Annotated in this window: 37 protein-coding genes and 1 pseudogene; 32 read left to right on the top strand and 6 right to left on the bottom strand. The window is 43.9% G+C overall.

The window, feature by feature from the left end; all coding sequences use genetic code 11:
* Positions 1 to 278: 278 nt before the first annotated feature.
* Both AC1DOV_RS19985 and AC1DOV_RS19980 read right to left on the bottom strand, forming a co-directional pair.
* Complete coding sequence (locus tag AC1DOV_RS19985) at positions 279 to 1,175, bottom strand: AraC family transcriptional regulator (RefSeq protein WP_477550850.1); 897 nt, start codon at positions 1,173 to 1,175, stop codon at positions 279 to 281.
* Between the two features lie 65 nt (positions 1,176 to 1,240).
* Positions 1,241 to 2,101 (bottom strand): helix-turn-helix domain-containing protein, encoded by an 861-nt coding sequence (locus tag AC1DOV_RS19980; protein WP_477550849.1) that lies wholly within the window; start codon positions 2,099 to 2,101, stop codon positions 1,241 to 1,243.
* 144 nt (positions 2,102 to 2,245) lie between these two features.
* Here AC1DOV_RS19980 and AC1DOV_RS19975 point away from each other — a divergent pair, with 144 nt between their 5' ends.
* From AC1DOV_RS19975 to AC1DOV_RS19940, 8 genes are all read left to right on the top strand, one after another.
* Positions 2,246 to 4,000: a DUF4091 domain-containing protein gene (locus AC1DOV_RS19975; protein WP_477550848.1), complete on the top strand. Its 1,755-nt coding sequence runs from the start codon at positions 2,246 to 2,248 to the stop codon at positions 3,998 to 4,000.
* 165 nt (positions 4,001 to 4,165) lie between these two features.
* Entirely contained in the window at positions 4,166 to 5,011 is an 846-nt protein-coding gene (locus AC1DOV_RS19970) for a sugar phosphate isomerase/epimerase family protein (RefSeq protein ID WP_477550847.1), read from the top strand.
* Positions 5,012 to 5,021: 10 nt separating this feature from the next.
* The gene (locus AC1DOV_RS19965; RefSeq protein ID WP_477550846.1) at positions 5,022 to 6,023 is read left to right on the top strand and encodes a hydroxyacid dehydrogenase; all 1,002 of its coding nucleotides are present in this window, start codon (positions 5,022 to 5,024) and stop codon (positions 6,021 to 6,023) included.
* Between the two features lie 416 nt (positions 6,024 to 6,439).
* On the top strand, positions 6,440 to 7,411 hold the full coding sequence (locus tag AC1DOV_RS19960; RefSeq protein WP_441879696.1) for an ABC transporter permease: 972 nt from the start codon (positions 6,440 to 6,442) through the stop codon (positions 7,409 to 7,411).
* Positions 7,412 to 7,457: 46 nt separating this feature from the next.
* Positions 7,458 to 8,345, top strand: coding sequence for a carbohydrate ABC transporter permease (locus AC1DOV_RS19955; RefSeq protein ID WP_441879694.1), 888 nt, complete (start codon positions 7,458 to 7,460; stop codon positions 8,343 to 8,345).
* 75 nt (positions 8,346 to 8,420) lie between these two features.
* The gene (locus tag AC1DOV_RS19950; protein WP_477550845.1) at positions 8,421 to 9,998 is read left to right on the top strand and encodes an extracellular solute-binding protein; all 1,578 of its coding nucleotides are present in this window, start codon (positions 8,421 to 8,423) and stop codon (positions 9,996 to 9,998) included.
* A gap of 258 nt (positions 9,999 to 10,256) precedes the next feature.
* Complete coding sequence (hepB, locus tag AC1DOV_RS19945) at positions 10,257 to 14,960, top strand: heparin/heparin-sulfate lyase HepB (RefSeq protein ID WP_477550844.1); 4,704 nt, start codon at positions 10,257 to 10,259, stop codon at positions 14,958 to 14,960.
* 102 nt (positions 14,961 to 15,062) lie between these two features.
* Entirely contained in the window at positions 15,063 to 16,373 is a 1,311-nt protein-coding gene (locus tag AC1DOV_RS19940; protein ID WP_477550843.1) for a carbon-nitrogen hydrolase family protein, read from the top strand.
* 109 nt (positions 16,374 to 16,482) lie between these two features.
* On the opposite strand, the gene AC1DOV_RS19935 is transcribed toward AC1DOV_RS19940, so the two are convergent.
* Positions 16,483 to 18,486 (bottom strand): AraC family transcriptional regulator, encoded by a 2,004-nt coding sequence (locus AC1DOV_RS19935; protein ID WP_477550842.1) that lies wholly within the window; start codon positions 18,484 to 18,486, stop codon positions 16,483 to 16,485.
* A gap of 1,134 nt (positions 18,487 to 19,620) precedes the next feature.
* On the opposite strand from AC1DOV_RS19935, the pseudogene AC1DOV_RS19930 reads away from it, so the two are divergent.
* Positions 19,621 to 19,770 (top strand): annotated as a pseudogene (locus tag AC1DOV_RS19930) (CPCC family cysteine-rich protein); the annotation flags it as partial.
* Between the two features lie 208 nt (positions 19,771 to 19,978).
* Here the strand turns inward: AC1DOV_RS19930 and AC1DOV_RS19925 are convergent.
* Complete coding sequence (locus AC1DOV_RS19925) at positions 19,979 to 21,463, bottom strand: FGGY-family carbohydrate kinase (RefSeq protein ID WP_477550931.1); 1,485 nt, start codon at positions 21,461 to 21,463, stop codon at positions 19,979 to 19,981.
* Positions 21,464 to 21,743: 280 nt separating this feature from the next.
* Between AC1DOV_RS19925 and AC1DOV_RS19920 the strand changes: the two genes are divergently transcribed.
* The 20 genes from AC1DOV_RS19920 (at position 21,744) to AC1DOV_RS19825 (ending at position 53,917) form a co-directional block, all read left to right on the top strand.
* On the top strand, positions 21,744 to 22,619 hold the full coding sequence (locus AC1DOV_RS19920) for a class II fructose-bisphosphate aldolase (RefSeq protein ID WP_477550841.1): 876 nt from the start codon (positions 21,744 to 21,746) through the stop codon (positions 22,617 to 22,619).
* Positions 22,620 to 22,654: 35 nt separating this feature from the next.
* Positions 22,655 to 23,491 carry a class I fructose-bisphosphate aldolase gene (locus AC1DOV_RS19915; protein ID WP_339208100.1) on the top strand — a complete coding sequence of 279 codons (837 nt, stop codon included), beginning with the start codon at positions 22,655 to 22,657 and terminating at the stop codon, positions 23,489 to 23,491.
* 5 nt (positions 23,492 to 23,496) lie between these two features.
* Entirely contained in the window at positions 23,497 to 24,651 is a 1,155-nt protein-coding gene (locus AC1DOV_RS19910; RefSeq protein ID WP_477509234.1) for a Gfo/Idh/MocA family protein, read from the top strand.
* Positions 24,652 to 24,674: 23 nt separating this feature from the next.
* A complete protein-coding gene (locus AC1DOV_RS19905; protein ID WP_477550840.1) occupies positions 24,675 to 25,715 on the top strand; it encodes an aldose 1-epimerase family protein in 1,041 nt (346 codons plus the stop codon).
* A gap of 24 nt (positions 25,716 to 25,739) precedes the next feature.
* Complete coding sequence (araA, locus tag AC1DOV_RS19900; protein WP_477509232.1) at positions 25,740 to 27,239, top strand: L-arabinose isomerase; 1,500 nt, start codon at positions 25,740 to 25,742, stop codon at positions 27,237 to 27,239.
* A 95-nt stretch (positions 27,240 to 27,334) separates the two neighbouring features.
* Positions 27,335 to 28,750, top strand: a complete 1,416-nt coding sequence (glcD, locus tag AC1DOV_RS19895; protein WP_477550839.1) for a glycolate oxidase subunit GlcD — start codon at positions 27,335 to 27,337, stop codon at positions 28,748 to 28,750.
* Complete coding sequence (locus tag AC1DOV_RS19890) at positions 28,743 to 30,095, top strand: (Fe-S)-binding protein (protein WP_477550838.1); 1,353 nt, start codon at positions 28,743 to 28,745, stop codon at positions 30,093 to 30,095. Before glcD ends, AC1DOV_RS19890 begins: the two co-directional genes overlap by 8 nt.
* 176 nt (positions 30,096 to 30,271) lie before the next feature.
* Positions 30,272 to 31,027, top strand: coding sequence for a DeoR/GlpR family DNA-binding transcription regulator (locus AC1DOV_RS19885; RefSeq protein ID WP_339208108.1), 756 nt, complete (start codon positions 30,272 to 30,274; stop codon positions 31,025 to 31,027).
* A gap of 325 nt (positions 31,028 to 31,352) precedes the next feature.
* Entirely contained in the window at positions 31,353 to 36,512 is a 5,160-nt protein-coding gene (locus AC1DOV_RS19880) for an S-layer homology domain-containing protein (protein WP_477550930.1), read from the top strand.
* 15 nt (positions 36,513 to 36,527) lie between these two features.
* Positions 36,528 to 37,133 carry an SGNH/GDSL hydrolase family protein gene (locus AC1DOV_RS19875; protein ID WP_441879671.1) on the top strand — a complete coding sequence of 202 codons (606 nt, stop codon included), beginning with the start codon at positions 36,528 to 36,530 and terminating at the stop codon, positions 37,131 to 37,133.
* Between the two features lie 136 nt (positions 37,134 to 37,269).
* Positions 37,270 to 39,051, top strand: coding sequence for a sensor histidine kinase (locus tag AC1DOV_RS19870; protein ID WP_477550837.1), 1,782 nt, complete (start codon positions 37,270 to 37,272; stop codon positions 39,049 to 39,051).
* Between the two features lie 7 nt (positions 39,052 to 39,058).
* Entirely contained in the window at positions 39,059 to 40,585 is a 1,527-nt protein-coding gene (locus tag AC1DOV_RS19865; RefSeq protein ID WP_477550836.1) for a response regulator transcription factor, read from the top strand.
* A gap of 69 nt (positions 40,586 to 40,654) precedes the next feature.
* Positions 40,655 to 42,796: a glycoside hydrolase family 36 protein gene (locus AC1DOV_RS19860; protein WP_477550835.1), complete on the top strand. Its 2,142-nt coding sequence runs from the start codon at positions 40,655 to 40,657 to the stop codon at positions 42,794 to 42,796.
* A gap of 3 nt (positions 42,797 to 42,799) precedes the next feature.
* On the top strand, positions 42,800 to 45,589 hold the full coding sequence (locus tag AC1DOV_RS19855) for a hypothetical protein (RefSeq protein WP_477550834.1): 2,790 nt from the start codon (positions 42,800 to 42,802) through the stop codon (positions 45,587 to 45,589).
* 177 nt (positions 45,590 to 45,766) lie between these two features.
* The gene (locus tag AC1DOV_RS19850; RefSeq protein ID WP_477550833.1) at positions 45,767 to 47,611 is read left to right on the top strand and encodes a right-handed parallel beta-helix repeat-containing protein; all 1,845 of its coding nucleotides are present in this window, start codon (positions 45,767 to 45,769) and stop codon (positions 47,609 to 47,611) included.
* Between the two features lies 1 nt (position 47,612).
* Entirely contained in the window at positions 47,613 to 48,545 is a 933-nt protein-coding gene (locus AC1DOV_RS19845; protein ID WP_339208115.1) for an ABC transporter permease, read from the top strand.
* A 12-nt stretch (positions 48,546 to 48,557) separates the two neighbouring features.
* Complete coding sequence (locus tag AC1DOV_RS19840) at positions 48,558 to 49,436, top strand: carbohydrate ABC transporter permease (protein ID WP_430062424.1); 879 nt, start codon at positions 48,558 to 48,560, stop codon at positions 49,434 to 49,436.
* 54 nt (positions 49,437 to 49,490) lie between these two features.
* Entirely contained in the window at positions 49,491 to 51,086 is a 1,596-nt protein-coding gene (locus AC1DOV_RS19835; protein ID WP_477550832.1) for an extracellular solute-binding protein, read from the top strand.
* Between the two features lie 120 nt (positions 51,087 to 51,206).
* Positions 51,207 to 52,160: a glycoside hydrolase family 43 protein gene (locus AC1DOV_RS19830; RefSeq protein WP_477550831.1), complete on the top strand. Its 954-nt coding sequence runs from the start codon at positions 51,207 to 51,209 to the stop codon at positions 52,158 to 52,160.
* 269 nt (positions 52,161 to 52,429) lie between these two features.
* Positions 52,430 to 53,917 carry a glycoside hydrolase family 2 protein gene (locus AC1DOV_RS19825; RefSeq protein WP_477550830.1) on the top strand — a complete coding sequence of 496 codons (1,488 nt, stop codon included), beginning with the start codon at positions 52,430 to 52,432 and terminating at the stop codon, positions 53,915 to 53,917.
* 190 nt (positions 53,918 to 54,107) lie between these two features.
* Here AC1DOV_RS19825 and AC1DOV_RS19820 read toward each other — a convergent pair whose 3' ends face one another.
* Complete coding sequence (locus AC1DOV_RS19820) at positions 54,108 to 54,245, bottom strand: hypothetical protein (RefSeq protein ID WP_441879651.1); 138 nt, start codon at positions 54,243 to 54,245, stop codon at positions 54,108 to 54,110.
* A 942-nt stretch (positions 54,246 to 55,187) separates the two neighbouring features.
* Here AC1DOV_RS19820 and AC1DOV_RS19815 point away from each other — a divergent pair.
* Positions 55,188 to 56,099 (top strand): PIN domain-containing protein, encoded by a 912-nt coding sequence (locus AC1DOV_RS19815; RefSeq protein WP_477550829.1) that lies wholly within the window; start codon positions 55,188 to 55,190, stop codon positions 56,097 to 56,099.
* A 193-nt stretch (positions 56,100 to 56,292) separates the two neighbouring features.
* Here AC1DOV_RS19815 and AC1DOV_RS19810 read toward each other — a convergent pair whose 3' ends face one another.
* Positions 56,293 to 56,634 (bottom strand): hypothetical protein, encoded by a 342-nt coding sequence (locus tag AC1DOV_RS19810; protein WP_477550828.1) that lies wholly within the window; start codon positions 56,632 to 56,634, stop codon positions 56,293 to 56,295.
* Between the two features lie 5 nt (positions 56,635 to 56,639).
* Between AC1DOV_RS19810 and AC1DOV_RS19805 the strand changes: the two genes are divergently transcribed.
* Positions 56,640 to 56,795: a hypothetical protein gene (locus AC1DOV_RS19805; protein ID WP_477550827.1), complete on the top strand. Its 156-nt coding sequence runs from the start codon at positions 56,640 to 56,642 to the stop codon at positions 56,793 to 56,795.
* 116 nt (positions 56,796 to 56,911) lie between these two features.
* Complete coding sequence (locus AC1DOV_RS19800) at positions 56,912 to 57,496, top strand: hypothetical protein (RefSeq protein WP_477550826.1); 585 nt, start codon at positions 56,912 to 56,914, stop codon at positions 57,494 to 57,496.
* The last annotated feature ends 175 nt before the right edge of the window (positions 57,497 to 57,671 follow it).

Genomic DNA, 57,671 nt, shown 5'->3' with positions numbered 1-57,671 from the left:
TTCTCAAAATAATAAAGCGATCTCCCTAATCATGGGGGATCGCTTATTTTTGAATGTAAGGAGTATTAACTTTTTTTAAAAAGTGAGTGTTCCTCTTTGGAGCTCGCTTCACGGAACGATTCTCCTCTTTGTAAGTGATAACAGAATTGATCAATGAGCAGGTTGACCTCTCCATCTAAAAACAAATAAATCTCGTAATTGTCATGAATATGAAAGTCTTTAGTAGGCGCTATGCTGGATGTTCCATGGCTGGCTAACTGACGGAAGCGAGCACTCAGCTAGAAATGATGCTTTCGAAAATCCCCCGGAGTAATTCCGGTTTGCTTTTTAAAGGTTCGATTGAAATGACTAATGTGATTATAACCGACTCGGTCAGCGATCTGGGTTACATTGAGGTCCGTCCCTCTGAGCAGCTCCATAGAGGCTTGAATCCGGATGGTCGACAGGAGCTCAATGTAGGATTTGCCTTTCACCAGCTTGAGCATATAGCTGAAATAAGATGGGGCCATCAAAGCCTTGGCGGCCAGCTCCTCCAAATGAAGATCCTCATTATAATGAGTCTCCATATAAGTGATGGCTTTATAGAAGGCTTCGCGATAAAGCGCCAGCTTTTGCGTTTCGTGCTGGCTCTGCGTTTGGGAATAACGTTTGTATTGTCTCCCGATTATTACGAGAAGCTTTAGCAATTCAGCCTTGATTGCCAGCTGATAGCCCTCCTCTTGTTCCTTCCACTCAGTGAGTATATCATTTAGCAAGCTTTCGACCACAGACTGCATGTGTGGAGGAAGTGCCAGCTTAGGCATAAGGTCGTTCTCGGATATAAGTGGTCTTATATAGGCGAAGTCTACAAAAGTTTGCATTTGCGCCAGATCACGAAAGCTCTCATTAATCGCATGGGGCATAAAATCAACCTGAATCATAATGAAATCGATCGCTTCACGGGTGCTAAGGCGATGCTCTTGAAAAGGGGGAATGGAGAAAAGATCTCCCTTTGTTAAGATATATTGCTGACCTGCAGCCCAATGAAGACAGCTGCCGGACAGTATATAGCAGAGCTGCAGGTGCTCATGGGCATGTAAGACTTGATTCATATTGGTTGGAGTCCTAATCTCGATCTTGAAAGGGAAATGATCATCGAGCAACTCTTTATAGAGATAGATTGGATAATCCGACATAATGACCTCCGTTGTTTTGTAAGTCTTTATATGGATCCGCTTTTCTAACTGGTGAGGCGACGAGATTAGTCCTCATGATTAAACCTCGCTAAATATTCTGTAGGTGTTTGATGATAATATTTTTTGAACATCCGACTGAAATAAAGCTGGTCTTGAAATCCCACTAGGCTTGAAATTTGCTGAATGTTTAAGCTGGTTTGCCGCATAAGATCGCAAGCCTTCTGTAATCTGAATTTAAGGATGTATTGCAGTGGAGTTGCTGCTGTAATGGTCTTGAATAGAGTTGTATAGCGATCGCTACTGAGGTGGGACATTTCGGCAAGATTCTTCACATAAATCTCTTCCGCATAGTGATTATGGATATATTTTATTGATTGATAGATCTCATCCCTGATCCTGGTAGATTTGATGGTATCTCCACAGTTAAGATGTCGTGAAATGATTGAAAACAAGTAGGAAAGCTTCGAAGAGGAAGCAAGCTCATAGCCCGCTTTTTTATCACGCAATTCGTCCATCATATCTCCGAACAGAGCGGCAATCTTGTCATCTTGCCCTATAAAACCACTGTTTTGTTCAGAAAGGCCTGCTTGATCAAGCAGTTCCTCAACCCCATAGCCAGTGAAATGCACCCAATAAGCTAAAAACTCTTTTTCAATACTATGACCGTAGTGCTGCTCTTCAAAAGGACGATACAAGAAAAAGCTCCCTGGCTGCAGGGTCACCTCTTGTCCTTTTATATATATTTTCATTGGACCTACAAGATTATAAGACAGGTAAAAGTCCTTGCGACCTGCCTTTCTGTGGGTCATGCGAGTAAACGATTCAAATGAATAATAACCCACTGAATTTATTATCAAATGATGGCTTAAATCGCTACAGCCTTGATCATCATCATCCGGCACTCTATATAAATTTGTAAACCTCATTCCCGCACCACTTTCATATTTGCTTGGTCATATCTTAACACAAATACGTGAAAAATCCATATTATCACGGAAAATATGTATACGGTTCCAGCCCCGTTCAAGGGTACACTTGACTGGTAAGAATAACGGAGAGGGGACATTGAAATGAATATTTTTTTGGGCTTAGAGTATGAGAGCTATAAATATGTGTTTGGGATCTTGAACAATTTCACATTGCCTTTTGACGAGAATAAAACAATTTCTCTGACGTGTGGCAGGAATGATCGGGCAGCTGTACAGCTCCTTGTTTATTCAGAGCAGGAAATGCTGGTTAGTATAAATGAGGAGGCTTGCTTCTATGAGCGGGGGCCAATTGAGATTGCACGAGTGAGTGTTGAGGTGCCGGGTTTAGAGCGGGGGCGAGTCAAAGCCAATCTTATTGGGCTTGTAGAGGATGACGATCGGCAATTGAAAGCAGATATGATTATGCAGCAATCCTCTATCTATGTCGAGAAAAGAAGAGTGCAGCCGGTATGGGTTGAGGTAGTGTTCGATCAGGATGTCGAGCCTGGTGTTTATACCCCGCAAATAAGTGTATATCAGCATAGCATGTTCGAGGATGAGAGGCTGATACGCACATTAACATTCGAGGTAAAGGTGATGGATGTCGAGCTGCGCAAGCCAGCAGACTATGAGTTTTATCTGGATTTGTGGCAGCATAATTCCAATATCGCTCGAAAATACGATGTGGAGCTTTGGAGTGATTCGCATTTTGCTATTATGGAAAGCTATATTTCCTCCTTAGCTGATCTTGGGCAAAAGGCCATTACCGTCATTGTCTCCGAAATCCCTTGGTCTGGACAGTCCTCCTGCTACGATCGGATTGATCCTGCGAATATGTTTGAATACAATATTGTAAAAGTGACCCAGTTAAAGAATCAAGAGTGGATATTCGATTTCAGTGCATTAAACAGATATGTTGAGTTGTGCATGAAATATGGAATTAAGCAAGAAATTGAAATATTCGGCTTACTGAATATTTGGGTGCTTGAGGATGCAGGTTATGGTGGCGTTATCAAAGACCATGGAGATGCCGTTCGAATCCGATATTACGAAGAGAGCAGTCATACTTATAAATATATGAAGGAGAAGCGGCAGTTTGAGCTTTACGTTGTTGCGTTGGAGAAAAACTTTATTGAAAAAGGCTGGATAAATATTGTAAGAGTCCTCGCAGATGAACCGGCGGATATCGCCGTTTTCACTCAGCGGCTAAATGGACTTAAAGCTATGGCACCTTCCTTCCAATATAAGGCAGCTGTTGGCCATGCTGATTTTATCGAGCAGGGCATAGAAGGAATGGTGGATTATGTACCTGTGATTGATTGTATGGCTCATGACTATGAGCAAATTATGAAGCTAAAGCAAGGAATAAAAGGTAAAATGCTTTACTATGTCGCCTGTATGCCACAATATCCCAATACGTTCATAACCTCTCATTTACTAGAGAGTAGACTCATTCCTTGGCTCGCTTGGTATTGGAATGTGGATGGCTTCTTACGCTGGAATTATACGGTATGGCCTAATGATCCCTTAAATCGAATCACCTATCATGGTCCGTTTTTTCCTGCTGGGGATACGAATTTTGTTTACCCAGGCCGCGATGGTAAGCCGATGCTAACGCTCCGTTATAAGCTGCTGCAAAAGGGAATTCGCGATTTTGAAATTATTAAAGTTTATATCGATCAAGGAGGGGATAGAGAAAAGCTGATGCAAAAAATGCAGAAGCTATTCTTATGGAGTGATATTAAGGAAGTACATCCGAATGCAAGGAAGAAAAGAGAAGAGCTATTCTCATTAGAAAATCATGAGTATGATCATATTATTGGAGAAATTCTCGAAGAAATGGCTGGCGGGCAATAGTTGATCAAATAGAAGAGGGTGTCTTAAAAGTCATTTATGATGATTTTTGGGACACCCTCTTCGCGGATTTGTGCAAAAGAAACGTGGAAAAGGGAAAGCATTAGCTAAAGAGCCATGCCACAATAAAGAGTAGCAAGCGATTTAACAAATAAGGAGGTAAGCAGTATGGAGCGTTTGGCATTCAGCACACTGCCTTGCGAGGGCTGGTCTATGGACGAAATGATTGCCTTGGCGCATACATGTGGCTTTAGCGGGATCGAACTCAGAGAAGGCGCGATGTGGGGAATTTCTACCGAGATGACTGCAAATGAGCGGACTGCGACGCTGCAGAAATTTGAGCAGGCTGACATCAGTATAACCAATATCGGCTCGGGTGTCTGTTTTACAGGCAATGCCGGGGATACGGAGCAATTCAATAGTTTTGTAAAGATCATTCAGCTTGCTAATGATTTGAAGGCTGGTGGAGTACGAATATTTCTTGGTTATTTCAATAACCGCAGAGACAGTTCGGTTCCAGCTATTCCATACCCTGAGCTTGTTGCTCAGATCAAGATGGCATGCGACTACGCAGCTGATTATGGTGTCCAGGTCTGGATTGAAACACATAATGAATTTGCAACTGGACGTTTGCTGCGCAAGCTGCTAGATGATGTGGATAGGCCGAATTGTGCGGTTATTTATGATATTATCCATCCGTTAGAGGAAGCTGAGCTGCCTTCAGACACAATTGCTTTACTCGGATCGCAGTGTGTTCACGTACACATAAAGGATGGCATTCCGTTTGATGATCCAATGGAGCTTAGCTGGAAATATACAAAAGTTGCTGAAGGGGAGGTGCCGATTGCTTCAATAATAGATCAGCTTGAGCAAGCAGGCTACAACGGCTATTACTCGCTGGAATGGGAAAGCACATGGCGGACGGAGCTGCAGGTTGCTGGTATGGAGCCTACAGTCATTTTTCCTGCCTATGTTGAATTTATGCGTGAGATTTTCCATACTCGAATGAAATGAGGAATGCTTCGTGAAAACATTAATTGCGATTGCTGATGCTGAGTTGCGTGAATTATTTTGGCAGGAGGCCACTATAAATAAGCTTTCCAGCTTTTCCGAGGTTGATTTTATTACAATGGGTGAGAAATTCACGAGTGATGACTTGGCTGAACGAATCGGTGATTACGATGCTTGTATTACAACATGGGGTTCACCGCTCTTTACCCCAGAGGTGCTTAAGCAAGCTGAGAAGCTGAAGTTTATCGGCCATGGAGCAGGCAGTGTTGCATCAATCGTCAATGAAGATGTGTTTAATACTTCGATTGCCGTGACATCGGCCAATACCGTGCTTGGGCTTTCGACTGCGGAGTGTGCAGTCTCGCTTATATTAGCTGGAGCGTGGAATCATATGGGGTTCAGCGCTATGCTCAAGCAGGGGCAGTGGAGCAACAACAGCCGTGATACAACGCTTGGTGTAACACGAAGAGTCATCGGTTTGATAGGCTACGGCGAAATTTCCAAACATGTGATTCGGATGCTGAAGCCCTTTCATGCAACAATCCTCCTAAACTCCAGCTACTGTTCACCAGAGGAAGCGGCCGCTCAAGGCGTCGAGCTTTGCGAGCTCAACGAGCTGTTCGAGCGAAGTGACATCGTTTCGATGCATAATACGTGGACACCTCGCACGCAAGGGATGATCGGCGCGGAGCAGCTGAAGAAGCTGCGCGACGGAGCACACTTCGTCAATACGGCACGTGGTCCTATCGTCAAGGAGCAGGCACTGGTGGAAGAACTCCGTACGGGACGTATTTATGCTGCCCTTGATGTTTACGATCATGAGCCGCTGGCTGCGAATCATGAGCTGCTGTCGATGCCGAATGTCCTCTGTTTACCGCACATTGGCGGATTCCACGGACTACTGAAGCGCGAGCTTTGCGATTTCATTGTCGATGAGCTGCACCGTTTTGTGCACGGGGAAACCTTAATCGGTAAAGTCACGCTTAGTCAATACCGCAGGCTGACTCCTTGGTGAGGTGATCTGGTGAATGACGAGGTTTAATATAAGAATAGAAGTAAGAAGCAAAAAACAGCCGATGATAAAAAATCGTCTGTTTTTTGTTGCTATAGCCTAGATTTCTTAACAGATTTTCCAGTGGCAGTCTGTATTCTGATTCATCAAATTTATCAAACTTTCATTAATTTTATGGTTTTCATACAAATGATGAAGGACTAAGAATAACAGCGATATTCATGTTCTAATCAATCAGATATTGTGAGGGAAAGGAGTGAGATTTCACATATGAACACAGTCAAACAGCCTTTGCATCGGTTAAATCAGAGATTGGTTGATGACATTGAACAGGCTGCATCATCGGGAAAAATGATCTATCATCAACCGGCTTACATGAAAGTTCAACTCAGGCTGGAGAATAGGAGCATAGTGCCAATATGAAACAATCCAATGGATCACCTTTACTAGCCGTTGCAGTTCCTAAGCATCCAGTGCCTCTCAGAGCAAAGAAGCTGAAGGACAGACTGTGGAGAGAACGTTATTTATTTCTATTACTAATGCCGGGTCTGCTTTATTTTATCGTATACCGATACATCCCGATGCTTGGCAATATCATTGCCTTTCAGGACTTTAGCCCGTTTCGCGGTTTTCTGAACAGTGAGTGGGTAGGGTTTCAGCATTTCAAGACGATATTCAGTGATCAGGAAGTTATACGAGTATTATGGAATACGCTTTTGTTATCCTTCTTACAAATTGGTTTTGCTTTTCCCGTTCCTATCATTCTGGCGATTATGCTAAATGAGATCAAAAATGAGCGGTATAAGCGTATCATACAGTCCATTGTGTATTTACCGCATTTCTTATCCTGGGTTGTCGTAATCGGAATTGTGACCATATTCCTCAAGAATGAGGGCATCGTTAACCGCATCCTTCACCCTCTGCTTGGCATAGAACCGATCTCATTCCTCCAACAACCTGGATGGTTCATGCCCTTGGTTATATTAGAAGTCATCTGGAAAGAGGCTGGTTGGGGAACGATTATATTCCTAGCCGCCCTGTCTGGTATTAATCCGAGCTTATATGAAGCAGCGGTTGTGGATGGAGCGAACAGATGGCGGCAGATCTGGCATATTACGTTGCCTGCATTACGCAGCACAATCGTCATTTTGTTTATCCTTCGTCTAGGCACTGTGCTCGATTCAGGCTTTGAACAGATCTTCCTGATGCTAAATCCTTTTACCATGGATGTTGGGAATGTGCTCGATACGTATGTATATTTCAAAGGTATTCAAAATGCGGACTTTAGCTTCGGAACGGCAGTTGGTTTATTTAAGAGTCTAATTGGATTAATTCTAATCCTTGTTGCGAACCGGTTAGCTAAGAAGTACGGAGAAGAAGGCGTGTTCTAATCGATTTTAATGTATTTACCGAAGATCAAAAGGTAGGTGTCGATCTATGATTAATCAGAAATCTATGTCAGGGCGATTGGTAGACATTATAAATATCATTTTGCTGGGCTTATTAGCATTAATAATGCTCTTCCCATTTTACTACATCTTTACTATCTCTTTCACTTCCTACGAGGAGTATAAGCTGAGCGAACTAATTCTATGGCCGGAAAAATGGGTTACCGATGCGTACACCTACATTCTGAATTCCAAAGAGTTTATTCATTCAATTGGTGTAACCATTTATGTGACTGCAGTTGGAAGCTTTGCCAATATCATTTTGACTGCAACGATGGCCTATGCTATAACTCGTAACATATGGGGACAGAAGGTATTTTTGTTTCTGGTACTCTTTACTTTTATATTCAATGCAGGAATGATTCCAACCTATTTGATCGTCAAAGCTACAGGTCTAATTAATAGCTATTGGGCCTTAATTATTCCTGGTGCCATTAATTCATTTAACCTGATTGTCATTCGCCAGTTCATACTGAGCATTCCGGGCGAATTAAACGAGGCTGCCTTAATTGACGGTGCGAATGACCTGCAGATTTTCACAAGAATCGTATTGCCATTATCCAAGCCAGCGCTTGCTGCTTTCGGATTGTTCTATGCAGTAGGACATTGGAACACCTATTTTAATGCGATCCTGTATTTGAATGAGCCTTCCAAATGGACTGTACAGGTTATATTGAGGCAAATTGTAATACTTAACGATACGACGAATTCTCTTGCTTCAGCTGCTCGAGATGCAGCGAGATCGGGCCACCTGCCACCTGGGGAAACGATTGGAATGGCGGCTATTTTATTAGCCACTCTGCCTATCTTAGTAGTATATCCCTTTCTGCAAAAGCATTTTGCGAAAGGGGTGATGCTCGGTTCCGTTAAAGGCTGATCGTTTCTAGATGGACAGAACCTGTAGGGCGTCGAAGGGAATAGGTAACAAATATACTAGGAGGGTTAATACAAAATGAAAAAGACACTCAAAATGGGGCTTGTTGTATGTTTGGCTGCAAGCTTGGCCGCATGTTCAACGGGTAATAAAAAGCCAGAATCTAGCACAACAACGACTGATTCACCCGCACCAAGCAGCGAAGCACCAAAGACGATCACCATTTCTTCTATAGAAGGGACATGGCAGATTCCATTGAGTGCTACAGGTGAAGGTCTGAAGAAGCTCAACGAGAAATTCAATGTGGAATACAAGCCGCAGTTTGTCCCCTATGATGAATATGGAACCAAATTGCCGGTTGTTATGGCTGCCGGAGATTTGACGGATATTATCGGAATGGAAAGTGCGGATGCCAACTTTTTTAAATGGGTGAAGCAAGGCGCTTTTCTTCCGCTGAATGACTATATTGACAAGTATCCGTCGCTAAAACTTGTACCGAAAAATGTATGGGATGCTGTTACCGTTGATGGCAAAATTTATGCGATTCCGCAATACTTCCCTGCGAAATATAGCAAGAAACCTGTGATTCGCCAAGACTGGCTGGATAATCTCAATCTTAAGATGCCGACAACCTATGATGAGTTGAAGGCAGTGGCGATTGCATTCACGAAGAATGACCCCGACAAGAATGGAAAAAACGATACTTACGGAATCGCATTATCCAAGCAAATCGTATATGGCGCTCAAATGGGTGCTAAGTGGGATACAGGATGGTATAACAAGAACGAGCAAGGGCAATTAATTCCAGGTATCATTTCTGAAGGGTTCAAGGAGCAGACTCAATTGCTCGCGGATTTGTATAAAGAAGGAGCGATTCACAAGGATTGGGCTGTCTCTAAAAATACGGATATCCGTGCAGACTTCTATGCTGGGAAATATGGGATATGGTATGAACAGCCTATGGGAGTTGACCAAGTTTTGTTCGAGAGTATGAAGGAACAGATGCCTTCGGCTGAGATTACCGTTATTCCGGCTTTTAAACAAGCGGATGGCGAGCAGGGGTTCACATCGCTTCCCGGTTATTATACGCTGACGATGTTGAATGCTAAGATTCAAAGCGATCCGGATAAAATTGATCGGATTTTGCAAATGCAAGATTACTTCCGCACATTCATACCTGTTGACAATCGTAACCCGCAAAATCCTGACTTCGACTGGTCAAACGGCGGCGAAGGCGTGGGTTATCAGATGGTGGATGGCGTTATGGCTTATGACGCAGCGTTATATGATAAACGGCCTAGCAGTTATTTTAGTGGTGTAGCAGGCTGGGCACCAAACGATGAAGCAAACGAGCCTGGGAAACAAGTGACCGATCCATTTATCCAGAGGTTCGTAAATTCAACTGTAGAATTGTTAAAGAATACTAAATTCTATATCAATCCTGTAGACCGCATTCATTCCGAAGTTCTCACGGCAAAAGAATCGGAGTTGAACCTGATTGCTCAGGAATGGCAAACGAAGATGATCGTGGGTCAGGAGCCTATTACTAACTGGAGCAAAATGGTCGACGAATATATGAAAAAGGGCGGTAAAGAAATGATTGACGATGTAAATAAAGTGTTAGATTCATCAGGTATTAAGGGAGAATGGAAATAAGCATTTAATGTGAAGAGAAAGGCCCGTACACGTTAAGATAGATCGTATGGGCCTTTGTAATAGCAACGTACATGCTTACTTAATAAACTGATAGCCTCTATCAACGAAGCACGTATTCATGATTAAATGTATACGCTTACAATAATATGTGATTACCTATTATCAATCGTTTTTTATTCAAGCCGAATCTAGCCATATATGGTATGCGAGGAGTAATGTCTAACAGCTTTTATTATTTTTTGAAAAGGGGTTAGTTAAATGTTCAAACTTAGGTGGCGGTCAAGCTTACAGCTTTTCTTGTCCTTTCTCATGGTTTTTTCCATTTCCAACGCTTTATTAAGCAATCAGGAGGTTCAAGCGGTTGCGGATTCATTAGCAATCGAAGCGGTAAACTTAGTGGCAAATCCAGGCTTTGAATCCGGAGATACGGGCTGGGATTTTTGGGATGCTGCCTCCTCCGTTGTTAGTAACAATTCCCACAGTGGTACGAACAGTGTAAGGGTAAATGCCGGAGATACAGGTTTTGCTCAGATGATTACCACGGGTGTTGAAGAGAATGAAACCTACTATTTTGAAGTCTATGGAAAGGTTGAAGGCGGACAAGAAGGTCTCATTTTTGTTACTTGCCGTGATATAAATAATCAGGAACTCCAGACAACTTCCATACCAAAATTCACAACTGCATCGACAGACTATAAGCTGCGATCTAAAACATTCACTGCTCCGCTGGGTACAGAGAAGATTGTCATCTGGACATGGACAAATAATACAACTGGTAATTATTACTTAGATGATTTTGTGCTAAGAAAACATAGCGGTACAATACCAATTGATAATCCATACCCGGCTCCTCCTGTGCTGCCGCCAGCCGAACATCCGCGCCTGTTCGTTAGGGCAAGTGATCTAGATGAAATTCGCAGTCACCTAGCGCAATCTGAAGTCAAGGATGCTTGGGAAAGGATGCTGGATGCTGCAAGGCAAAGCTATACCGGAATACTTTCAGCTCCAATTTCAGGAAAGAATAATATGAACGATGCCATTATGAAGACGATCCAAGCGAAGGCCCTGTTATATTTACTGCAAGCAGACGAAACAAACGGCCAGCAAGCCGTCAGCATGATGAGCAATTATTTGGACACAGTCGCCTTCCACCGTGACGATTATCGTCCAATGGGTGAAGTTATTACTTTGGGTTCCATTGTCTATGACTGGTGTTACCCGCTGATGAGCCCGGAACAGCGATCGCATTTCATTCAGCGCTTTGTGTCTATCGCCGAAGGCATGGAGATTGGCTTTCCTCCGATTGAACAAGGAGCTGTAGTCGGACATGGCAGCGAAGCGCAGCTGATGCGTGATCAGTTAAGTGTTGGTATTGCGGTTTATGACGAGAATCCAGCTATATATAACATAGTAGCTGGACGGTTCTTCGCTGAGTATGTGAAGCCGCGTAATTATGTATACGCTTCTAATGCTCAGCATCAGGGTGATTCCTATGGACCTTATCGCTATCAATGGGATGTGTTTGCCTCATGGATATTCAAGCGGATGGGTGCTGGCAATGTATTTAATTCCGATCAACAGATGACCCCCTATGAATGGATTTATGCACGTCGTCCCGATGGGCAGCTCATGCGTAACGGTGACACCTTTCAATCGCAACGGCCACTTGGAGAATATTGGTCCGAGCCAATGCCTAATATGCTGCCTGCCAGCTACTATAATGATCCTTATTTGAAGCATGAATTTCTTAGGCAAGATAGCTACAACAAATCATCCAAGGATGATCTTTGGCTTATATTATTTGATGACCCTCAGCTAGCGACAATGAATGAACAAACGTTTCCGCTCACCAAATATTTTCCCGAACCTTCTGGTCAGATGACTGCTCGTACGAGCTGGACAGGCGGCATACAGTCTTCTACCGTCGTTGCGACGATGAAGGTTGGCACCACCTTATTCACGAACCACCAGCATATGGATGCTGGACAATTCCAGCTGTATTACAAAGGCGGTTTGGCCATTGATTCGGGTATTTATGAAGGTGTGAATGGGGGATACTTTGAACCCCACGATCTTAATTACAATAAACGTACGATTGCCCATAATACGATGTTAGTCTATGACCCTGACGAAACGTTCCCGGCAGGTTCGAATGATGGCGGTCAGCGCTTTCTATATGAAGAACCTGCTACGATGACAGATTTGCTTAATCCCTCGAATAATTATGAAGTTGCTGACGTCGTCAAACATCAGTTTGGTCCGGATGCAATTACACCGGATTACAGCTACATCAAGGGAGATCTGACTAAGGCTTATACGTCCAAAATGGAGGATTTTAAACGTTCTTTTGTGTTTCTTAACTTGAAGAATGATGAACATCCCGCTGCATTGATTGTATTCGATAAGGTAACTTCTGCGGATGCTAGCTTCAAGAAAACTTGGTTGCTGCATAGCGAGAACGAACCTGATATATCCGGCGATACAGTCACCCTTGAACGAACAGAGAATGGCTATAATGGCAAATTGGTCAATCGCACTTTACTGCCGGCTAGCAATAATGCTGAAATCACCAAGATTGGTGGACCAGGCAAAGAATTTATTGTCGATGGCGTCAATTATCCGCAAGAATCCTGGTCCGAGGATAGCACAGAAGCGGGTTCCTGGCGCGTGGAAGTTTCTCCGAAGGATAACGCCGAGACAGATGTCTTCTTAAATGTTATGCAAGTGATGGATGCTGTTAACGGACCTCAGCCGCTCGCTACGGAATCGATCGTTTCGAATGAGATGGTTGGTGTAAAGATTGAAGATCGGGCTGTGCTTTTTTCTAAAACGGGTGTTGATATAACGAACACAGCGAGCTTCGAACTGCCAGTATCGAACAAAGATGTCCGTGTATTGATAACTGATCTAAGCACTGGCTATTGGACGGTAACTAAAGCTGGGGAAACATCTTCAGTCGAATATGAAGTAACGCCTGATGAGGGTACGTTATATTTTGCAGCTGATACCGGAGGTACGTATACCTTACACCATTCTCCTACAAGAACTTTATCCGTACCAGTAGCGCTTGCAACATTACCGGTACAAGAGGAGAAGGATGCCGTCGTTATGCAAGTTAATGGTGTTGACTTCGCTTTTAATTCAGAGCTGGGCTTAAGTGACGGTCAGGTAATCATTCCTTATGAACGGCTGGCTGCAGAGCTTGGTCTGACAACCAATCTGCAAGGATCGACTTTGACAATGAGTCGCCAAGGAACAACGGTAGTGATGACCATTACTAGCAACGCGATCACCATTAATGGTCAACCCGCAACCCTGCAAACACCGGTAACCCTAAGAAATGGAGTCATTTATATTCCTCTTGATGTCGCCTCTATAGCCAAATGGGCGATGGTCAAGTGGGATGAATTTTCCCGAAAAGCGAAAGTGTCATCGATTCAACCGCTGACCGAATATAAAGTAGTCGAAATTGATTCCAGTACGACTGCAGCGGTTGCCATACAAGCAGCTGATGGAGATCTGAATACCGTATGGACAGAAAGTGTACCGGGCGCCTACTTGGTCTATGATCTTGGGGAAACTCGAAAGTTCAATCAAATTGATCTCGCTTGGCTCAATGGGCAGGATCGTTACTATCAATATCAGCTGTTGACATCACCAGATGGCAGCGATTGGACATCCATATACACTGGCGAGAGTTTTGGAAGCGATGATACCTATGAATCGACGTATTTTGCACCTGTATCTGCCAGATTCGTTAAACTAATTGGGAACGGATATCGCTCAGATCTGGGAGGCAGCAGCGAAGTATCGCTCAAAGAGATGCGCATTGCTACGCCATATTATAAGGTTGAAGCTGTAAGGTCCTCTAGAGGCAAGGGAGAAGAGGTTATTGACGGCAATTTGGGAACGATGTGGACGGGCGAAGACAAGGGGGCATGGATCGAATTTGATCTGGGCGCATCCTACATGGTGGCAGGACTAGGTAGTTCCTGGTACGAAGGAGAAAAGCATTATTTCGATGTGTTGGTCTCAGATGATCAAAAGCAATGGACGACTGTGTTCCAAGGCTATAACAGCGGAACCACGAGAGGCTTGGAGGATATCTTCTTTACACCGATCGGAGCAAGGTATGTTCGGGTAGTTGGGATAGGTAATTGGAATTCAATATGGGAAGCAGTCTTGCACAAACCGACAGCAACACCAACACCAACAGCAACACCGACAGCAACACCGACGGCAACGCCCACAGCAACGCCGACAGCAACGCCGATAGCGATACCAACTTCTACGCCAACACCAACGGCAACGCCGACAGCAACATCGGCGCCAACGCCAACGGGTTTGCCGTTCTACAACGAAAAGGTAAGTCTAGAAGTGGTTAAGGCGTTAGCGGAAAAGGCGAATTCTGTACAGTCCGTTACATTCAAGGATGTACCTAAGGGTGCTTCATTTGGAAAAGCAGTCGAGCTTGCAACTAAGCTTGGAATCGTAAAGGGGGATGCAGACGGTTTGTTCCGTGCTAACGCATCTGTAACTAGGGCAGAATTTGCTGCTATGTTAGTAAGGGCACTTGGTTTAGAAGGCACAGGCAGCTCAAACTATAAAGATGCCCAGGGGCATTGGGCAGAAAACGAAATCATGACACTAAAATCAAGCGGTATTATTAACGGTTATGTGGACGGTACATTTAAGCCGAATCAAAGCATCACTAGAGCAGAAATGGTTTCCATGCTTTCCAAAGTATTAAATACGACCTCAATTCCAAAGCCATCTAAGTTCAATGATGTTTCTGGCAGCTGGGCGGAGAATGCAATTGATGCATTATTCGAAAGGGGTATCGTGATGGGTAATGCTGACGGGTCATTCAAGCCTCAAGCTAATGCTACCCGACTAGAGTCCCTGCTAATGATCATGCGTATGCTTAATATTAGTCTTGGTTTATCGCTTGATATAGAATAGTAATTTCTTAATTATGCTACAGATGCGGTAGGTACTGATAAAACAGTGGCTACCGCATCGTCCCACAAGAATCTGTCCTACTTCATTTAGAGGGAGCTGCAAATGAAAACAAGTAAGCAAGATAACAACCTAATGCCTCCATTTTCTTCTGAAAAATGGAAGTCGTGGACACCTAGACCGGAAATAGCGCCGATATTTGATAGAAGATTAGAAAATAAGGAGACGTTGCTTGTCATATCTTCTTTAGACTCCTTTCATGCTTACGGTGCTTGGAATTGTGAAATCAATGACGTACTTGAGGGTACTTCTTATGAAATCATGGCTGAATATGAAACGAAGCAGATCGATTATGAATCTGTATCCGTAAATATGATTGTGACTTGGATGGATAAATCAGGAAAGTGGTTGGGAAGAGAATATGTGGATACTTACGAGGATACGGAGGATGGTCCTACAAAACTAAAGAAGAGATTGGATTCCCCAGCAGGCTCAGGAGCGGTGAAGATTGAGCTTGAATTTCGTTGGTCAAAAGGCAGCTCCGTTACTTTCAGGCAAGCATCACTTAATCTGGTTGAGCCAGCTAGGTCACGTAAGGTTAAGCTGGTGACTACCTATGTGAATCCATATGGCGAGCATAGATCGGATCTTTCCGCGAATTTACAGGAACTGCTGGATACGCTTGAGCTTGCAGGACACGAACAACCAGATTTGGTTTGTCTATCTGAGACCTTATATGATCGCTCTTCTGGTTATAGCGTACAGGAGATTGCACAACCCCTTGATGGTGAATTAGTGAAAGCCATTTGTCAAAAAGCGAAAGAAATCCGTTCATATGTTGTATTTAATCTTTATGAAAAGGATGGGCTATGCTTTTATAATACAAGCCTATTAATTAATCGCAGCGGAGAAGTTGCTGGTATATATCGCAAGGTTCATCTTCCCTTGTTTGAGGCCCAGGACGGTGTAACACCAGGAAGTGATTATCCGGTTTTCGATACGGATTTCGGTAGGATTGGCCTTTTGATTTGTTGGGATCAGAGTTTTGTGGAGTCTGCTCGGTGTCTTAGGATGAAAGGCACGGAAATTCTCTGTATTTCTACGGCAGGTGAAGCGAAAATCCAACAAATCGCTCGTGCGGTTGATAATGGCATGTATGTCGTAGTTGCTGGAATTAATGGTGATATAATAGATGGCGGCTTTGGCAATTGGATCGGTGACCCAGGGAGTAAGCCAAGCCGAATTATTAACCCTAATGGAGAAATTTTAGGTGAAATCGGTCCAGAAGATTCTAAAGTGTTAGGCCTGGAAATCGATTTAAATGCTAAATTCATGGAGTATTGGATGTCGGTAGGGCCAACTTTTGGTGATAAACGCAACTTGTTTGCTCGTGAAAGGAGACCGGATACTTATTAGAATCGTCAGCTATTAATGGCGAGTGGAAACAAATATTAATAGCGTATAACAAAAGTCCGCACACGAGAGCTTGACGGTGTACGGGCTTTTGTATTGCTTTTTTAAACGCTTAATGCAACTTGCTTTTACGGAATTCGCTTGGGGTGAAGCCTGTGAGCTTTTTAAACATACGATTGAAGGAATTAATGTTCTGGTAGCCTGCGGACTGCGCAGCATCTTGGATACGAATGTCTGGCTTAAGCAGCAATACTTTGGCTTTATTGATTCGAACTGAATTTACATAATCTACAAAGTAATCGCCCGTTTTTTCTTTAAAATACGTAGACAAGTAGCTGCGAGAGATATTAAGCTTATCCGCTATAGCATCCAAAGTAATTTCCTTGTCATAGTTTTTTTCAAGGTATTCATAAACGAAGTCAATAATATGGTCTCGCTTATCTTTGAGCTCCTTAACAAGAAAAGCGGAGCTCTGAATCATCGAGGACATTATGGTGTCAAGCTGCTCATAGGTGTAACAAATTTGTAATTCAGTGAGAGCATGGCGCACGGTAGCAGGGTCGATATTGCGCTGCTGAAGAATCTTCTGTGTTCGATGCATGATCGATTCGGCGAATTGAAGGACACTCAATGCACTTTCATTGCGCTTTTTCATTCTTCCAAGCACTCGTCTTACCAGTTGGATCACATCGGTGTCATTTCCGCTGTAAAGATTCGCATCTAGTTCTTCTTCTTGAGCTTGTGATAATTGAATATCCTCGTCTTGCCGCTCTATATCGACAACAATTTGAGTCTCATCATCGAACTTTCTCTTTTTAAGCTGCTCTAGGCCGGTTTGATAAGCCTCATTCCAATCCTCTATGCCACCTGAAGCTGTAATCGTCAGGAAGCAATATTTTCTCTCGGCTTCTAGCACATGATTGATTTGTTCAAGTGTAAGCCTTATGTTCGGATCGGTCATCTCTGTGAATACAATCGATAGGATTTGATCTTTCTCCATTTGGAAGGTTAGGGAGTCAGGGTAGGTCTCCATAATAATTCGATTGACATATTCTCTGATGAAAGAAGTTGCTCGCTCCTCATCTACCTCTATACGATACAGCATAGACTTGTAACTTACCTTGAATAAAAGCAGCACAAATGGACGATTCGATGGAACCCAAGGGGAGCTATCTCCATTCTGATGACGAATCTTCTTCAGTTTATTGGAATAAGCGTAATATTGAAGCAGTGACTCCTTCTCAGACATATCCTGATGAATATCGCGGCTCGTTTTCAAAATATCACTTATTTTGTTATGAATAATATTGAATTCCTTGATTCCACTTATCGAAGGCTGAGTGGTGTTCCACTTCTGCATAGCATCAATAATCTGTTTAACGGGTGTATTGATGCGTACGCTAAGCAGGAAGGAGGCAATCACGCTAATGGCAATAGTAAGGATGAGTAATAATACGAATGAGAAATTCCAGCGAATCTGACTCGAGATCGTTGTATCTGGAACCACATGAATATAGGTTAAGCCACTTTCACCTTTCATGTAGAAGTAGTAGATGCTATCTTGAATGACATAACCTGACTGATCTGTGAACTTAGGTAAAGAGACTTGCTCAGACCTTGAAGAGGTATACAATTGCTGATTGTGATCATTCAAAATATAAAATTTGTCATTAATCGTCTGGCCAAGTTCAGAGTAAATCATGTCTGCATCGGCCATAGCGATTAAATAAAAGTTCGGGAGCTGGTCATTTTTGACGATGATTGGAAGCAACATTCGTTCTCCTGCTCGGTGATTAGAAACAATCTCAGCAAACGAAGATGCAGGAAGTACTTGGAACTTGTAAGGCTGTGTAAACTGATCGTTCCAAAATGAGGCGCTGTAATCTTGACTGTTGTAATAGCGTTCAAACATGACATCCACATCAGCTCCTCGGCCTTTTTCAAGAACAAATCCGGATTCTTTATACATCATAATAATATTTTCTAAGTGTAATAATCGATTTGATAAAAAAAAGTTGAGCTTCTGCATCGTGGAAGCCGCATTTACGTAATCAATAGATTTCTCTTGTGTCCCCTGCATATCTAGAGAAAAAGTTAGAACTGAGCTATGAATCATTGCAATAAGGTTCTCATAATTTTCAGTTGTTTTTTGCATGCTGAGCGTATTGTATTTAATAATTTCATCTTTAATACTCCCCCTGTAGAAGACAACGGAAAATAAAATGAACGATACCAATAGAGAAATAATAATTAAAAAGCTGACTAGTAATCTAATGAATAAAGAGGATGTCTTATCTTTGAGCCTGAGTCGGGACAACATTCCCTTTGGGGACTTAATAACTGACATATTTCTTCACCTATCCTAGGGATTCTTCTATTAAACCTTCGTTATCATAAGCCTGATTGTGGACATCAGCACTGGTTAGATCGAAATGGAACTACTCTTTTTACTAAACCTCTATCCCAATGTACTGTAAAAGCACCTGAATAAGAGAACGCTTTCAACCGGAATATAAATCTTAGTCATGCATTTCTCCTTCATTAAATTGTTATCTATATTAAACCATTATATAGAAGCATATTAATATCATCATATTTTTAACTGTTTAACCAATTGTTAAGATTTTGTTGGATAACGCCTCAATATAACCGCAATAAGCAATTCTTTTTCAAGATGCCAGTAATTACAGAGGTTAGTAATGATCCGTTCCTCAGTTTAGCGGGAAAAGAGGTTATGAATCTAGAGTAAATACATTTTTTGAATATGATGCTTCTGGAGCTTTATACAAAGTACTTGATAATCAACAAGGTTTAATATACATCAATATCAAATTCCGGAGAGCATCCAGGTAATTATCAGGTTTCTATAAACAATAGTGAATTGCTTGAAAATTTAAGAAAACTCATCAACTATTGGGGTGTTAAAAGCAATTGGTGGGTGCAAGGAAAGAAACTTTGGCATGAGGTTGCTTATGCTATAAACGAGCTTGATTGGTCAGAGTCGATTCCCATTACAGACGATTTCATCGTTATGTAGACTAGGAAGGATCGGATGTATCAAAGGGAGGACTTATAAATAGCGTTCCATATCATAAATTAGAATTGTTGAGAGAGAAAGGACTGCTAAATAAACGTCAAAATTTTTTTAAAAAACAACATAACCCTCTAAAGTGAGGTGTAACATATTGGAACGTGAAGATGCAACTCTTCATATTATCAAAAATACGATTAACATAATGCCCAATATTATAGTTCTCCTAACCATATGTCCCTTACCCAAGCACGTGAGAATTTTACTAATTTTGGTACAGTGAACGAATTGGCATTACAATTTCTTGAAGCAGATAGGCTTGAGTTGTATAACAAAATAAGTGAAAAGATAACTGGCCTTGAGGGATGAAACCTTCAAGGTTTTCTTTTTATCCAGACTAGTGTCGAGTAAAGCAGGCGGGAAAAACGACCCAATGGCTTGTGCTTGTCGGACTCACGCTGATGGCTTTCGCCCTATTAAGGCTTGCATTCAATGAATACAATATAAAACTCAAAATAAGAAACATTCCAGACTTAGCAGCTTGGTTGCTGCTACCTGGAATGTTTCTTTTACAAAATTATAAGTTTGAAATCGCTCGTGAAAGTACTTTGTATTTCTCATAGCGATCCTGATAGAGGGACGTATTAGATTCACTTGGGTAAAATATCCGCAGCGGTTTGACAAGTATGTTTACGGCTTCCTCATAAGTTTGGTAAACCCCTGAAGCTTTTCCAGCGAGAATGATGTTACCCATCGTTCCAGCTTCACTAACGTTTAATCTCTCTACAGGACAATTCATAATGTCAGCTTTAATCTGTAGCCACAGGTCGGATTTAGCCCCACCGCCTACCGCGCGCAGCGACTCAATAGGAATTCCCGCTTCCGCAAGGCATTCGAGGTTGTAGCGCATTTCATACGTAACACCTTCCATTAAGGCTCGGTACAGATGGGTGGAATCTGTATCAAATGATAATCCATAAATCGTACCCTTGGCTTCGGGATTCATGTATGGCGTACCCGATCCGGCAAAATGAGGAATCACGAGCAAATCGGTAGGTGATGTTGCAGATGTTGAATTCAAATAGTCGTAAACGTTAATGCCTAATTTGCGGGCTTCTGCTTCGGCGATTTGACCGAACTTGTCTCGGTACCACCGAATAAGGGAACCGCCAGTAAAATTGAAGGCATATGTCAAATATAAACCTTCAATGACATGCGGTGCGCAATTGAATTGATACTGGAGCATCTTCGTATTCAGAATTGGTGAAGAATAGGCAGGCGTAATACATTCCACGGTTCCGATACCGTCCACCGCATGATTGTTATGTAAAATACCTGCACCGAGAGCTGCACAGGCTTGATCATGGCCGCCGGCTACAACTAACGTTTCTGAACGGAAGCCTAGCGATTGTCTTATTTCATTGCGAATGGGGCCAATGATTTGACCAGACTGAATGAGGTCAGGAAATTTGTCTGCTTCAATTCCGGCGGCATCAAACATATCAGAGTCCCATTCTTTTTTGGACACATTAAAGGCCATGGTGCGAGAGGCCAAGGTGTAGTCTGTAACCGAAATACCCGTGAGTAAAAAAGCGATGAAATCGCCAAACGGCATGAATTTCCATACTTTTTGGTAAATCTCAGGCTGGTATTGTTTGATCCACATGACCTTCGGAAGGGAGAACATCGGATGCAGAGGGACTCCGGTAAGCTCCATCGTCCGTTCCTTACCGATTTTTTGTTCAATGATTGCAGCTTGCTCTATACCTCTTGAATCCGTATACAAAATGGCATTGCTTAATACATTTCCATGATGGTCGACGGGAACAACCGTCTCACCCAAGGAAGAAATGCTGAGGGCGTGAACAATGACGCCGGGAACAGCTAAGAGCACATCCGCGATAACCCGTCTGACGGACTCCCAGACTCGTTCTGGATTTAGCTCAAAAGCTCCTGGTTTAGGCTGTTCCAAAGGGTATTCCATATACGCGGCTGATAGAAGAGTTCCGCCCTCATCAAAGAGCGAAGCCTTACATCCAGTCGTTCCGATGTCGAGTCCCATTAGTGACAATTTATAATCCCTCCAATCATAAGTGTATGTTTATTATAAACAATTTTTGTTTGTTTGTATAATAGAAATTTTGAAATAATCTTTTAAACGAAATAGCTGAAAACTTTGATATATAGCGATATTAATGGGATTCTGCTATTTGAAATGCTATATTCGAAAAAAACGAATTTTAATATTTAAATTTCGTGGTTGCTTATTACATAGGAATTAATTATAATATGTTTGAAACGAACATTAAATAATATAGACTGATAGAAAGGTGGAAGGTAATTTGTCTAAAGTCTCCATGGGTGAAATGCTGCGGGATGCTTCTCGTAGGGGCTATGCGGTCCCATGCTTTAACGCAATAAATTTAGATATGGTTCGCGGAATCATTGAGGCCGCTGAGGATGAACAGTCGCCAGTCATCCTATGCCATGCTGAAATTCATTTTAAGTATACACCGCTCGAGCAGATTGCACCCATTATGGTAGAAGCGATGAACCGTGCCAAGGTACCGGTCAGCATCCTTCTCGATCACGGAAAGAGCTTCTCCGCGGTAACGAATGCGATGCATTTAGGCTTTAACGCAATCATGTTTGATGGTTCGGAGTATGAGTATGAAGAAAATGTTCGCAGAACCGCAGAGGTCGTGAAGATTGCTAAAACGCTTGGCGTTTCGGTGGAAGGAGAGCTCGGCTACGTAACTCGGCCAAAAAGCGGCGGGGCGGAAGGTGAAGATGATGATTCCATCATTGACGATACTTCGCTTTATACCGATCCCGAGCAGGCAAGGGAGTTTGTTGAGCGAACCGGTATTGATGCGCTTGCCGCTGCATTCGGTACTGTGCATGGCGTTTATTTGAAAAAACCAGTATTGGATTTAATGCGCTTGGAGCGAATTCGGAATACGGCCGGTGTTCCGATTGTGATGCACGGTGGGTCTGGATTGTCGGAGGAAGACTTCCATAAGTCGATCGATCACGGTGCGTCTAAAATCAATTATTACACAGGGATGGCGCTTAAGGTTGTTGACCGGGCTAAAGAACGTTTTATCGAGTCCGAAGAGAAGACGTTCTATCACGAATTCATGATGAATGTCATTCAGGACTTTAAAGAAGATGCGCAGCATATTATGCGCACGTTCCGCAGCAGCAACAAAGCGTAATCATCAATAAAACAAGTATATGGGGTGTGTCAAATATGTCCGTTACCGCTCGTTTAAATCGTTTATTTAGTGAACAAGGCAAGTGCTTTGATGTCGCGATCGATCATGGCTTTTTCAATGAATATTCATTCTTGGCCGGCATTGAGAATATGAAAGCAGCAATCGAAACCATTGTACGTGCCAATCCCGATGCGATACAGCTTAGCGTTGGTCAAGCAGAGCATCTTCAAGCTATTCCAGGCAAAGAAAAGCCTTCACTCGTGCTGCGTACAGATGTTGCTAACGTATACGGCACGAAGCTTCCTTCACACTTATTCAGTGAACTCATTCATAATCCGGTTGAACAAGCAGTTCGCCTGGACGCAGCATGTGTCGTTGTAAATCTGCTGCTTCTGCCGGGACAACCGGAGCTTCATCGTCAATGCGTGCAAAATATATCAAAGCTGAAAACGGAATGTGAGCGTTATGGCATGCCACTTATGGTTGAACCGCTCGTTATGCTTCCGAATGAGCAAAAAGGCGGCTATATGGTCGACGGTGACATTACGAAGATCGTTCCGCTTGTTCGTCAAGGTACGGAGCTTGGCGCGGATATTATCAAAGCCGATCCATGCGATAACGTAGAGGATTATCATAAGGTTGTAGAAGCGGCATCAGGCAAGCCGGTATTGCCGCGTGGCGGCGGACGGGCTTCTGACGAAGAAATATTGTCGAGAACTTACGCACTTATGCAGCAGGGAGCTTCAGGAATTGTATATGGACGCAATGTCATCCAACATAATAATCCAGAGGCGATGACTCGCGCATTTATGGCTGTAGTTCACCAAGGCGCGACGCCTGAGCAAGCATTAGCTATTTTGAAAGGAGCGTAATCGACATGGCGAAAAAAGTCATTCGCTTCGGCGTTATCGGCTGTGGGTTAATGGGAAAAGAATTTGCAAGCGCCTCAGCGCGTTGGTGCCACTTGAGCAATGTGGATTATATTCCTGAGATTACACATGTATGCGATGCGCATCTGCCTGCGACAGAATGGTTCGAGAATAACGTGCCTAGCGTGAAGAAAACCACCTCCGATTACCACGAGCTCATTGCGGATCCGGAAGTGGATGCTGTCTACTGCGCAGTGCCGCATAATCTGCATGAGCAATTATATATAGATATCATTAAAGCTGGAAAACATTTGCTTGGTGAGAAGCCATTTGGCATCGATGCAGAAGCCAATCAGTCAATTATGAAAGCAATCGCGGAGAATCCGGACGTGATCGTTCGCTGCTCCTCTGAATTTCCATTCTTCCCGGGAGCCCAACGGATTGTCGAATGGGTTAATCAAGAAAAATTCGGACAAATTATCGAGGTTGAAGCCGGCTTCTGGCATAGCAGTGACCTCGATCCGAACAAAACGATCAATTGGAAGCGTCGTATCGGAACTAATGGTGAATACGGCTGCATGGGTGATTTGGGCATGCACGTCGCACATCTGCCGTTTCGCTTCGGTTGGAAGCCAGCTAACGTAAGGTCACTGCTTAGTAAAATCGTGCAGGAACGTCCGGATGGTAAAGGCGGCATGGCCGCTTGTGAAACATGGGATAATGCGATATTGGCATGTGACGTCAAAACAGATAAGTATAATTTCCCGATGGTGCTTTCCATGAAACGGATTGCTCCAGGTCATGCCAATACTTGGTTTATCCGCATTAACGGCACAAAAGGCTCTGCAGAGTTCACGACCAAGAACCCGAAGCAAGTCGCATTCCTTCCATACGAGCCAGGGGGCGAGCAGGCATGGCATATTTCAGATGTTCCATATAAATCAACCTATGGAACGATTACTGGAGGTATTTTCGAATTCGGCTTCTCGGACTCGATTTTACAGATGTGGGCAGCTTTCTGCGATGAGATCGCAAATGGAAAAGACAACCAATCTTCCTTCCAATGTGCGAAACCGGAAGAAGCGGCCATGAGCCATCGACTATTCACAGCGGCTTTGGAGTCAGAGAAAACAGATAATACGGTTTTGCTGAACTGGGAATAGGACTGCTTAAGGGGGAGGAAAACGTGGAGCTTTACGGAAGGAAATGGAAACGTCGCGAGCTGGAAGCGAGAGTTGGCCGCATTGAGCAAATTGGCGGTGTTGAACGTTATACAAGAAGTGAAGGGCCTGAAGCGGGAGTAGACACGTTCCGAGTGCGAACCGGAGGGGGGTTATGTTACTGGGTAACGCCAAGCAAGGGAATGGACATCTCACTTGCTGAAATGCATGGCATACCAGTTAGTTGGTCCTCGAGCAATGGAGAGCCTCACCCTTCTTATTACGATCAGCGAGAAGCGGAGTGGCTGCGAACAGCATCCGGTGGATTGCTTATGACCTGCGGATTATCACAGGTTGGATCGCCGGGTAAAGACATCGACGGTGCTTACGGTCTTCATGGCCGAATTCATCATACGCCAGCACGTCAAATTTCATCTTGGTCAGAATGGGCGGGCGATGATTATGTGCTGCGAGTCCGTGGAGTCATAGAGGAGACCTCGATTTTTGGAGAGCATCTACGCCTGACTAGAACAATAACTAGCCATTTAGGTGAAAATCGGATAACGATCCTAGATTCCGTTCAGAACGTTGGATTCCGTCCTGCGCCTCATATGATGCTATATCATTTCAACTTCGGATTCCCGCTGCTTGCCGAGGACACGACAGTGGAACTTCCGAAAGGAAGAACATCAACTCGCGACAGCGATATGGATATGAGAAGGATGGGATTATGGCAATCGCCTGATCCTGCCTTTAGAGAACAAGTGTATTATCATAAACCTGATCAAAGCAAGGATGCGGTCTATGCACGTATTCATAGTCCCTCATTCCCGATTCGTCCTGCAAACACCAATTCACATGGTTTATCGGTAGAATTGGAATGGGATCCTGTCACGCTTCCGAAATTCGTTCAGTGGCGAATGCCAGGGTCAGGTGAGCATGTACTCGGACTGGAGCCTTCTAATTGCTGGACGAGAGGTAGGACGGACGAAAGGGAGAGAGGATCGCTCCGTATATTAGAGCCGAGTGAAACCGTCGATTATCGATTGGAATTGCGATTTATTTAAACACATTATAAGGAGGATAAAGGTATGCTGCAGACTAAGCCTTATGTATTTTGGTTCGTAACCGGAAGTCAGGGACTGTATGGTGAAGATGTTTTGTCAAAAGTGGAGGACAACGCGAAGGAAATGGTCGCTGGGCTTGATCAAGACGATGCTCTTTCTTATAAAATCATATTTAAAGCAGTCGTAACAACGCCGGAAGCTATCCGTCGTGTCTGTCTGGAAGCGAATTCAGACGATCATTGTGCGGGAATCATTACTTGGATGCATACGTTTTCGCCAGCAAAAATGTGGATCTCAGGCCTTACCCAACTGCGTAAGCCGTTGCTTCACTTTCATACGCAGTTTAATGTAGATATTCCATGGGACAGCATTGACATGGATTTCATGAATTTGAATCAAGCGGCACATGGCGACCGAGAATTCGGATTTATTGGAGCCCGTCTTGGCATAGCCCGTAAAATTATTGCAGGTCACTGGAAAGACGTGAAAGTACGGAGCAGAATCGGTTCTTGGATGAGAACGGCTGCCGGCTTTACGGAAAGCCAAACGATGAAGATCGCTCGTTTCGGTGATAACATGCGTTATGTCGCCGTCACGGAAGGTGATAAAGTAGAAGGACAAATAAGGTTCGGTTGGTCGGTTAACGGTTATCCTGCAGGTGATCTGGCGGAACGTGTGCAGGATGTCACGGATGGACAAGTCAAGGAATTGATGGATGAGTACACAGAGCTTTATGACTTCACAGAGAACGGCCAACGTGAAGGCACCGAGCGTGATGCGATTCGGGAACAAGCACGTATCGAGATAGCATTAAAAGCGTTTCTTCAAGAAAGCGGTTACAGTGCATTTGTAACAAGCTTTCAGGATTTACACGGCTTGAAACAGCTGCCCGGGCTAGCTGCGCAGCGACTTATGGCTGCCGGATACGGCTTCGGAGCAGAGGGTGATTGGAAAACTGCCGCTCTTGTTCGCATTATGAAAATAATGGCTGAAAACAAAGGCACGTCCTTTATGGAAGATTATACATATCACATGCAGGAAGGCAATCAGCTTGTGCTCGGCGCTCATATGCTAGAGATATGTCCGACAGTTTCCGTCAGCAAGCCAAAGATTGAGGTTCATCCGCTGTTCGTCGGCGGTAAAGCCGATCCGGCTCGTCTCACTTTTAATGGGAATAGTGGTAAAGCAATCAATGCTACCGTAGTTGATCTTGGAGACAGATTTCGTCTGATAGTGAACGAAGTAACTGCTGTGAAAAATGAGAAGGAAATGCCGAACCTGCCGGTAGCGCGTGTTCTGTGGAAACCTGAGCCGTCGTTATCAGATGCTGCGGAAGCGTGGATTTTGGCTGGCGGCGCGCACCACTTTGGTTTCTCCTTTCATGTTACAAGCGAGCAGATGGCTGACTGGGCTAAGATGGCCGGTATCGAATGCATCATTATCAATCAGACCTCTACGATGACGAGCTTGGAGAACGAGATTCGTTGGAATGATCTATATTACCGTTTGAACCATAAATACTAGATGTTTTTATGACGAGAAACCAACGCTCCTGTCTGTTGTGTGCTATTAAGAGCCGTTTGTGTTTCTCGTCCATTTTCATTCCGGGGGGACTTGCGATGTTGAGTATTGAAGTTAAAAGTGAGTTAAAAATGATTGTAGGCGATTCCTATTTTAAAGACGATCCCCAGTCGCTGATTACCCATTCCTATGACGGTACGCCGATGCAGCAAGCACTGCCTGATGGCGTCATTTATCCGGAAACGACCGATCAGATTTCAGCAATTATGAAGGTTCTCCATCGTCATCGTATTCCCTTGATCACCCGCGGCTCGGGAACCAACTTATGCGGAGGAACTGTTCCTGTTACTGGTGGCGTTGTAATGGTTATGCACAGAATGAATCGGATATTGGAGATTGATCTTGAAAATTTGACGGCAGTTGTACAACCCGGCGTGAACACGAAGCAGTTTATCACTGAGGTTGAAAATCTAGGGCTTTTTTACCCGCCTGATCCGAGCAGTATGTCCATTTCCACAATCGGTGGAAATATTGCAGAATGCTCTGGCGGTCTCCGTGGTCTCAAATACGGAACGACCAAAGATTATGTTATCGGACTCGAAGCAGTTTTAGCCAATGGTGATATATTGCGAACGGGCGGAAAGCTGATGAAGGATGTGGCTGGTTACGATCTTACGAAGCTTCTTGTCGGCTCAGAGGGAACGCTTGCCGTTATTACGGAGGCTACACTTAAGCTTATTCCACCTCCAAAAACAAAAAAAACGATGCTGGCGATGTACAGAGATATCAATGGAGCTGCGAGAACGGTATCCAAAATCATCGAAAACCGGATAATTCCTGCGACGCTGGAGTTTATGGACAGTCCAACCATTCAGGTAGTCGATGATTATGCGATGCTCGGATTGCCAAGGGATATGGAAGCGATTTTGCTTATCGAGCAGGATGGCGAAGCTGAGACTGTTGAGCGAGACATAGCTATGATTGAAGAAATATGCCGAAGTGAGCAGGCTGATCGTATTGATGTTGCAGAAACCGCAGAGGAAGCACTGAAATTAATGACAGCGCGCCGCAGTGCGTTCACGGCGTTAGCGAGACTGAGGCCTACGACGATACTTGAGGATGCAACTGTCCCACGTTCAAAGATTGCTGACATGGTTTTGGAAATAAACCGTATTGCTAAGAAACATAATGTTCAGATTTGCACCTTCGGGCACGCAGGCGATGGTAATCTACATCCTACGGCAACTACGGATGCTCGAGATCATGAAGAGGTGCATCGCGTGGAGGCCGCGTTCGAGGAAATCTTCGAAGCAGCTATCCGTTTGGGAGGTACAATTACGGGGGAGCATGGAGTTGGTATCGTGAAGGCTCCATTCTTAGAATGGAAAGTAGGTACGGCAGGCATTGAAGTGATGAAAGCGATCAAGTCGGCGTTTGATCCACTGAACATTCTTAATCCAGGAAAAATGTTCGCGAAGGAAACAAGGAAAAGGGTGGTAATCGGACATGCATGAGAAAAGCATAGACAAGCCGAGAAGTCCGATGGCTTCTAAGCTCGTAGCCAAACTGGATTATGAGCAGCTAACTAATTGCATGCGCTGCGGATTTTGTCTCCCTGCTTGTCCGACCTTCAGGGAAACCGGTATTGAGGCAGAGTCACCAAGAGGACGAATCGCCTTAATGAAAGCGGTTGTTGACGGCATAATGGAGCCTGACCAGCAATTTGAGGAGCAAATGGATCATTGTCTTGGCTGCCGAGCGTGCGAACCTGCTTGTCCCGCCGACGTGAAATACGGGCAGCTTATCGAACAAACGCGGGATGCAATTGAAGAACATACCGATCGGCATCGTTGGTGGGTAAAAGGGATTCGCCGCACCGTATTAAAAGAGATGTTCCCTCATCAAAAACGGATGCGACTGCTGGGTGGCGCTCTTAAGGCCTACCAGAAAACAGGGCTTCGCAAAGTCGCTCACGCCAGCGGGATGATGAAGCTGTTTCCATCTCATTTGCGGGAGATGGAGAACATATTACCTGACACATCATATAAAGGAGTGGCCGAGAAAATCGGGGTCAGGCACTTGGCTAAAGGGGAAAGAATCGCTACCGTTGCATTATTTCGAGGCTGCCTCATGGATATGATGTTTACGCAAACCAACATCCATACCGTTAAATTGTTAACGGAATCGGGATTTGACGTGCTCATACCCGTGACTCAAAATTGCTGCGGCGCCTTGCACGCCCACAGTGGGGAGTCCGAAGAAGCCAAATCTCTGGCACGGGTGAATATCAGAGCCTTTAAGGATGCGAACGTCGATTTTATCGTAACCAATGCGGGAGGCTGCGGAGCAATACTGGTCGAATACGATCATTTACTCCATGATGATCCGAATTGGAAAGCAGATGCCAAATGGTTTGCCGAGCGGGTCATTGACATTTCCGATCTTCTGGTTCGGATAGGCCGCAAGCTGCAGTTCTCAGAACGAGGTAAAAGTAAAGCGGAGAAATCACTCCGTATAACATATCAAGATTCTTGTCATCTCCGTAATGTCATGCGTGCATCGGATGCACCAAGAAAGCTTATGGGAGAGATTGATGGCGTAAATTATGTTGAAATGAAAGAAGCGGATCGCTGCTGCGGCTCTGCAGGTATTTATAATGTGACTCAACCGGAAATGGCAGGACAAATACTGGAGCATAAGATGGTGCACGCGAATAATACACAGGCGGAATACATTGTGACCAGCAATCCTGGCTGCTTGCTGCAAATGAAGCATGGGATTGAGAAGCACGGCTCTCCTGAACGAGTGAAAGCTGTCCATATCGTGGATTTTCTATTTGATCGATTGAACATCGATTAGTAATGAAGTAGTTTCAAGTAGTAAAATGTTTAAAATAGACGAAAACATTATGAAATGAAACATATTTTGTTGATTTCCAAGAATTCATTCCATACAATAAAGGTACAACCTTTCGGAAATGTAATCGTTTATTGCTTTTGCTTAAAAACCATCTGCTGGAGATATGAGGGAGTGCCATGAAGGACGACTTGAATGACAGACAAAAACAAATAATTCAACAGTTACAGACCAAAGGTGAGGTCAAAATATCGGAATTGAAGGAACATTTCGACGTAACGGATATGACTGTGCGAAGAGATTTGGAGAAAATGGAACGCAGCGGCCTGCTTAAAAGAACGTTCGGTGGCGCCATTCTTGCATCGAAAGATGTTGCCTTGGGAGAGCGTTCTATTGTACGAGGAGTAGAGAAAGAACGAATCGGGCGTCTTGCAGCCAGCTTAGTGCAGCCTGGTGAATCGATATTTATTGATGGAGGTTCTACGACGCTTCAGATTGCACGGCATCTTCCGGAAGATGCCAATATTACCGTTGTTACGAATGCTATTAATGTAGCTGCCGAGTTGTCAGAAAAAAGGATTCCGACCATAGTTCTTGGTGGCATATTAATGGATACGACCAAGTCAATGGTTGGGCCTGTCACACTGGAGACGATTTCTCGTATGGCATTTGACAAGGTGTTCTTAGGAGCAACGGGACTTCATCCTCAGCACGGATTCAGCAACTCCAATATGCATGAAGCAGAAATCAAGCGTGTTGCCATTCAAAAAGCAAAAGAGTCGTATATTGTAATTGATCACTCTAAGTTCGGTACGAGCATGCTGGTTTCTTTCGCGGATTTGAAAGTCGTCACAGCAATAATTACGGACGAAAGACCGAATCAAGAAATGGTTTCCATTTGTCAAACCGCCGAGACAACCATCTTCTTAGCATAGATATCATTAGTTGAATTTGTCTCTACGCTTATGTTTTATGTATCACTTAATTGTTATTGAAATGAAATCGATAAGGATGAATGAACCAATCGTTGTGACATCACAATGGTTGGTTCATTTTTATTGCCGAATATTATACGTAATCTACGTTGTCTACCAACCATACTAGTTATGCTTGATCAGATTCATCAAATATTGAAGCCAAAATACCACCAAAACACATAGCAGTTTCAAAGATAAGTACATGTTAATAGAGATGGACGAAGTGATAGGATAATGATGTTAAGAAGGGATCCTATCACGGGGGGGTATTTAATTGAAAACAATGATTTGGAATCGAGTTTTCCTAGTTGTGATGATTGTGATGTTGTTGACGATGAGTTGGCCGACGGGAACGAATATTTCATATGCTCAAGCAGGTGAAAGCTCGATTTTCTTTGACAATTTTGAAGATGAAGAAGCTGCAGCCTGGACCCACGAAAGTGGAACCTGGGCTACCGTTAATAGTACGGGAGTAACTTTATTTTCTGATGAATTCGAGAATGAAAGTGCTGCAGGGTGGACTAATAATGGGGGCGAGTGGTCTAGCGTACAAGGCGAAACGTCCAAAGTCTATCAACAGAGTTCCAGCAACGGGGGAGCAGAGCTAATTGCAGGGAGCAATGCTTGGACAGATTACTCCTTTGAAGCGGATGTGAAGCTGATCAGCGGCGCTGGAGCGATGCTGGATTTTCGGCATCAGGATAACCAGAATTTTTACTATTTGTATATGAGTGAATCGTACATCAGGCTGATGAAACAAAACGGCAGCGCTCAAGATTGGTTAAAGGCATATGATGGTCCTTCACTTGATGTCTCGAGGTTTGTGCATCTGAAAATCGATGTGATAGGGAATCAAATCCGTGTATATAAAGACGGTGAATTGGTCATAGAGACTACGGACGATAACGGTTATATTCCATCCGGTAAGGTAGCGCTTGCCACATGGGCCTCATCGGCGCAATTCGATCATGTTGCCGTGACAGATCTGTCTGCTAATCAAGTTTATTCGCAAACGGAGAGTAGCGGCGGTATTTCCTATACAGGCAATAGCACTTGGGCTAATTATTCCGTACAAGCTCAAGTTATGCCGACAGCGATAAGCGAGGATGGAACGGTAGGCTTAAGCCTGAGATATAAGGATAGTCATAACAGATACGATCTACAATATATCGAAGCTGGGAAAATCCAGATTGTCAAAGTTTTGGACGGAGAAGTGACGGCGCTTTCAGAAGCGGCTTTCAGCATGGAAAAAGGCAAGTCCTATACATTCAAAGGTGTAGCAGGGGGGAAATACATCGATTTTTATATTAACGGCGTTAAACTACTGTCTACAGTAGACACATCTTTTGCAACCGGAAAGATTGCTTTGACGATGTCGAGGGCAACTGCGGACTTTGATAATATCGAGGTGCAAAAGGTATTAGCACCTGTTAATTCGGATGGTCATACAGCTTATTATGTTAGTTCCAGCACTGGCGATGATGCGAACGATGGTTTAAGCGCTGAACGCGCATGGAAAACTCTGAATAAAATCAATATTTCGACTTTCAGTGCAGGGGATTCCATCCTCTTGAAATCGGGCGACGCATGGAATGAACCGCTTGTTTTGAAGGGGTCCGGCTCGAAGGAATATCCGATTACTGTTTCTTCTTATGGTTCAGGCGCTAAGCCTGTCATTTCGTGGAATGCTCCATACGGTGGAAGTGTAGTCACTGGACATAATTTAAGCCACTGGACGATTAAGGGATTAGCCGTTAACATCCTAACCTCTTCAACGTTATCATGGAGCAATATTACAGCAGGAATTAACGTTATATATGATAATGCCGAGCGGTACGAAAATCTTCGAATTGAAGAGAATGAGGTATACAGCGCTAATTACAACAGTAATAGCAATGGAATTATGATTACGGCGTTGATTCCGGGAACAGACATCAAAGAGGTTGCGACGGATGTGTCGATAATTAACAATGAGGTCCATAATGTGGGGTGGTATGGAATAACCACTGCTGGATGGGATACCGCGAAAAACGAGGATTTGCGCTCCCAGATGCTTTTTGGAAGATTTAAAATCAGCGGAAACTACGTGCATCATACTGCCAGCCAAGGAATCGTTCTGCAAGATGCTCATCATTCCGTTATAGAAAGAAATGTTGTTCATGATGGAGGTCTCGGTGTGGACACTTGGGGGCCAGGTGGCTTGTGGATCATTGCCTCCCGGGATTCTGTAATTAAATTTAACGAAGTTTATAACATGAAGGACGCGGAATCGGGGTATGACGGATCAGGGGTCAACGTGGATTGGTACTGTGACAATATTACCGTTCAGTATAATTACGCGCACGATAACAAAGGCAATGGAATAACGACAATGAGTAATTACGGAACAAAAATATGGAATAACAAAGTCAGAGGCAATCAAGGGCTACAATCGAACGGGAATGGTCAAATTGCACTCGGGAATTTCACGGGTAGACCCGATCTCTCATCAGGAGAGCATGATCTTGATGTTGCAAATAATATGATCATCGTAGACATAGAGAATACGGCCGCGATCAATAGCGCTTCTAATCCCCATGGAACGTGGACAGGAAATAAGATTTATAATAATCACGTTGCGATTGCCAGAGGAATAACGAACTTCAATATTTTCGATATTGCTTCAAATACGAACTTTGATGTTATTGATCATAACGATGTCACTAATGAAGCACTAGCCTTTAGCTCGATTTATCATGGAACAACCTATACGAGTCTTGGATCATGGCAACAAGGTACAGGGTTTGACGGCAATACACAAGTGCTGCCGATTGATGAATCGATTCCTTCGACGGTAAATCAAGTTACCGCGACGCTTAACGATTATCCTGAGTTATCCTGGTCGGAGGCAGAAGATCAAGGGAACGGGATCCTGCACTATAACATCTATAGAAGTGAAGACGCGGCTTTTTCGCCAGCTTATTCCAATATGGTGGGAGAATCCACTACGACAAATTTTATTGACAGGGAAGAAGCACAGCCAAACACGACGTATTATTACAAGGTAGAAGCGGAAGATCGGAGCGGAAATGTAGGGGCTGCTTCAGAGGCTGTCCATCTAACTACCGGACCGACTGTCCCGGAAACCGAGCAACCGAAAATGGTTGATTTTGCAACCTTTCGAGATGGTTATCAATTAAATGTTACCGATTTACAGACTATGCCTTATATCGCGGGAATACGACCCATTCAAAAAGTAGAGCTGTACGTGGATGATAGATTGATTCAGGAAATGACGGTATCACCTTATGCATATACCGTAAAGGGCTTAAGCAATGGAGAGCATACTTTGCAATACAAGGTTTACGATATGACCGGGACTGTTACCGAGTCGAGACGGATTAAAGTAAACAAACAAGTTACCGCCCTGCGCAGCTTATTCACACAATCTAGGCCGACAATTGACGGCTCAATCCAAGAATGGGGTACGCCCGAGTTTGTCATGGATCAGAAAGCCCAGGTGAAAAGTATTGAAAGCACTTTCTCTGATCAATGGTCTCCGCAAAGGTTAAATGCAATAGGGCATACCCGGTGGGATAATGACAATTTGTATATCGCAATTAAGGTTATGGAAGACGTACATCGTTTGCCTATCTCGAATGCGGCCGATTTGTGGAAAGGCTCCAGCATTCAGATCGCCATAGATCCCGATAGAGGAACTATTCCGGGAAGCAAAGGATACACTGAATTCGCATTTGGGTTAACAGATGAAAGCCAGGCTGTCGGATATCGTTACAATGCTATTGCCGGCAAAACTGCAGGTGAGTTTACCGCAGGCGAAATGGAGATCACCAGAGACGAAGCGACGAAGTCTACTAGTTACGAATTGAGTATTCCTTGGGGCGAAATCATTCCGGGAGGAATTTCAGTTAAAGACGGTTCCGCCTTAGGGATCTCTGTACTTGCCAATTATAGCGACGGAAGCTTCATCAACCCGGGTAATGGAGATGCCCGAAATGGATGGATTGAATACAATAGTGGGATAGGTGCTGGAAAAGCCCCAATTCAATATGGATATTTGATTCTTAGCAAACAGATATTTGAAACTCCAACGATTAGCGCGATAGCCGGAAATGGAGAGGCGCAATTAAGTTGGAGTGCGGTAGCCGGAGCAACAGGTTATAACATTAAGTACGGTACAGCTAGCGGTTTGCATTCTAGCAAGATTGATGCAGGAAGCGTCACCCATCTTACTGTATCTGGGCTGACAAAGGATACGACCTATTACTTTGTTGCGGAAGCCTACGATGCATATGGCGAAAGCGGTCTTTCTAACGAAGTATCAATCGTCGCTTTAGGCGAGAGTGGTATCGGAAGTCCTGGAAGCCAAGTCGGCAACGCTCACTCAAAGGTAGAGATTAAGGACGGGGCGGCTCAAGTGAAGTTGGATGAAGGTCAATCGAAAGCTGTCGTCCTCTTATCGGAAGTCGGGAATTATCCGCTTCAAGTGCATCTTGGCAAAGTGGCGATTACCATAAGTCAAAAGACGCTGGATGATCTCAGAAAACAATCAGGCATTATCGCTGGTACTTTAATTGAAGTGACCATGAGCCCTATTAACAATTCTGCTATATTAAACGTGCCGATCAGCGGCAGCAAAGCGACGATGAAAATCGCAGGTGAAGTTTATGATTTCGAAGTCAAACTCAAGACTGCCGATAATCGTGAAATCCCAACCGATATAGTCTCAGGCGGCATTACGCTATCTCTGCCTTATGATCCCGGTCAAGTCGATGAGAAGCTTCTCGGTATTTACTATTACGATAAGGCGAAGATGCAATGGGAATATGTCGGCGGTGAAATCGATGAGGTCATGAATCAAGTTAAGGTAACGCTGCAGCATCTTAGCGTGTATTCGGTTATGGAGTATAACAAGACTTTCAGCGACGTGAAGGAAGGTCACTGGGCGAAGCGGGTGCTTCAAATATTGGCAGCAAAGCATATTGTCAATGGTGTGGATGAGTGGAGATTTAACCCTGAAGGAAAAACAACCAGAGCAGAATTCGTAACTTTACTGGCGAATGCTTTAAACCTGGAAGATGATGGTGTGAGCAATTCGTTCATCGACGTCAAAGAAGAAGCATGGTATGCGGATAGTATAGCGGCAGCAATTAAAGCTGGAATCACTTCAGGGATAAGCGCAAATCAGTTTGCCCCAGACCAATTCATCAGCCGAGCGGAAATGGTCACGATGATCGTGCGTTCGGCCGGCATTCAACCGAAGCCTGTGGCGACAGTCGGCTATACGGATGCGCAAGATATTCCGAGATGGGCTCTACCCTACATTGCCGCTGCCGAAGAAGCGAACTTGGTGCGTGGAAGAGGAAGCAACTTGTTTGCGCCTCAGAGCAATGCGACGCGGGCGGAAGCTGCCCAACTCGTTTACAATCTATTGAATAAATAAAGGGAGCGATGGCACATGTTGCTACAGGAAGGACAGAAAATGATATTTATTGGCGACAGCATTACGGATTGCGGCAGAAAGGATGATCCTGAAAATATAGGAGGCGGATATGTACGCATCGTTCGGGATTACTTATCGATCGTACGACCGGAGATCTCTTTGCAGGTAGAGAACCGTGGGATAAGCGGTGAGACGATATTGGATCTAAAGGCACGTTGGAATGAAGATGTAATCGAGTTAAAGCCGGACTGGCTATCCGTATCTATTGGCATAAATGATGAATGGAAAAATGTCAGCTGCGATGATTTCAGAGATACCTACCGGGAATTATTGGCTGAAACGAAAAGCAAAACGGGGTCATCGTTGATATTAATGGAAACGACAATCCTATCCGAAGATTCGAACGACGGGAAGAATGAACGACTTCTTCCCTATAATCAGATAATTAGAGAAGTCGCGGCGGAATTCGAAGCCATTCTCGTGCCTCAGTTTCAGTCATTTACAGCATATTTAAGGGAGCAGCGCGGGAAAACACTAACCGTGGATCAAGTTCACATGAACTCGACAGGGAATTTGCTAATGGCCCTCAATTGGTTGAAGGCTTGCGGGTTCGCACAATAAAAAACACATAAAAGCACACCCGAATCCACAATAAAACACATAGACAAACTGATTATATTGTGACATTATTGAGTCGTTAACCCTTGTCCGAACTACTGAGAAATTGTTGCTATCATCATATGTCTCGGAGGATCTCATGTTTAAAGAACTGGTGTCCTATACAACAAAGTATAGATTAAGCTTTCGGATGATCCTCACAAATATTTGTATTGCCGTTTTGCCCATTCTCCTTCTAGGGACAGTGGGCTATTTTTCTTATATTAATATTCTAAAAAAGAACGCACTCGATAATATTAATATTTTCGTGACGCAAACTAACAATCGGTTTGACGAATATTTTTACCGAATGGATCAGCTTTCAAAGTCGATTTTCTTTAACCGGAATGTTCAGTCCATCATGCTCGAGAATAAATCATGGCAGGAATCCGATATTTTGCTGAGAAATTTAAACTCGTACTTGTCATTGGAACCTGCCTTAAAATCCATCGGTATGATTAGTTCAGAAGATTTCCGCTTAGTATCCACAGGAGAACTGCTTATGCATCCTATGGTGACGTATTTGAAAGAGATGGAAAATAAGAACAGAATAAGCAATAAGCTACAGATTTCTCCTCCATTTTCAAAAGACCAGGGCATACTGGCTTTCAGGAAGGTTAAATCCGTTCTTCCAAACCGATACCTGCAGGAAATTTACATAGGCGTTTTGTTATTGGATACGGAGTGGATACAGCAAATATTACGTTCAGCGGATTTGGCGGATAAAGCAGAGCTCTATATTATGAACGAGAGCGGCGATCTCATTGGCTCTTCGACTAATAATCCCGATTTTGAACAAATATATGCCCAGACTAGAACGAATCAGGATCACAAAGTCATCGATTTTCAAATGAACGGCATCAATTACTTGTACCAGTCTCTCCCGATCAAAAGCTTGGGTTGGAAGTTCGTTGCATTAATTAATGAGGATAAGCTGGTGGGAAAGGCATCAATCATTCAGTATATCGTGATTTCGGCTATAGCGATCATGGTTCTAATCGTCATTTGGGTCGCGATCTCCTTTAATATTCGTTTAACCCATCCCATTACTAAGATGGCTGATATTTTCGATAGCGCAGCGAGCGGTGACCTGGATGCCAGGTTGAGATTCGGCTATAAGAATGAAATTACTATTATTCAGGACCACTATAACAATATGATGAATGAAATCAAGAAGCTTACGGACAATCTGCTGCAATCACAGCAGCAGCTCTATGAAACAGAAATGGAAAAACGAATGTTTCAGTTAAATGGGCTCCAAAGCCAGATTAATTCTCATTTTTTGTATAACGTGCTTCACTCTATAAGAGGCATGGCATTGTCCAACGCAAAGAGGGAGGTAGCTGTCGCAATTGACAATCTCGTCTCTTATTTTCGCTACATTACACGTACGGATGAATTTGTTCTTCTGCACAAAGAGCTGGAGCACCTGGAGCGATACATAGATATTCAAAAAATAAGGTTTGGAGAACGGCTGCAGTTTAAAGTAATCATAGATCAGGGTCTCGGAGCCCGTTCGATCGTGAAGCTCATTCTTCAGCCGCTTGTGGAAAACGCCTTATTTCATGGTCTCGAAGGAAAGACAGGGCGATGGATCATTCACATCCATGCGACTATCAAAGAGGAGAATCAATTGCTGATCAAGGTGATGGATAACGGAGTCGGAATGAGCGAGGAACGCTTGATGCGCATGCGGCAAGAGTTTGAAAGCATGAATAAGAACTCATCCGAAACCGCAGGGCTGGGACAAGGAATCGGGCTCGTCAATATTCATAAAAGAATTCAAATCTATTATGGCAAGCCCTATGGACTATCCATCAAGAGTTGGAAAAATAGGGGTACGGTTGTGACGGTCAGCGTACCGCTTAAAGCGAAAGGGTGAGTAAACGATGTACAAGTTGATCCTCGTTGATGATGAGCCGTGGATATTGAAGGATATGGAACAAATTGTGGATTGGGAAGCACTCGGCTTTCAAATTGTAGCGAAATTAAACGACGTACATATGGCTGAAAGCCTATTGAAGCGGCAATCGATCGATATCGTGATCAGTGATATTCGTATGCCAGGGAAAAGTGGCTTGGATTTATTGTCTTTCGTGAACCGTGTTTCTCCCCATACGCTGGTGGTGTTCATGAGCGCATACAGTGAATTCAGCTACGCGAAACAAGCGCTGGAGCTGGGCTGCTTTGCCTATCTGCTTAAACCTGTCAACGAACAGGAATTGCGGGATACGTTAAATAATTGCAGCAATCGGTTAGCTAAACGTGATCGGGATCAGCGCGTACTTCAAACCTACCACAACTCCATGCTGTTTTTGGAAATGATCGAGAAGGGATTAACCGTACAACAAGTATCCAAGTTGTTAAAAGGTTTGGGAGTTGAAATGGGAACCGGAGCAGGAGCAGGATATGCCTTTGCTATCGTTAAAAGCAAAACAGCCATATCGGAGCAATCCTTGCTGAGTTCGGATCGATTGCTGCAAGAGCATGGTGTTGCTTTATTCCGTGCCATGGCGAGTCCACTCAAATGGACGTATTTATTAAGTCGTTCCGACATGGATTCGAATACGTTTAAGTCATTATATAAAAACATACTAACCATGGCCGCAGAGTTTCAATGGGATGTAGGAATAAGTCTGTCGAACGACTCCGACAGTCAAATCGCAAAATATTACAACCAAGCGAATATGATGGCTGAAACCTCGAGCTTGAACCGCAGGATAGGCGTTTACCGCTATAGGCCGAGAGTAAACGCGGCATTGCCGTCTATCATGGAGCGGATAGGCAAAGCAACAAAGCTTGAGCATCTGGAAGCGGCGTTATTCGATTTACATAGAGGAATCGCCAAAGATCAAATTCATTTAAGTGGGCTAGTTGAAATCTATAATTTTTTTGTCGTGGTGATCAAGAACTTCTCTTCGTCGACCCAATCATTAGCTGAGGACTCCATTACCGTTCAAGATCTGGTCCTCCACTACGGCAATCCCCATGATTTACTTGTACAAATGAGAATGTTAATTGACGAGCATAAGAAGAAACCGTCGGAGTTAACAACATTTCCAATCGTTGAGGAGATTATCAAGGACATCGAACGACGATATGCGCACAAACTATCTCTCAAAGAGTTTGCCCAGCAGTACTTTATTAGCCCAAATTATTTGAGTCATCTGTTTAAACAGGAGAAGGGCCAAAGCTTTATCCATTTCCTCATTCAGAAAAGGCTTGATGCGGCTATTACGCTATTGAAAGAGGATATATCACTATATGATGTCGGAAAGTTAGTTGGATATGAAGATTATGCCCATTTCAGCAAGCTATTCAAGAAACATCTAGGTCAATCGCCGCTAGAGTACAAACAGCGCATTGACAATAAAAACATCGTACACAAGAAACCACAACCAAATCTCTTTGATTAATACATAGAAATGCCTTCGAGCCCGTGTCACAATGAGAACCATCAATCAAGAATAGAGGGTGAATGAAAAGTGACAAGGGCCTATGGTATGGAGATGGATACGATGGAAGTGCTGAGTTGGATTAGAATTTATGAAAATGGAATTTATTTGGAGATACAGATTGCCGAATGCGGAGATGTCCGTCTGGTTCATTTGTCTCCCTTCCCAGCGAATGAAGATGTACGAGGAACAGAGGAGGTACGAGGAACGCGCCGAATCGTCGAACTGCAAGTGACGGGTGAAGATCGGAACGATCATCATGCGTCTAAATACACAGGGACAATGCCGGGAGGTAGGCTGAAGTACGATTGCCACAGAGATTTCTATAACGAAAGTGGAAGAAAACTTGAAGTGGTTATGGAAGATAGGGGTATGTGGGTGACGGTTCATTATCAATTTTATAACGATATCCCTGTCATCCGAGCTTGGACGGAGGTCGTCAATCAGAGTTTGAATTCCATTCCGATGGAATACGTCTCCTCGTTTACAGTGACAGGTATCTCGGGCGGAAGCCGCGGGTCATGGGAAACCAAAAGTCGACTTCATATTGCACATAATGCTTGGCACGGAGAGCTGCAGTGGAGAAGTTATAGGCTATCCGAGCTAGGTTTAACGAAAGTAAATGATTTTTCGATCAAAAGACTTTCGTACAGCAATTCGGGAACCTGGTCTTCCGCCGATCTTCATCCGATGGGTGGATATGAAAATATTGAGGCGGGAATGGCCATGTGCTGGCAAATCGAGCATAACGGTTCTTGGCATTGGGAGATTAGCGATAAGGCGAATGATCAACTCTATTTGCAATTAAGCGGCCCTACAGAGAATGAAAGCCATTGGTGGAAAAATGTCGCGCCAGGTGAAGCATTTATGTCCGTTCCTGCAGCAATTGCGATTGTCAAAGGAGGGTTCGAACAGGGAATTGTGGAATTGACGCGTTATCGGCGAGAAATCCGTCGTTGGAACGAAGACAATGAGCGGCTTCCCGTTATTTTCAACGATTACATGAATTGTTTATTCGCTGATCCAACGACCGAGAAGATTTTACCCTTAGTCGATGCGGCTGCTTCGGTGGGTTGCGAATATTATTGCATCGATGCTGGCTGGTATGCGGATGGCGAATGGTGGAGCGATGTAGGGCTTTGGCAACCGTCACAAAGGCGTTTCCCAGGCGGATTGCAGGAGGTGCTCGACTACATCCGAGCGAAAGGTTTAATCCCGGGACTTTGGCTGGAACTTGAAGTCATGGGAATTCATTGCCCCTTAGCGCAGCAAGTGTCGGATGAATGGTTTTTCATGCGACATGGCAAACGGGTCATTGATCACGGCAGGTATCAATTGGATTATCGACATCCCGAAGTCATTCAATATGCAGATGAAGTAATCGATCGTCTAGTGACGGAGTACAAGGTCGGTTACATCAAAATGGACTATAACATTAATGCAGGCATTGGAACAGAGGTTAACGCCGATAGCTTCGGCGATGGCTTGCTTCAGCATAATCGTGCCTACCTGCGCTGGCTTGATAGCGTATTTGCTCGTTATCCGGATTTGGTCATCGAGAATTGTGGAAGCGGCGGTTTGCGTATGGATTATGCTTTGCTCGCCAGGCACAGCGTGCAGTCCATTAGCGATCAGATGGATTACCGCAAGTTTGCGGCGATATCTGCTGCTGCTCCTACGGCGCTCACACCAGAGCAATCCGCTGCTTGGTCATATCCGCTTAAAGAAGGAGATCGGGAAGAGGTCATCTTTAACATGGTGAACGGCATGTTAATGCGAGTTCATCAGAGCGGGCACTTGTCAGACATTGCATCGGATCGCTTTGAACTGATTCGCGAAGGAATTTCCTATTACAAGAGTATCCGAGCATCCATTCCGAAGGCTCTTCCATTTTGGCCGATTGGCTTGCCTAAGCATGGCGATCATTGGCTTAGCCTTGGATTAAGATGCGGTGATAAGGCTTATGTGGCTGTTTGGAGATTGGAAGGCGGAACGAAAGAGGCGAGATTTCCTATTCCGGATTGTGACGGCAAGAAAGTAACGGTTCGATGTGGGTTTCCTCAGTATGAGAACCGTAGTTGGAGCTGGAGTCAGCTTGAGAATGCGTTAGTTGTTACACTTCCAACGGAATTTACGGCACGCCTGTATGAGTTGCACATTGAGGAGGAGTAGCCAATGGCCAAAAAGTGTGTCTTTGTTGCATGGATATTCGTTATAGCAATGATTGTCTTCGTTCATAATGACAGGGCTTACGCAGCGGGTACGACCTATTATGTAAGCAGTTCGACGGGCAATGATAATAATAACGGGACGAGCGCAGGCACTCCTTGGCAAACTTTGGCTAAAATTTCTAATCTTACGTTTAATCCTGGCGATAAACTATTATTAAAATCAGGTGACACTTGGAATGAAAGCGTTACCTTAAACGGTTCGGGAACGAGTCTGCTTCCGATCCAAATTACCGCCTATGGCAGCGGGAGCAAACCCATTATTCGATCTTCGGCCCCGGCTGTGGTGAGCATGACGAATGAGAGTGGTTGGATCATTTCGGGATTGGACATCGAGTGTACAACGACGAATGCGCTAACTAGCTCGACTACAACGAACAGAGCGATCGTTATTACTTATAATGCTGAAGGAGCCTGGTCCAATATCACGATAGATGGAAACCTTGTTCGCGGTCCTGGAATAAACAGCAATTCGGAAGGCATTCTGATTTCGGCGGTTTATCCGACAAACAAGCATAGTGAAGTCGCACGAAATATCGTTATTAGCCATAATGAAATCTATATGCTCGGTTGGAGAGCAATCGGAGTTGCCGGTTGGGATAGCACCTTATCAGATAATCATAAAAGCTCCGCGTTATTCCGCAATGTTAAGGTTCACAATAATGTGGCATCTCAGCTTGGAAACCAAGGGATCGTCATCGGGAATTTGAATCATAGCACGATAAAATGGAACCTCGTACATGATGCTGGTCAATATGCCGGAACAGGGGTCACCTGGGGACCGGGGGGAATTTGGCCAGTCGCAAGCTCATATGTTGATGTCATGTTTAACGAGGTCTACAATATGTCCGACAGCAACACGGGGCATGATGCATCCGGATTAAACATTGATTGGTCTAATGAATATATCAACGTACAATATAATTACGCTCATGATAATAAAGGCAACGGCGTAACGACGATGGCGAACATTAATTCGAGAATCACTGACAATAAAGTGAAGGGCAACCGCGGAGAAACCTCTATCGGATCGGGCCAAATCGCATTAAGCGACTTTACAGCGGATACGGGGAGATATTCAGGCTTGAAAAATCTCGTTGTCGCAAATAATTTAATCGTAGTGGATCAAGCGAATACGAGTGCGTTAAGCAGCAAAGATGCGTCACCCGGGGACCCTTGGTCGGGAGATTCGTTCCAGAATAATCGGATCATTATGGCGAACGGAACTTCGGGAACTTCAGCTTATAAAATTGGGTTAAGTGCACCGGTTGATCTTATCAATGACAATCGATTCTATCAGGTAAGCGGGACGGCATTACAAGCTGAAAGGTTTGGGGTCAGCTACAACACGATGGCGGCATGGAGAAGCGCATCCGGATTCGATCTAGGCAGTACCATCTCCGCATTGGATAGTGTGGCGCCAGGTAATCCGTCCGGGGGATTGGCAGCTTGGAATAGCGGAAGCTTAGGCATATCGTTATCTTGGACGGCAGCTTCCGATACGGGTTCAGGACTTAATCACTACAATATTTACCGTTCAACGACCCCAAACTTTACGCCTGCCTACAGTAATATGGTTGGAGAATCAACGACAGCAAACTTTACCGACCGGCAAGAGCTTCAAAGCGGCACGGCCTATTATTATTTGATTGAAGCCGAAGATAACAATGGAAATATTAGTTCAGGCACAACGTCGGCAGGCTCGACCAGCGGAACCATTCCGGCATCCACAAGAAAGTATGAAGCGATTAAGGACGTCGGGGCGATCTCGCAGGGACCGGTTTGGTACTATCACAAATGGAATGGCACGACTTATACGTCATTGGCAAATTACTACGCCCCATGGAGAATGTGGCGGGATGGCTCAACTTTTTTAAGCGTAGGGGAAAATGTGCAATCTCCAGATGGCAGCGATTCTGTAAGAACATGGATAGCGCCGGAGGACGGCGAAATTACGCTCTCGTCAAACGAAACCATTCACATGTTGAACACGGGGGCGGGAGCGGATGGCGTAAACGTGAAGATTTTAAAAAACAACGCGCAAATTTGGCCGGCGAGCGGCTGGCAGCAGGTCATCTACGGAACGACAGTATCGTCTCCCGCAATAACGCTCGATGTGATCAAGGGCGATGCGGTACGTTTTGTTGTGAATCAGAATTCGAACAATTTGTACGATACTGTTTATTGGAATCCTATCGTAACCTATCATTCCATTTATTTATTATCTGAAAATTTCGAGAGCTCCGCAGGAAGATGGAGCGTGCAATCGGGCAGTTGGTCGGTCGTGACAGATAGCGCCAGTAAGAAATACAGGCAGACGGACTATTCAGGGAGCCTTGCAACGGCAGGGATCGACTCGTGGAGCAACTACACGTTAGCTAGCGATATTCAAATAAGCAATACCGCGGGAAGCGGCGGTTTCGCGAATCTGGTCTTTCGTGTAACGGATGCAAACAATAAATATTTTGTCTATATCGGTAATATGCATGGGATCGCGATCAAGAAAACGATAGCGGGAACCCAGACGGAGCTGGCATCGAAAGCTTATACGATCAATGTCGGGACGACTTATCGCGTGTCAGTTGAAGTTATTGGAAATCAAATGAACTTGTATGTGGATGGCATTCTTCAACTAAGTGCAACAGATCCTGCTTTTACGTTCAGCAAGGGGAGGATTGGGTTAGAAACGTATAATGCGACTGTGCTATACGATAACGTTATACTCACTGAGCTATAGAGACGCAAGACGCCTCGATCACCGATCGGGGCATTTTTTTTGAATAAGCATCCATACAACATCGTAACAAACTACATCCAATGTTCTATTCTCAGCACATATTAAGGGAAGGCCGTCTATGGCACAATCAATATAGCAAGAGAGTTAACAGGGTGGATAGAGAGAGGAGGCAGGTGAGTGGAGCGCGTAAAGAATGATGATACAGCCGTGAGCATGTCTGAAATCTCAATCAGTGTTCCGGAATGGAGTGAATATAAGAGAGTTAGCGTCGCTGATTTCGGTGCTAGATCCGAGGAAGGGTATTGTAACGGTAGTGCCTTTCAGAATGCCATTGATTATTGCAAACGGGAACATTCGTCCGAGCTTGTCGTCCCTTCGGGAATATATCGATTTTATAATGGCAATCATCCTATATTCGAAGGGATGCACGATTTTCAGTTCGATGGTGGCGGCTCTGAATTCATCTTTTCTACGGTGGAAGTCTTCTTTACCATAAGGAATTGCATACGGACGATATTCAAAAATTTCACTGTCGATTGGGACTGGGAAAGCGGGCAATTGGCAAGCATCGGACTAGTAAGGGAAGTAGCCTCAGACAGCACTTATTTCGATCTTCACTTTCCGGAGTATTCGCAAGCGCCGAGCGATCTGAACATACGGACATTAAACGCGATGAACCCGCTGACGTTATCTGCAGGCTGCGAGTTAGGTCGTGAATTCCACAATACCCATTTCCGGAATATTAGTCGCCAGGATCTCAATACGTTCCGAATTGCACTGTCCAACCCCGAAGAATTTCGCTTTCTGAATCCAGGGCAAGCTTACATCGTACGTCATTACATTTATGACGCGAACGCTTTCGAACTTAAAAGCAATCAGCATTTGCAAATCGAGCATGTAACGATCTATTCTGCGCCAGGACATGCTTTCGTGGCGTCGGGAGATCAACACCATTGGGCGCTGCGACAATGCAGAATTGTGAAACGGCCAGGAACGACGCGTTGCATTTCCGTCACGGCAGATGGCTGCCATATCAGTAATTCGCTAGGTTACTTTATGATTGAAAACTGCGATTTCAGCTACAACGGCGACGATTGCCTGAACATTCACGATAATTCAGTTCAGGGTTTTAAGCGAATCGATGATCGGACCTTACGTTTAATTCGTGTGCTAGCATGGCGTAATCCCTTTGCAGTAGGGGACGAAGTTGAGTTTCGAAATGAAGATCTGTCGCCTGCCGAGATCACGGAGCGTATCGCAGACGTGGAATGGAACAAGGAGTATAACACCTGCACGCTTACCTTTGAAAAACCGATCCCAGCCGAGGTTTCAGAACGCGCGATACTTTTTAATCGAAGATATGATTCCAGCAACTATATCGTTCGCAATAATTTCTTTCACCATAACCGCGCAAGAGGGATATTGCTACATTCCAGCAACGGCTTGGTGGAGAACAATCATTTCTTTATGAATCAAGGGTCAGCGATTCAAATTGAGTGCGGTTCCGAGTCTCGCTGGTCGGAAGGATTTGGAGTAAGCAATCTGCGTATCCGCAATAATTTGATTGACAGCTGCGATGTGAATCACTGGAACATGGCCGTTATCTACATGGGTGTATATCTTGCCATGGGTAGAACGCAATATGCGGTCTTTGACCGAGTGTGGATCGAGAATAATACAATTATCAATTGTCCGCAGCAAGCGGTTTATGCTTCATCCTGCAGAAGGGTATATATCCGCAATAATGCCATTCTGAATTCCAATGCTATGAGGCTCAAATCGCATGCCGATGGAGATGAGAATGGCTTGCTCCACCCGGAATATTATCAGGGAAGTTTAATGGCAAGCCATTGTAAAGAGGTTTGGATCGAGAACAACAGAAGATTGTCCACGGTTGAAACAACAGAGGATCATATTTATATTGATGATGCGACTAGTACGAATGTGAATTTGCTTAATAACATCGGATTCAATAGAGACGACAGCCGGTTCAGGCTGCAGAAGAAGACGGGTGAGCTATAATATGGCGACAATTGGGGCGAAAGCCGTAGCGGGTAAGGATGTACGCAGAAGAATAGTCAAATATAAAATGCTGTATCTCATGCTGCTTCCTGCCGTTGCGTTTTTAATTATATTTAGTTACATCCCCATGTATGGTGCATCGATCGCATTTAAAGAATTTTGGATTACGAAAGGAATTTTAGGCAGTCCATGGGTAGGATTTAAGCACTTCGAACAAATTTTCGCGACCGATAAGTTTTGGCAGGTTTTTACCAACACGATTGAAATCAATTTAATGCGTCTCCTATTTGGATTTCCTGCTCCGATTATTCTGGCTATTCTTTTAAATGAAGTAAGGCACAGAATCTTCAAGCGATCGATTCAAACGATTATTTATTTGCCCCACTTCATCTCGTGGGTAACGATCTCGGGTATATTGTTCGCACTGCTGTCTAACGAGGGTTTGGTCAATAGCATTATTGTTCTGTTCGGCGGAGATCCTGTTAATTTCTTGACAAGCAACAGCATGTTCCGGCCACTATTGGTCATTTCAGGAATTTGGAAGGAAGTCGGATGGGGAACGATTATTTTTCTGGCGGCATTGTCCGGTGTCAATCCGGATCTGTATGAGGCATCCGTGATCGATGGTGCTAACCGCTGGAAACAGATTGTTCACATTACATTGCCAAGCTTGCTGCCGATCATATCGATTTTGTTAATATTGAATTTTGGCAGCATGATGAGCGGTGGTTTCGACCAAGTGTTTAATATGTACAACCCGATGGTCTATGAAAGCGGCGATGTTATCGATACCTACGTTTACCGGATCGGGCTGACGCAAGGACAGTATAGCATGGCAACCGCAATCGGGTTATTCTTAAACGTAATCAATTTTGTTCTTCTTATCGCGGTAAACAGCGCGGCTAAAAAAATGAACGGACATGGCATTTACTGAGGTGATTGAATAATGGTGCGATCTACGAGTGTTTCTGGGAAAATATTTGACATACTGAACATCATTTTTTTAGTTTTCATGGCTTGTATTATGCTTTACCCGTTCTGGCATGTACTTGTTGGATCCGTACTGCCGTATGAAGAAGCAGTCAAAACGAGATTTAATATCATTCCGCGAAGTATTTCTTTTGAAGCCTATGAATACGTTTTCTCGAAAAATACGATTCTTATGTCGGTTGTGGTTTCCGTATTCGTTACGGTTATTGGTACGCTATACCAGCTTTTGATTACATCTATTGCGGCATATCCGTTGACGAAACAAGATCTTCCGGGTAGAACCGCTATCTTTCTCTTTATCATATTCACGATGTTTTTTGGCGGGGGGCTAATTCCTTATTACTTGCTAATCAAGAGCCTTGGGATGGTAAATAGTTTGGCCGTTATGATCATTCCGGCAGCGTTAAGCACTTATAACTTGATTGTGCTCAAAACATTTTTTCAAAATATCCCAATTGATCTGGAGGAATCAGCAAAAATCGATGGGGCTGGTTATATGAGAGTGTTCTTCCAGATCATCATCCCCTTATCGTTTCCTGCTCTGGCAACTATCGCATTATTTATCGCGGTTGGTCAATGGAACAACTGGTACGTTCCGATGTTGTTTCTTAACGATAAGGAACTATGGCCGTTAGCGATGGTGTTAAGGGATGTTCTGATTAATAACAATATGGAATTGACCCGCAGCGGCAGCTTCGTAAGCAAGGATTTCATGCTGGGTGACACCATTAAGAATGCGATTGTAATGGTTTCTGTCATTCCCATCATCATTGTATATCCTTTCATTCAGAAGCACTTTGTTAAAGGGGTGATGATTGGATCAATCAAGAGTTGACAGTCAGATTACTAGAATGAATTAATTATTCATAAAAGGGGAGTAGTGAACAATATGTTGAACAGAAAGAAAGGTCTCATTTTATTGCTTGCAGTTGTGTTGTTATTTGTTGGGATTATTGCAGGATGTGGAAGCAATAATGAGAAAAACGATGCGGGTGAGTCTTCTTCAACTGCAAGCCCAAGTTCTAAACCAGTCGTTGAAAATACAAAGCCTGTTGAATTATCCGTATTTAGTTGGATGTTCGAGGGAGCTGACTCGCAGGATTCTCAAATCTATAAGTACTTGCAGGAAAAGCTCAACATCCGCTTGAAGCCGATTACAGCTTCGTGGAATGACTGGGAAGAGAAGCTGAACGTGATGATTGCCTCTGGGGAGATGCCCGATGTATTTGTTTCCTACGGCGTTGACCGTCCGGTTCAATATCGTCAGTGGATTAAAGAGAGCATGCTTCTTCCGCTTTCAGATTACTCAGAGCAGTATCCGAATATTAAAGCTTCGCTTGCCAACTTTGAACATTTAGCTAAAACGACCGACAACAAACATTATGCGCTCCCTATATTCAATGAATCCGGAAGCGGCAAGATGGCGGTGAGCGGTCACAATATTCTAATTCGTAAAGATTGGCTGGATAAGCTAAATCTAGAAGTACCAAAGACGATCGATGAGTTCTATGCGGTTGCTAAGGCATTTGCCGAGGGTGATCCAGACGGCAATAACAAGAAGGATACGTACGGTTATTCCTCCAGCGCTGGAGGGATTTGGTGGCAATATCCACTGTTCAACGCTTTCGACACGAGCACTGATAGGTGGGAGAAGAAAGATGGGCAATGGGCGCCGGAGGTGCTTTCCGATGAAACGAGAGACGGGCTTTCTTTTCTAAACCAGCTTTACAAGGAAAAAATTCTTGATCCTGAGTTTATGTTGAATACAGATGATCAGAAAATCGAGAAATTCATAACGGGCAAAGTCGGAATCATGATTCATAACGCAAATGCGACCTTCTATAATGATTTTTATGATAAGTTCAAGCAGGCATATCCCAATGCCGATCCGAAGTCGATTTTCACATGGGTAGGTACCTTGGTAGGGAAAACAGGCGCTCAGCGAATGGATGGCTTCAATAACTTCTGGGCGGAAACGTCTATTAATGCCAACATCTCGGATGAGAAAAAGAAAAAAGCGTTGGAGCTGCTAGACTACCTACTCTCAAGTGAAGGGCAGCAGCTAATGATGAACGGTATTGAAGGGGTCCACTACAGCAAAGACGGAGGTAAAATCACACCCCTCATGACGGATGAAGAAAAGGGCAAAGATAAAGCCTTTTCATTAAAAGCATTGGTTTCTTGGAATTCGGACTTCCTAGCCGACAGTACGCCTAATAAAGAGGACATTATAGCAATGGCAAAATCGACAGGCGACTTCGCCGTTCCGAATCCGTTAGCTTATTTAAACATTAATCCAGAGGAACTCGATCCGAGTATTCCAAGCCAGCTGAATGATTTGGTAAATGAAAAATTCGTAAAAATAATTGTGGAATCCAAGGACGTTCCTGCGGATTTCGCTTCTTTCAAGGAAGAGTGGTTGTCTAAAGGCGGTACGAAAGTGATTGAAGCAACGAATAAGCAAGCGCAAGCGGAAGGTCGCTAAATCCGCGAGAAAGCTCGTTTAGTGTAGGAAGAGACCTTGCTGGAGCCGAATTTATCAGCAAGGTCTCTTTAATTGGGCGTAAATTACATATTTGCAACGCTAAGAGTGGAGGTTGTTGGAATGATAAAGTATGAGGATTTTCAGCCGGGCGAATTGTGGCTGGATACGAATGGAAAGCCTATTCAGGCACATGGCGGCAGTATATTATTCGATAACGGTATGTATTACTGGTATGGAGAGAATAAAGACGGCCCGAACAGTTTAGGTCGGATCGGAATTCAGCGCGTAGACATCATTGGCATATCCTGCTACTCTTCAAGTGATTTATACAACTGGACATTCGAAGGCATCGTGTTGCCTGCGGTTTCCGATGATCCGAATCACGACCTTCATCCGTCTAAAGTAGCGGAACGTCCGAAGGTTCTGAAGAACGATCGGACTGGTCAATACGTCATGTGGCTTCATATTGATAGTGAGGACTATACGCTGGCTAAAACCGGCGTGGCCGTAAGTGAAAATCCAGCGGGACCATTTGAATACGTGGGAAGCAAGCGTCCTAACGACGTGGATAGCCGTGATATGACATTATTTAAAGACGACGATGGAACGGCGTATTTAATTCATTCGTCTGACTGGAACAAAACCCTGGTCATTTCGAGGTTAACGGATGATTATACAGATTTGAATGGCGAGTTTACGAAAGCGTTCATCGACCAGTCCCGGGAAGCGCCGGCGGTGTTTAAACATGCGGGGAAGTATTACTTGTTATCCTCGGGTTGTACGGGGTGGTATCCCAATGCGGCTCTCGTTGCCGAGTCGGATCGAATGATGGGACGGTGGGAGCTAAGGGATAATCCGTTAAGTGGACCAAATGCCCGGAAGACGTTTTATGCGCAGAGCACGTATGTGTTTCCTGTTCAGGGATTGGAGAACAGCTTTATTTTTATGGCTGACCGATGGCGGCCGGAAGAGCTAGCGGATTCAAGATATGTATGGCTTCCTATCACTTTTATGGAAGATGGGATAGAAATCAAGTGGGCGGATCGCTGGGATTTGAATACGTTTCGAAAATGAATATATGAATTAAGGCCGTTCCTCAGGTAGGAGCGGCCTTATGTTATTGAGCTGAATTAATCGTTCACAATCTCTCCACCATTAAAGTGAATCTGCTTTTTATTCTAATGATCCATGATAAGCATACTTAAATAGGCTTTATTTAAGAGGGATGGGCCTGTCAATTTCCTGAAGGCTCTCGGAAGCATGTCGTTCCCTCGTGTTGGAATAATGAATTAGGCACTTATGAGTAGATTGGCGCGGCGTGGTACCGTACTTATTTTGATAATGTGCAAGAAACGAATATTCGTCTGGTCTTCGAAGGTATTCTTCACCATGCGGATGTGTACGAGGATGGTCAGCATATAGGGTATCATTTTGGTGGGTTTACGCAATTTGCACTACTTCTGCCCCAGCTTGCTCAAGGGAAGCATGAGCTCGTTATTCGAGTGGATAATACGGTGGACTGGCAAACGCTGCCGACATACATTGCGGACTGGCATTCTTACGGGGGGATTATCCGCTCTGTCGAGCTGCAGGAGCTGCCTGATGTGTACATAAACTCGATGAAAATTGATTATCAATTGAAGGATGACTCAGCGGATATTCAACTGCAAATTGAGCTCCATTCACTTAGCAAGGGAGATTGTCAGGTTGAAGAGAGTGCCTTCACGGAGGGGCTTTCACTTTCTGCCTCTCATGTGCAGGTTGCTGCCGGTCAGGCTGTGAGTTTGACGCTTCAGGGGAGCCTTGAGAAGATTCGTAGATGGGATGTAGGTGAGCCTGCGCTTTATACATTTACCGTTCAAGCGGGGGAAGATGATCTCATAGACCGGACAGGGTTCCGCACGGTTGAGGTGCGGGGAAGCGATATTCTGTTAAATGGCAAAAAGCTATACCTCCAAGGCGTGAACCGGCATGAGGAGCATCCCGAGTGGGGATTTGCCTTCCCGCCGAAGCTGATGCTGAAGGATCTTGATATTTTGACCGACATGGGCTGCAATATCATACGCGGATCGCATTATCCGCAGTGCCAGTTCTGGATCGATTTGCTCGATGAGCACGGGATGCTGCTCTGGAGCGAGATTCCGATGTGGGGCTGTTTTATGAGTAGAGAAACACTGGCAAGCCCTATCTTCATAGAGCGTGGCATCAAGATGCTGGATGAAATGATCTCACGAGATTATCATCATCCGTCTATCATTTTCTGGGGAGCCCATAACGAAATTGATACGCGGACAGAAGAAGCGCTCGAGCTGACGAAAACTTTCGTAGACAAAATTCGCAGTATGGATAGCAGCAGACTCGTCACCTACGCGACTATGCATCCGGAGCAGGATATTGTGCTGTCCTATTTCGATGTAATCGGTATTAATAAATACTACGGCTGGTATGAAGGTAGCGTGGATGGATTCAGCAGCATGCTGGAAAACTACTACAGTCATACGGAGAAGCAAGGCGCAGGCGGTAAGCCTGTCATCATGAGCGAGTTCGGCGCTGCGGGGATATTCGGTGATGCAGGCTGGGAGCCGCGCTTGTTTAGCGAAGACTATCAGGCAGATGTCGTGACGCGTGCGTTGCAGATATTCCGCGACGACCCTCGCATCTCTGGCACGCTCATCTGGCACTTCGCCGACATTCGCGTCGATGTCCGAAGTGATCGGCCTTACTTCCGTGATCGCGCGCGGAGCTTTAATAACAAAGGATTGCTGAGCGAATATCGCAAGCCGAAATTGGCTTGTCGCTTGGTGAAGGAGATTTATCGGTCGGAGCGGTGAGGGGAAGGGAGCATTAGTGTAAAGGAGTAAGGGAGTAGGGACTCATCCTAGTGGGATGGGTCTCTTTTTTTTGTGCTTCGCCGCTTAACTCTCGTCTCTAACTTGGAGCAGTGTGAACCGATTACGCATCTGATATATAGAAGTTTAATAGAAACAAGGTGATCGGAATTGCTGGATTAAAAGCTGCTCGTCAACCCGACTTAGTGTTGATCACTTGTGCAAGAAACCCTCTTGTTCCCGGCTCTGCACGCCGAATTGCCTCAGTCCGTGTGATCGGCAGCGCTGTGCCCTGCAAAGCTACTTTGGTACCAAATGGATTGCTTATCACAGCATTGAACTGCCTGCTAGACGAATTCAAAATCGTTTATAAGAAAAAAACATCAAATATGAGCGGGTATTTGTTGTTGCAGCGTTTTCGGAATATTTAAGTGGGGAGGGGTGGTGGGAGTTGCTCCTTTTTTTATGACGAAGTGTATTATGAATTGCGACAGCCAGAAAACAATAGGTCCGCAAGCTTTGTTTGACAAGTTTTAAATTCCTTGTAAATGGACTTTCAGGTGAAGGATAGCTATCGCAGTTCGAAAATATCCATTAAAGAATGAACTTAACAAAATGCACAAAGTGTTAAATTGGAGAAATGCTTATCTAGGGCAGTACCAGCGTAGCTAATCTCTTGTATATGGACTGAGACAAGCAGAGCCACCTGCTATAACTAGGGCGGCTCTTTAATAATACTGTAAGAGAGCCTTTTATAAACTTCTAAATAGACCCTCACCCAGTGTCGAATGAATCGTATTCTCGGTCGGGGCGTCTTTTTTGTTTTTAGATCACTTTTGAAAAAACATAGGCACCCAATATTTAAATAGACAGCAAAGCGGACTACTCAAGCGCGCTTGGCAGTGCATCGACTAAGGAGTGAAAGTCTCCAAAATACCACGGGGTGGCGGAAGTGCACAGCTGACAGGCAGTGCGTAGTCCGTGAGATACGTGCGGAGGGGGTGAAGGCAAACTCCGGAACAGGCGGCTAAACCAAGTTGGCTGGCGAGACCGACAACCCTGCAAGTCCATTCATTCATAATTTCTTGAACTGGTTGTGTACCAACATGGTGTAGTACTAAGCTTTATTTATTTACAGAGTGCGAAATTCATTTGTTTTATTCTATCTTTTCCGCAAAGGCACTGGTGTTATGTGATCTAGACAAAAATATGAAATGGATGATAACCTAACAAAAGGAAATAATAGGCACATATACTTGGGGGTACTGAACTTTTGAAAACGTATATATTGGATAGACTCATTATCACTAAATTTAGAAGAGTTCTTACATTACAGAGTAATGAGAATGTAAGAATTGTTATACCGGATGTAATAGTAGAGGAAATAAAAGAGAGATCCCATGATGCTACTGACTGGCAGCGTTTAGTGAAATTGATTGATGCTGCGGAGGCGAAAAAGTCAATAATTATTTTACCAACTAAAATTAATAAACATATTGCTTCTGAAATTGATGGCAAGGGCTTTGATAAGGTAGACGCTGCATTAGCAACACTATTAAAAGAAGAAGCTCGTATGGACCCTAATACTATACTAGTTACGGAAGATGGAAAGTTAAGGTCTGTTTGTAGACGTCTCGGATTAAAAACAATGGGATTAGCGGAATTCAAACAAGAGATTAATAATACGAAAGTTTCCGAGGTTGATGTAGCTCTTCAGGCTGAGGAAAAGAAATTAACTAGTTTTGCCTGGTGGAAACTTATAGGTGGTATATTACTGAGTGTTTTGATTGTTTTTATAATATGTATACTACTATATTATCTTGAATGGATTGTACAAAACTGGGATTATCCTAAAACAATAATTGCTGGAACGGTAATTCTATCAATTTTGGTTTTTGCTTTTAGAGTTCATCTTCGATTAGGGTACGGTATCGCTGAGTTTTTGGCAGGTGTAGTAGTCTGCTGTTATATCTTGTACCCAGAATTTAATTTAAATTATTATTTCAACGGCAATACACCTAAAGGGTTATTGGCAATACCTTTTCTTGGTGCATTCTTTATAATGATTCGTGGTTTGGATAATATTACAACAGGCATTACCGAATCTGTGCTCTTCGATGGAACGTGGATTAAAAATATATGGATTAAAGTCTTTACAATAAAAAAAGAGGACAATAAAGGATAGAGTTTATATCAGTAGTAATTATGTAAAGGGGTAGTACCAGCGAAGCTGACACTAGGTGCAAAGTATAATAAACAGGAGTAGATCGCCGCGCGGCGCCTACTCCTGCTGAAGGCGGGGCGATAGCCCCGATGCGTGAATATGGTGTTATATAAGTAGTCGTGGCCTTCTTTGAGATGTTTTCAAATAAAGTTTGCTACTTTCCCCTCATTCGATCAATTTCCATTTCAATAGTCATGTCCATCTGCGATACAGCATCGTATGTGACTCTTTCAAATTGTTGAAATTCATTCGTAAGAGTAATATATTTGTTTAATGCCATAGTCGGATCCTTAACATGAATTATATCTAATGCCCGCTGTTCCCAGCGGTCAAGTGTTTTTGCAGTTATAGCAGGTTTCCAGTGTTCTAAATATTTCCTTTTTGTCATGTATCTATCTATTTCATCCCGGCTATTTAATTGATATGAACCGTCGGGTTGGTCTTTAAATAGTTCGTAATCATACTGCAAAGTATATATCACTTCATCGAAAGTCATTTCATTTGGCCGGTATGTATGATGCAGCAGCGGCGTTGAAGGATTTTAAAGCTGAAGATGACTCTGTTCGCGGCTGGGATGAAAAAATTGAGCGTGGCGATCTATACAGAAGATACCCGAGGGCACGTGAGGTTATTTGGCCCGAAGATTATGCAGAGTAATATACTACAAAGCTGACGGCGGATACCGCTGCCGTAGCCGGACGTTGCAGCCAGCGTAGCGATCGACGGAAACCGCCTCCGCCGTACGCGGACGTCGCAAGCTGCTAGGGGGGATTATGGTGAATATACTGGATGTGGATATTAGAATATTTACTGCTTTTTCTTTATTTATTTCTATTCTTGCTCTGTTCGTTACTATTTGGAATGTTCCGAGACAACGGAAAGCTAATCTAAAAAATGATGAAGAAAGATTTAGGAGGGATTTAAACCTTAAAACAGCAGAGGGTTTTATAGAAAAACTTTATGCTGCGAAGAATGCTTTACAAAAAACTCGTAGTCTTGAGACTACGCTAAATTTTATAACAAGAGGAATGTCTAAAACCGAAAACCTTACTGAAGCTTTGTGGGCGATTACTGAAGATAAAAACATGGATGACTTCATTGCTTATTTTGAGAGTAGACAAATTATTCTTGATGCTTATGCAACAACAGTAAATGAGCTACAGCAGGGATGGAGAAATGTCGATCAAGCTTTATGGAATTTTAAAAATTTTTGGGTACCTGGAAAAACCGATCTAGAATTAATGATCGAATTGAAAAAAATTAATATGACCGCCGAGCCTTTAATTGAGAAGTGCAGATTATTACAGGTCAAAATTAAAAACGATTTCTTAGGGAAGATATACGATAAAACAATTTAAAGAATACTAAGGCTGCCAGCACTGATATGCTCCCCAAATAGTAGACAGGTGAAATAATAAAAAACCTGTTGCTATGAGGGGAGCATTTTCATGTCTAAAGTTAAATATTCCGCATCAGAGAAACTTACCATAATCGGAGAGATCGAAAGTGGTGAACTTGGCTCTATTCTATGGC

It is taken from the genome of Paenibacillus sp. 01T47 (genome assembly GCF_056398245.1).
This window is presented reverse-complemented; position numbering and strand designations above follow the sequence as displayed.

Bases quoted from the DNA above. Each gene is read 5' to 3' on its own strand.
- AC1DOV_RS19840 (WP_430062424.1), top strand. From the start codon at position 48,558: ATGGTGCGATCTACGAGTGTTTCTGGGAAAATATTTGACATACTGAAC.
- AC1DOV_RS19875 (WP_441879671.1), top strand. From the start codon at position 36,528: ATGTTGCTACAGGAAGGACAGAAAATGATATTTATTGGCGACAGCATT.
- AC1DOV_RS19940 (WP_477550843.1), top strand. From the start codon at position 15,063: ATGAAAACAAGTAAGCAAGATAACAACCTAATGCCTCCATTTTCTTCT.
- AC1DOV_RS19915 (WP_339208100.1), top strand. From the start codon at position 22,655: ATGTCCGTTACCGCTCGTTTAAATCGTTTATTTAGTGAACAAGGCAAG.
- AC1DOV_RS19960 (WP_441879696.1), top strand. From the start codon at position 6,440: ATGAAACAATCCAATGGATCACCTTTACTAGCCGTTGCAGTTCCTAAG.
- AC1DOV_RS19885 (WP_339208108.1), top strand. From the start codon at position 30,272: ATGAAGGACGACTTGAATGACAGACAAAAACAAATAATTCAACAGTTA.
- AC1DOV_RS19845 (WP_339208115.1), top strand. From the start codon at position 47,613: ATGGCGACAATTGGGGCGAAAGCCGTAGCGGGTAAGGATGTACGCAGA.
- AC1DOV_RS19925 (WP_477550931.1), bottom strand. From the start codon at position 21,463: ATGGGACTCGACATCGGAACGACTGGATGTAAGGCTTCGCTCTTTGAT.
- AC1DOV_RS19835 (WP_477550832.1), top strand. From the start codon at position 49,491: ATGTTGAACAGAAAGAAAGGTCTCATTTTATTGCTTGCAGTTGTGTTG.
- AC1DOV_RS19985 (WP_477550850.1), bottom strand. From the start codon at position 1,175: ATGTCGGATTATCCAATCTATCTCTATAAAGAGTTGCTCGATGATCAT.
- AC1DOV_RS19890 (WP_477550838.1), top strand. From the start codon at position 28,743: ATGCATGAGAAAAGCATAGACAAGCCGAGAAGTCCGATGGCTTCTAAG.
- hepB (WP_477550844.1), top strand. From the start codon at position 10,257: ATGTTCAAACTTAGGTGGCGGTCAAGCTTACAGCTTTTCTTGTCCTTT.
- AC1DOV_RS19950 (WP_477550845.1), top strand. From the start codon at position 8,421: ATGAAAAAGACACTCAAAATGGGGCTTGTTGTATGTTTGGCTGCAAGC.
- AC1DOV_RS19870 (WP_477550837.1), top strand. From the start codon at position 37,270: ATGTTTAAAGAACTGGTGTCCTATACAACAAAGTATAGATTAAGCTTT.
- AC1DOV_RS19830 (WP_477550831.1), top strand. From the start codon at position 51,207: ATGATAAAGTATGAGGATTTTCAGCCGGGCGAATTGTGGCTGGATACG.
- glcD (WP_477550839.1), top strand. From the start codon at position 27,335: ATGTTGAGTATTGAAGTTAAAAGTGAGTTAAAAATGATTGTAGGCGAT.
- AC1DOV_RS19800 (WP_477550826.1), top strand. From the start codon at position 56,912: ATGGTGAATATACTGGATGTGGATATTAGAATATTTACTGCTTTTTCT.
- AC1DOV_RS19810 (WP_477550828.1), bottom strand. From the start codon at position 56,634: ATGACTTTCGATGAAGTGATATATACTTTGCAGTATGATTACGAACTA.
- AC1DOV_RS19980 (WP_477550849.1), bottom strand. From the start codon at position 2,101: ATGAGGTTTACAAATTTATATAGAGTGCCGGATGATGATGATCAAGGC.
- AC1DOV_RS19970 (WP_477550847.1), top strand. From the start codon at position 4,166: ATGGAGCGTTTGGCATTCAGCACACTGCCTTGCGAGGGCTGGTCTATG.
- AC1DOV_RS19955 (WP_441879694.1), top strand. From the start codon at position 7,458: ATGATTAATCAGAAATCTATGTCAGGGCGATTGGTAGACATTATAAAT.
- AC1DOV_RS19975 (WP_477550848.1), top strand. From the start codon at position 2,246: ATGAATATTTTTTTGGGCTTAGAGTATGAGAGCTATAAATATGTGTTT.
- AC1DOV_RS19935 (WP_477550842.1), bottom strand. From the start codon at position 18,486: ATGATTCATAGCTCAGTTCTAACTTTTTCTCTAGATATGCAGGGGACA.
- AC1DOV_RS19865 (WP_477550836.1), top strand. From the start codon at position 39,059: ATGTACAAGTTGATCCTCGTTGATGATGAGCCGTGGATATTGAAGGAT.
- AC1DOV_RS19855 (WP_477550834.1), top strand. From the start codon at position 42,800: ATGGCCAAAAAGTGTGTCTTTGTTGCATGGATATTCGTTATAGCAATG.
- araA (WP_477509232.1), top strand. From the start codon at position 25,740: ATGCTGCAGACTAAGCCTTATGTATTTTGGTTCGTAACCGGAAGTCAG.
- AC1DOV_RS19910 (WP_477509234.1), top strand. From the start codon at position 23,497: ATGGCGAAAAAAGTCATTCGCTTCGGCGTTATCGGCTGTGGGTTAATG.
- AC1DOV_RS19880 (WP_477550930.1), top strand. From the start codon at position 31,353: ATGATTTGGAATCGAGTTTTCCTAGTTGTGATGATTGTGATGTTGTTG.